Origin of the sequence: Hyalangium sp. (genome assembly GCF_045802625.1) — a bacterium.
Taxonomy (GTDB): domain Bacteria; phylum Myxococcota; class Myxococcia; order Myxococcales; family Myxococcaceae; genus Hyalangium.
The window spans coordinates 1-57671 of the sequence record NZ_JBJMQP010000158.1; the positions used below are offsets into that span (position 1 = coordinate 1).

The following is a 57671-nucleotide window of genomic DNA, read 5'->3' on the forward strand; positions in this document are numbered from 1 at the left end:
GCCCATCCGCCGCCCGTCCTCGAGCAGCGGAATGTCCGTGCGCCCCGTGTGCTGGCCACTCCGGCTCCAGGACGTCTCACCGTGACGAACGAGGACGATCTGCGGAGAGAGTGGCTTCATGGTTCGCCCTCAGCGCTTCAGGCCGCGTTTGATCTCCACACAGAGCTGGCGCACTGCCTGCGGGCCGTCCGTGTGAGCCGCGCGCACCAGGGCGCTGCCCACCACTACGCCGTCCGCGTGGGCACCGATGGCTCGGGCCTGCTCCGCCGTGGAGATGCCAAAGCCCGCCACCACGGGCACCGGCGAGGCCTTCCGCACCAGCTCCAGGCGGGCGGACAGGTCCTTCGGCAGCTCCGCGCGCATGCCCGTCACTCCCGCCACCGAGACGCAGTACACGAAGCCCCGAGCATCCTTGGCGATGGCCTCCGCTCGCGCCGGGGGCGTGGTGGGCGCGCACAGCGGGATGAGATCGATCCCCGCCGCGTCGAAGGTGCGCCGCAGGTCCGCGCTCTCCTCGGGCGGCAGGTCCGGGAGGATGGTGCCGGAGATGCCTCGCTCGCGCGCCAGCTTTGCGTAGCGCTCCTCGCCGAGCGCCATCACGATGTTGACGTACGTCATCACCACCAGCGGCGTGTCCGGGCAGCGCTTGCGCACCGCGGGGACCACTTCGTCCAGCACGCGCTGGAGCGTGGCGCCCGCCTTCAGCGCTCGCTCCGAGGAGGCCTGGATGACCGGGCCGTCCGCGATGGGATCGCTGAACGCCACGCCAATCTCCAGGATGTCCGCGCCACCCTCCACCAGCGCGGCGAACACCTCCACCGAGCGCGCCAGGTCAGGGTCTCCCGCCATCGCATACGCCACCAGAGCGCCCTCGCCTCGAGCCTTCGCCTTCGCGAAGGCCGCTGCAATCTCGCCGCTCATGCCTTCCTCTCGTGGCCCATGGCCGGAATGCCCTTCGCCGCGATGGTCGCCACGTCCTTGTCTCCGCGACCCGAGCAGTTGACGATCAGGTGCTTGCCCTTGCCCAGCTCGCGCGCCAGCTCCGCCGCGCGCGCGAACGCGTGAGATGTCTCCAGCGCCGGGAGGATGCCCTCCGTGCGAGCCACCTCGTAGAAGGCTCGCAGCGCCTCGTCGTCCGTGGCGGTGCGCACCTCCAGCCGGCCCTCCTTGGCCAGGAATGCCAGCTCCGGCCCGACGCCTGGGTAGTCCAGGCCCGCGGAGATGGAGTGCGCCTCCTGGATCTGCCCGTTCGCATCCTGCAGCACCAGCGAGCGCGTGCCGTGCAGCACGCCCTCGGTGCCCAGCGTCAGCGAGGCGCCGTGCTGCCCGCTGTTCAGCCCGTGGCCACCGGCCTCCACGCCCACCAGCCGCACCTCCTTGTCCCCGATGAAGGGGTGGAAGATGCCGATGGCGTTGGAGCCACCGCCGATGCACGCGGTGATGGCATCCGGCAGGCGCCCGAAGGCGGCCTTGGCCTGCTGGCGCACCTCGCGGCCGATGATGGACTGGAAGTCCCGGACGATGGTGGGGTAGGGGTGCGGCCCCGCCGCGCTGCCGATGACGTAGTGGGTGTCCTCCACCTGCGCCACCCAGGTGCGGATGGCCTCGTTCATCGCGTCCTTCAACGTCTTCGAGCCCGACTCCACCGGCCGCACCGTGGCGCCCAGCGCGCGCATGCGGAACACGTTGAGCGACTGGCGCTCCACGTCCAGCGCGCCCATGTACACCTCGCACGGGAACCCGAAGAGCGCGCACGCGGTGGCGGTGGCCACGCCGTGCTGCCCCGCGCCCGTCTCGGCGATGATGCGCTTCTTGCCCATCCGCTTGGCCAGCAGCACCTGGCCGATGGTGTTGTTGATCTTGTGCGCGCCCGTGTGCGCCAGGTCCTCGCGCTTGAGCCACACGTGCGCGCCGCCCCAGGACTCCGTCAGCCGGTGAGCGGGCGTCAGCGGCGTCTCGCGCCCGACGAACTCCTTCAGCACCCGCGCCACCTCTTCGCCGAACGCGCGGTCCGCCTGGGCCGCCGCGTACGCCGCCTCCAGCTCCAGCAGCGCCGGGACGAGCGTCTCCGGCACGTAGCGGCCGCCGTAGCGCCCGAAGCGCCCGGTGGAAGTCTCTTGGGTCATGTCTGTTGCTCCCACAGGTTCACTGCCTTGGCGGAGCGGATGAAGGCCCGCACCGCCTCGAGGTCCTTGATACCAGGGCTCGCCTCCACCCCGCTCGCCACGTCCACTCCGTAGGGCCGGGTGGCGCGCACCGCCTCCGCCACGTTCCCAGGCGTCAGCCCGCCCGCCACCAGCACGGGTACTCCCACGTCCACCAGCCGCGCCACCAGCGACCAGTCGAAGGTGACGCCTCCGCCGCCGTAGCCGGGAGCCGCGCCGTCCAGCAGCAGCGTCGCCACGTCGCCCGCGCCCACGTACGTGCGCGCTCGGGCCACATCCTCCGGCCCGCGCACGCGCAGCGCTTTGATGACGGGGACGCCGAAGCCGGTGCAGGCCTCGGGCGGCTCGTCTCCGTGGAGCTGCACGGCCGTCAGGCCGCACTCTCGCACCCTGGCGCGGATGAGGTCCGGGGACTCGTTGACGAAGACGCCCACCACCGCGCCCAGCGCCGGACGGGTGCGCGCCAGGGCCGCCGCCGTGGCGGGCTCCACGAAGCGGGGCGAGCGCGGATAGAAGTTCAACCCCAGCGCGTCCGCTCCCGCGGCCCATGCGGCCCGGGCATCCTCCAGCCGCGTCACTCCGCAGATCTTCACCCGGACGCTCACGCCGTCCCGTCCCTCACGGCCAGCAGCCGCGCCAACGCCCGGCCGGGCTCCGCGTCTCTCAGCAGGGACTCGCCCACCAGCACCGCGTCTCCACCCGCGGCCCGTGCCGCCGCGAAGTCCGCCGCCGTCTTCAGTCCACTCTCGGCCACCAGCACGCGGGCCCGCTCGCGCAGCCGGGGCATCACCCTCAGCGCCGTGCCCGTGTCCGTGCGCAGCGTGGCCAGATCCCGGTTGTTGATGCCCACCAGCTCCGCGCCCGCCGCCAGGGCTCGCTCGGCGTGCGCCTCCGTGTGGGCCTCCACCAGCGCCGCCACTCCGCAGACCTTCGCGGCCGCGACCATCTCTCGCAGCAGCCCGTCCTCCAGCGCATCGGCGATCAGCAGCACCGCGTCCGCTCCCACCGCCGCGCTCTCCTCCACCTCGCGCGGGGCGACCAGGAAGTCCTTGCGCAGCACGGGCAGCGACACCGCCGCTCGCACCTGCTCCAGGTCCGCCAGGCAGCCGCCGAAGTCTACATCGTCCGTGAGGACGCTGATGGCGCACGCGCCCCCGGCCTCGTAGCCCCGCGCCACCTGGACGAGATCCTGATGCGGGAAGTCGCCGCCCGAGGGGCTCTTGCGCTTCACCTCGGCGATGACGTTCACCACCACGCCCGGCTTGCGCTGCTGCAGGGCCGCCGCGAAGTCCCGAGCCGGTGGCCGGACTCGAGCTGCCAGCGCCGGGCGAGAGACGAGCTCCCGGCGCTTGCGCGCGAAGATGTCCGCGAGGAGGTTCATTCAGGATTCTCCGGGACCGCGGCTCACGGCGCGGTTCCCTTGATGAGCGCCGCCAGCTTGCGCGCCGCCGAGCCCGAGTCAATGGACTCCGCGGCTAGCTTCACGCCCTCGCGAAGATCGGCTGCCTGCCCTACCACCAGCAGCGCCGCCGCCGCGTTGAGCAGCACCGCCGTGCGGATGCCCGAGCGCTCACCTTCCAGCAGGGCCTTCAGCCGCCGGGCATTCTCCTCCGCGTCACCCCCGGCGATGGCCTCGCGAGTTATCCGCTCCAGCCCCGCGTCCTCCGGGGCCACGGTGAACAGGCGCACCGAACCATCTTCGCGCAGCTCCGCCACGTTCGTCGGGCCACAGGGAGACACCTCGTCCAGCCCGTCCTGCCCGTGCACCACCCACGCGCGCCGGCTGCCCAGCCGCCCGAGCACTCGCGCCGTCTGCTCCAGCCGATCTCCCGCGAAGGTGCCCAGGAGCTGGTAGCGCGCGCCCGCCGGGTTCGTCAGCGGGCCCAGCAGGTTGAAGAAGCTGTAGAAGCCCAGCTCCCGCCGAGCCTGCGCCACGTGCTTCAGGGCGCTGTGGTGCGAGGGCGCGAAGAGGAAGCCCACGCCGTGCTCGTCGATGTCCCGGGACACGGCCTCGTGCGCCCGCTCCATCGGCAGGCCCAGCGCCGCCAGCACGTCCGCGCTCCCGCAGCGGCTGGAGACGGCCCGGTTGCCATGCTTGGCCACCGTCGCCCCAGCCCCCGCGGCCACGAACGCCACCGCCGTGGAGATGTTGAAGGTGTGCGCCCCATCTCCGCCGGTGCCGCACGTGTCCAGCACCACCTCCGCCCGAGGAGAGAGCTTCGCCGCCCGGGCGCGCATGGCCTCCGCCGCCCCGAGCAGCTCGTCCTCCGTCTCGCCCTTCATCCGCAGCGCGGCCGCCAGCGCGCCCACCTGGGCCGACGTCGCCTCTCCCGCGAGCATCAGGCCCATGATCGTGGCCATCTCCTCGCGGGTGAGATTCCCCCGGCCCAGCACCCTGCCCAGCGCTTCCTTGAGCGTCACGGACTGCTACCCCAGCCTCGCCACATCGCGGCCGAGCGCCCCAGCGATGGCACGCACCGCCTCCATCGACTTCTCGAACTCGGTGAAGTCCAGCGACTGGTGGCCGTCCGACAGCGCCCGCGGCGGATCCGGGTGCACCTCGACAATCACCCCGTCGGCGCCCACGGCGATGGCCGCGCGCATCATCGCTGGCACCGCCTTGCGCACGCCGATGCCGTGCGACGGATCCACGAACACCGGCAGGTGGCTGAGCGACTTGAGCATCGGCACCGCGTTCAGATCGAGCGTGTTGCGCGTCATCGTCTCGAAGGTGCGGATGCCGCGCTCGCAGAGGATGACGCGGTTGTTGCCCTTGGCGACGATGTACTCGGCCGCCATCAGCAGCTCCTTGATGGTGGCGCTCAGGCCGCGCTTGAGCAGCACCGGCTTGCGCACCTCGCCCACCGCCTCCAGCAGCGAGAAGTTCTGCATGTTGCGCGCGCCCACCTGGAGGATGTCCGCCGTCTCGGCCACCTGCGGCAGCGTCGCCGTGTCCTTCACCTCCGTCACCACCAGCAGGCCCGTCTCCTTGCGCGCCTCGGCCAGCAGCGACAGGCCGTCATTCTTGAGGCCCTGGAACTCGTAGGGGCTGGTGCGGGGCTTGAACGCGCCGCCGCGCAGCATGGTGGCGCCCGCCTTCTTCACCGCCTGCGCCGTGCCGACGATCTGCTCGCGCGTCTCCACCGAGCACGGGCCGGCGATGACGTGGATCGTCTTCCCGCCCACCGTGAGGTGGCCTACCTGGATGGTGCTGTCATCGGGCTTCACCTCGCGGCTGACGAGCTTGAACGGCTGCGAGATGGCGACCGCGTCCGCCACGCCCGGCAGAACGCGGAAGGGCTCGGGCTCCACCGCGCCCTTGTTGCCCGTGATGCCGATCGCGGTGCGAGTGCCTCCAGGGATCGCGTTCGGTTGCCAGCCCCGACGGCGGATCTCCTCATTGACCCGCTCGATATCCTGGAGCGTCGCATCCGGCTTCATCACGATCAGCATGGGGCACCTATCTCCGAGTCGAGGCCGCCGGGGCAGGCCGGCGGATGATGATGAAACAACCGCGAGCCATGCGTCTGAGCAGCAGCGCCGCCTGGTCGCTTTCTCACGGGGTGAGAAGTGTCTGCCTGCTTTCATGGCAAATCAAGCGAGGCTGGAGGTTTACCCCGTCGGTGTAGAGGGGCCAGAAGGCCAATAGGACGGAGCGAGAGCCCGGGCGTGCTGACGCTCCGTGCAAGGTCGCGCCCGCACAGTGCGAGTAGGCGCTGCTCACACCTGTGCCCTGGGCGAGGAGGGAAAGGTACGAGCCTGCTGGGCTTGCTTGCAGGGCTCCTGAGATAGCATCCGCGCCCAACCATGAGCGAAGACGACAAGACCCATCTGTCGGGGCAGCGCGAGGGGGTGAGCAAGCCGGCCGGCCCCGTGCAGATCGTCCCCGGCACGGTGCTCAAGGGCACCTACCGCATCGACGCCGAGCTGGGCAGCGGTGGAATGGGCACGGTCTTCCGAGCCACCCACCTGGGGTTGGACAAGACGATGGCGGTGAAGGTGCTGTCGCCTCGAGCCGTGGCCACCCCGGACAGCCTGGCGCGCTTCGAGCGCGAGGCAAAGGTGGCCGGCAAGGTGAGCCACCCGGCGATGACGGCCGTCATCGACTTCGGCGTGGAGCAGGGCACGCCGTACATCGTCATGGAGTACGTGAACGGCGAGGAGCTGGCGGAGCTCATCGAGCGCAGCGGCCCCATGTCGCCTCGGCGCACGGTGGCGGTGATGCGGCAGATCGTCTCGCTGCTGCGGGCGGCGCACGCGCTGGGCATCGTCCACCGGGACTTGAAGCCGGCCAACATCAAGATCATCCAGGAGACGCCCGAGGACAGTCACGTCTTCGTGAAGGTGCTCGACTTCGGCGTGGCGAAGATCGTCGGCGACATCTCGGGGCAGCTCACCAGCGAGGGCATGCTGGTGGGCACGCCGGCGTACATGGCTCCGGAGCAGATCAACGGCAAGCCGATTGATGGGCGGACGGACCTCTATGCCGCGGGCCTCATGTTCTACGAGATGCTCAGCGGCGTGCGGGCCTTCAAGGGCGAGACGATCGCGCGCATCCTCCACGCGCAGATGAGCGAGCCGCCGCCGCCGCTGACCGTGCCGGTGCCGGACATCGTCCGCCAGACGCTCCAGAAGTTCTGCGAGAAGCGCCCGGAGGACCGCTTCCAGGACGCGGCCGAGGCGGACCGGGCGCTGATGGCCTGCGAGGACGTGTTGCGCCCGCCCTCGGTGAACGTGGCCACGAACACGGTGCTGCCCGCCGCCACGGAGCCGGAGAACGCTCCCGACAACGGTGTGCGGACGATCGCGTACCGTCCGAAGAAGGCCGAGCCGGCTCCGGTGCCCGCGAGCGACCCTGCGCCCGTGGCCGCCGAGCCCAAGCCTTCCTCGGGCATCTCCGTCTCGGACTCCCTGGTGAGGGAGGGGCGGCAGACTCAAGAGAAGCCCGCGCTGGTGACGGAGCCCGCTCCGATCGGCCCGCCCCCCAAGCCTGTCCCCGCGCCAGAGCCGCCGCCGCTCCAGACCGTCCAGCCCGGGAGATCTTCCGGGGCCGGCCCGGTGGTCGTGGTGCTGGGCGTCGCCTTGTTGCTCGTGGTGGCCGGGATCGCGGGAGGCGTATGGGCCTGGAAGAGTGGCCGGCTCGCGGGGCTTCCGTTCGTGCCCTCGCCTGGCGGTAAGACTCCGGCCGGGACCGACCCGGGTGCCGTCGCGACCCGCGCTCCCTCCAACCCTCCGCCGCCCACCGAGCCTCCGCAGGCGCAGGGCCCGGCTCCCACGGGGACGGAGAAGGCCACGGACACTCCCGCGGCGGTGGAGCCGGAGAAGACGCCTGGGAACGAGCAGACCGCTCAGGGCCAAGAGGGCTCGCAGGCAGGGGATCAGCCCGAGGCTGTGGAGAACACGCCTCCGCCGCAGGAAGAGGTGCACCGGGCTCGCTGCTTCGTCTCGGTGGTGGCACTCGAGTCAAATCGACAGGGCAACGGCCAATTTGGGCCGTGGCTGCCGAAGTCGGTGAACTCGCGGACCGAGGTGGACTGCGACTCGGTGGCTGCGCGGGAGATCAAGCGCGAGTACCAGGACCTGTTCAAGAAGTGGCCGGAGTCCCACTCGGAGAAGGTGCTTCAGACCCAGACCCTCTCCTTCGAGCCCCAGAAGAAAGGGGCTCCGAATACCCGGCGGGTGGTGGTGAAGGTCCACACGAAGGTCTCCGAGAGCTCCCCTTGAGCGAGGCGTGGAACGCATGAACGAGGATGACAAGACGTATCCGCCTGTCCGGCCCCCACCGCGGCAGGCGACGTCTTCCGCGCTCCAGATTGCTCCTGGGGCTGTGCTCAAGGACACCTACCGCATCGACGTCGAGCTGGGCAGCGGCGGCATGGGCACGGTCTTCCAAGCCACCCACCTGGGGCTGGACAAGACGATGGCGGTGAAGGTGCTGTCACCTCGGGCCATCTCCTCACCCGAGAGCCTGGCGCGCTTCAGCCGCGAGGCGAAGGTGGCTGGCAAGGTGAACCACCCGGCGATGACGGCCGTCATCGACTTCGGCGTGGACCAGGGCACGCCGTACATCGTCATGGAGTACGTGGACGGCATGGAGCTGGCGGAGTTCATCGGGCGCAACGGTCCGATGCCTCCTCGGCAGGCGGTGGGGGTGATGCGGCAGATCGTCTCGCTGCTGCACGCCGCGCACGCGCTGGGCATCGTCCACCGAGACCTCAAGCCGGCCAACATCAAGGTCGTCCAGGCGGGGCCGGGTGACGGGCAGCTCTTCGTGAAGGTGCTGGACTTCGGCATCGCCAAGGTCATCGGAGACATCGCCGGACAGCTCACCAGCGAAGGGATGATGGTGGGCACGCCGGCGTACATGGCGCCGGAGCAGATCTCCGGCAAGCCCATTGACGGGCGGACGGATCTCTATGCCGCGGGCCTCATCTTCCACGAGCTGCTCAGCGGCGTGAGGGCCTATCAGGGCGAGACGATTGCTCGCATCCTCCACGCGCAGATGAGCGAGCCTCCCCCGCCGATCTCCATCCCGCTGCCGGATGTGGTGCGCCAGACGCTCCAGAAGTTCTACGAGAAGCGCCCGGAGGACCGCTTCCAGGACGCGGCCCAGGCGGATCGGGCGCTCATGGCCTGCGAGGAGGCGCTGCGCTCCTTCATCGCTCCCGCCGTGGGAGCGCCACCGGGCAGTGTGGCGCGCCCTTCGGAAGTCGCGCCTGGGACCTTCTCCGCGACGATGCAGCGCCCCGAGTCCGGGCCCGCGCCAGCCCCGGCCCCGTCAACAGGAGGCTTCTCGGCGACGCTGCAGCGGCCCGAGTCTGGCGCCAGCGTGAATCGGCCTCCGTCTTCACCTCAGCCCCGGCCCGTCCCGGCCCCTGTGCCGAACGCCAGGCCCGCTCCGAGTCCGCGCGGGAAGTCCTCGGCCTTGGGCAAAGGCTGTCTGGTGGCCGTGCTCGTCGTGGGCTTCCTGGGGTGTCTGGGGATGAGCGGGCTGGTCGCGTTGGCCATGGCCAAGGGCCGCCAGGTGCAGGCACAGCAGCAACAGTGGCAGCAGCAGGGGCATCCTCAGGGCCAGCCCACGCCGCCTCAGACCGACGAGGACGATGACTCGGATCCCCCGGAGGAGGATCAACAGTAAGGAGGTGGCTGCCTCCCCCGAGGCAGCGCACCCCTCATGAGCCAGGCCTGAGCGTCAGGCCTGAGCCGCGGAGCCCGGCGTACTCGTGGCCTCGGTCGCCGGCGTGCTCGCGGCCGGGGCGCCGTTGGCGGGAGCCTCGACGGCCTGGGCCGCCACCTGCGTCAGCAGCGCCGTCATCCGCTTGGCGAAGCGGTTGGGATCCTCCAGCGCGCTGCCCTCGGTGAGCAGGGCCTGATCATGCAGCAGCTCGATCCACTCGGCGACCCGCTCCGACTTCGAGTCCTTCTCGTGGAGCTTGCGCAGGTGCTCGATGACGGGGTGCGCGGGGTTCACCTCGAGGATGCGCTGGGCGCGCGGCATGCTCCGGCCGTGCTCGCGCAGCAGGCGCTCCAGGAAGGCGGGCGAGCCCCCCTCGGGCAGCACCAGGCAGACCGGCGAGTCCGTGAGGCGGTCCGACACGCGCACCTCGCGCACGGCGTCCTTGAGCACCTCCTTCATGTGGTCCGTGAGGGACTTGAGGCCCTCGGCGCGCTGCTCCTTCTCCTTCTTCTCCTCGGCGGACTCCTGGAGCTTCAGGTCGGCCTGGAGCGCGGACACCAGCGGCTTGCCATGGAACTCGTGCAGCCCCTGGGCGGCCCACTCGTCCACGGGGTCCGTGAGGTAGAGCACCTCGTAGCCGCGCTTGCGCAGCGCCTCCAGGTGGGGCGAGCCCTCCAGCGCCTTCCGGGACTCGCCGAACACGTAATAGATGGCCTGCTGGCCCTCCTTCATGCGTGACACGTAGTCGGCCAGCGAGGTGAGGCCCTCCTCGCGGCTGCTCTCGTAGCGCACCAGCCCGCCCAGCTTCTCCTTGTTCTCGCCGTCGCTGGCCAGCCCCTCCTTGAGGATGGAGCCGAAGTTCTTCCAGAGCGCCGTGTAGTCCTCGGGCTTGTCCTTGGCGAGCTTCTCCAGCAGGTCCAACGTCTTCTTCACCACGTGCTTGCGGATGGAGCGCACCACCGCCGAGTCCTGCAGCAGCTCGCGCGAGACGTTGAGCGGCAGATCATCCGAGTCCACCACGCCGCGCACGAAGCGCAGCCACGGGGGCAGCAGCTCCTCGCAGTCATCCATGATGAAGACGCGCTTGACGAACAGCCTCACGCCGCGCCGCTTCGCGGTGCCGTCGAGATCAAACGGCCGGCGCTTGGGCAGGAAGAGCAGGCCGGTGAACTGCTGGTTTCCGTCCGTGCGGAAGTGCGTCCACGTGAGCGGCGGCTCGAAGTCGTGGGTGAGGTGCTTGTAGAACTCCTGGTACTGCTCGTCGGTCACCTCGGACTTGGGGCGCTGCCAGAGGGCGCTGGCCTTGTTGACGGTCTCGAAGGCGGTGGTGGTGCCCTTCTGGCCCGTCTTGGCGTCGATGACGTCCGAGGGCTTCTTCACCTGGAGCTGGATGGGGTGGCCCACGTAGTCCGAGTACTGGGTGATGAGCGAGCGCAGGCGCCACTCGTCCAGGAACTCCTTCTGGTCGGCCTTGAGGTGGAGGGTGACGGCGGTGCCGCGAGTGGTGTGCTCGGCGGGCTCCACGACAAAGGTGCCCTTGGCCTCGGAGGTCCACTTCCAGGCCTTCGAGTCCTGGCCGGCGGCGCGGCTGACCACCTCCACGCGGTCCGCGACGAGGTAGGCGCTATAGAAGCCCACGCCGAACTGGCCAATGAGGTTCACATCCTTTTGGCCGCGCTGGGTGAGCTGCTCCAGGAACTCGCGAGAGCCCGAGTGGGCGATGGTGCCCAGGTTCTTCACCAGCTCATCATGCGTCATGCCGATGCCGGTGTCCTCGATGGTGACGGTGCCCCGCTCGGCGTCGGGGATGATGCGGATCTCCAGGGTGGGCTCGCCCCCGAGCAGCTCGGGCTCGGTGATGGTGCGGAAGCGCAGCTTGTCCAGCGCATCCGAGGCGTTGGAGACCAGCTCGCGCAGGAAGATCTCTTTGTGGCTGTAGAGGGAGTTGATGACCAGGTTGAGCAGCTGATTGATCTCGGCCTGGAAGGAGTGGGTCTCCCTCTGGGTATCGACGGACATGGTTCCTCCGGACGCCCGATGTAGGCGTGACCCGTTCCCCATAACCATTCCGCAGGCGTTGTCGAGTCCGGAAGGCCGCCCGCCTGCAACCCGGCCAGGGACAGCCCTCAAGGAGACAGGGACTCGGCCTCCAGCTTCGCATGGAAATCGAGGACTTTCCGCATCTGTGGGTGGGTGGCCAGGGGGCTCAGATCGACGTTGCGGTCCAGGCGTCGATAGAGTTCGGAAGCAAGAGCGTCTCGTGGGACACCGAGTATCTCCGCCAGATAGGACTGACAGTCCCTACCTCACCGTCCGTCAACCACGGGAAAGAGCCGGACACGGAAACGCGCGTCGTGTTCCCCACCCGCCAGGGAAGGCGATAAGAGTGCCGCCCCATGACCCGCTACCTCCTCTCCCTGCTCACCCCGGTGCTCCTGGCCAGCGCCGCCTGGGCCGCGGAGCCCGCCGCGCTCCCCAGTGCCTCCGAGCTCCAGCGCCAGACGGCGCGCTTCGCCCCCGTGGACCTCAAGCTCGACGTGTCCAAGCTCCCGGACAACGAGAAGCGCGCGCTGGCGAAGATGGTCCAGGCCGCCCGCTTCATGGACACCCTCTTCATGCGCCAGTCCTGGGCCGGCAACGAGACGCTGCTGCTGGATCTGCTCCAGGACACCACGCCGCTCGGCCGCGAGCGGGTGCACGCGTTCCTCCTCAACAAGGGCCCCTGGTCCCGGCTGGACGAGGGCCGTCCCTTCCTCTCCGGCGTTCCCTCCGCGCCGTCCGCTCCGGGCAGCTTCTACCCACCGGACGCCACCAAGGAGGGCATCGAGCAGTGGGTGAAGAGCCTGCCCGAGCCCCAACAGCATGAGGCCACCGGCTTCTACACCACCATCCGCCGCGGCCCGGATGGCAAGTTCACCGTGGTGCCCTACAGCGTCGAGTACCAGAGCGAGCTGGGCCAGGCCGCCCAGCTCCTGCGCGAGGCCGCCCAGCTCACCCAGCAGCCCACGCTGAAGGCCTTCCTCACCGCTCGCGCGGACGCGTTCCTCTCCAACAACTACTACGCCAGCGAGGTGGCGTGGATGGAGCTGGACGCCAGCGTCGAGCCCACCATCGGGCCCTACGAGGTCTACGAGGACAACTGGTTCAACTACAAGGCCGCCTTCGAGGCCTTCATCACCCTCAAGGACGACGCGGAGACGCAGAAGCTGGCCCGCTTCAGCGGCGAGCTCCAGGGGCTGGAGAACACCCTCCCCATCGATCCGAAGCTGCGCAACCCGAAGCTCGGAACGCTGGCGCCCATCCGGGTCGTCAACAGCGTGTTCTCCGCCGGAGACGCCAACCGGGGCGTGCAGACGGCCGCCTACAACCTGCCCAACGACGAGCGCGTCACCGCGGAGAAGGGCAGCAAGCGCGTGATGCTCAAGAACATCCAGGAGGCCAAGTTCCAGCGCGTGCTGCTGCCCATCGCCAAGGTGGCGCTCGCCGCGAAGGACCGCCCGAACGTCTCCTTCGACTCCTTCTTCACCCACATCCTCATGCACGAGCTGATGCACGGGCTGGGGCCTCACAACATCACCGTCGAGGGCAAGCAGACCACGGTGCGTCAGGCGCTCCAGGTCTCCTCCAGCGCCATCGAGGAGGCCAAGGCGGACATCGCCGGCCTCTGGGCGCTGCAGCAGCTGGTGAACAAGGGCGTGCTCGGCAAGGAGATGGAGCGCACCATGTACATCACCTATCTGGCCTCCACGTTCCGCTCTCTGCGCTTCGGCACCGACGAGGCCCACGGCAAGGGCGTGGCGCTCCAGCTCAACCACTTCCTCGACACCGGCGCGGTGAAGGTGAACCCGGATGGCACCTTCTCCGTCGTCCCCGAGAAGATCCAGGACTCGGTGGCGGCGCTGACCCGGCAGCTGATGGAGCTGCAGGCCCATGGAGACCGCGCCCAGGCCGAGTCCCTGCTGGCGAAGCAGGGCGTCATCCGCCCCGAGGCGAAGAAGGTGCTCGACAAGCTCCGGGACGTGCCCGTGGACATCGAGCCCCACTTCGTCACCGCCGAGCAGCTCGTCCGTGACTTCAGCGGCTCCGAGAAGGCGGCCAAGTAGCCCTCGCTCAGCGGTCGCCCGCTCCCCGGCCCACCATGAGTCGCCCGGTACCCCATGGTGGGCCCTAGGGCGAATGAAGGATGCTCGGGCTCGTGCCTCGGCCCTGACTTCCCAGGGGGAGGCCACCGCCCGGTAGGCGAGGGGGCAGCTCCTCTCCGCTGGGTGTAACTCGAACGCGGGCTGCCGCGTACCAGAGGAGCCATGTCCGAAAAGAAGGCGCCCGAGCCCCCCAGCTCCGAGATCACCCCCGAGAAGCTCTACCTGCGTCGCCGCGAGCTCATCAAGAACGCGGGCCTCTTCGCCGGGACGGCCGCCGTCGTGGGGGGTGGCCTGTACCTGCTGGGCATGAAGCGCACCCGCCCCATGGACAAGTTCGTCCCGGACGCGGGGCCGCTGCCCACGCTGGCCACGCTGCCCGTCGCCGAGTCCAAGGGCCCCGGCCCCTACGACACCGACGAGCCCAAGACGCCCTACGAGGACATCACCACCTACAACAACTTCTACGAGCTCGGGCTCGACAAGAACGATCCCGCTCGCAACGCCCACACCCTCAAGCCGCGGCCGTGGACCGTCACCATCGACGGCGAGGTACACAAGCCGCAGACGGTGGACATCGATCAGCTCATCTCCTGGTTCCCCCTGGAGGAGCGCGTCTACCGGATGCGCTGCGTCGAGGCCTGGTCCATGGTCATCCCCTGGGTCGGCTTCCCGCTGGGCGGGCTGATCAAGCGCGTGGAGCCCACCAGCCGCGCCAAGTACGTGGCCTTCACCACGTTGATGGATCCGGAGCAGCTGCCGGGCGAGAAGCGCCCCGTGCTGGACTGGCCCTACGTGGAGGGTCTGCGCCTGGACGAGGCCCAGCACCCGCTGGCGCTGCTGGCGGTGGGGCTCTACGGCAAGACGCTGCCCAACCAGAACGGCGCGCCGCTGCGGCTGGTGACGCCCTGGAAGTACGGCTTCAAGGGCATCAAGTCGATCGTGAAGATCACCCTCACCGAGCAGCAGCCGCCCACCACCTGGAACCTGGCCTCGTCGCGCGAGTACGGCTTCTACGCCAACGTGAACCCCCAGGTGGATCACCCGCGCTGGAGCCAGGCCTCCGAGCGCCGCGTCGGCGAGTTCAGCCGCCGCCCCACGCTGCCCTTCAACGGCTACGCCGAGCAGGTGGCCTCCCTCTACGCCGGCATGGACCTGCGCGCGAACTACTGAGCATCCCATGGCCTCCCCGCCGTTTCCCTGGCTCAAGCCCGCCGTCCTCGTAGGTGGACTCGCTCCGCTGGCGCTCCTGGTGCTCCAGGGCGTGCAGGGGACGCTCGGCCCCAATGTCATCGAGGCGGTGCTCAATCAGACCGGGCTGATGGCGCTCATCTTCCTGGTGGGCTCGCTGGCGTGCACCCCGCTCAAGGTGCTGTTCGGTTGGACGTGGCCCATCCGCATCCGCAAGCTGGTGGGCCTGATGGCCTTCACGTACGCGGTGATCCATTTCTTCACCTACGCGGTGGCCGACCAGGGGCTCAAGCTGGGTCCCATCCTGGCGGACATCACCAAGCGGAAGTTCATCGCGGTGGGCTTCATCGCGCTGATGCTGCTGGTGCCCCTGGCCGCCACCTCCACGAACGCGGCGGTGCGGCGCATGGGCTTCCCCGCGTGGCAGCGGCTGCACCGGCTGGTCTACGTGGCGGCGTCGCTGGGAGTGATCCACTTCGTCTGGCGGGTGAAGAAGGACGCCACCGAGCCCTTCATCTACGGCGCGGTGCTCACGCTGCTGCTGGGAATCCGGGTGGTGGAGGCCGTGCGCAAGCGCCGCCGGGCCCGCCCGGCGCCGCGTCCGGCCTGAGCGCGGAGGCACGTCCCGAGGCCATCAATCTTGGCCACGAGCCGGGCCTGATGCTCTACTGCCGGGCCAGCACGCCGCACCGAGGGTGCAGGCGCGGCTACATCGAACATCAGGGTACCAGGAGAGGATCCATGGGTCTGGCTGAGAGGCGAGTCGCTGCTGCGTATCAGAAGGACAAGTTCCCCGCGTGGAAGCAGAAGCTCAACGAGCTCGCGGGCTACGAGCTCGCGTTCGAGGTGAACTGGGATGAGCTGGTGAAGGAGGGCTTCCTCGACTCCTACCCGAACACCATCGACTACAACTTCTTCATGCCGCTGGAGGCCGCCCTCAAGTCCATCACCGCCGATGACCTCGGCCGCGAGGCCCTGAAAGCGAAGATCAAGGGCATCCGGATCACCAGCGTCCGGGGCTGGTCCTCGCTCGAGGCAAAGGTCGAGGGCGATCGCCTGCTCCTCGACGCGGATCCCAGCTATCAACGCGACGACTCGGCCGTCACGGATTACGCCCAGCGGATCACCAGCACCCTGGAGAGCGCGCTCTGAGGGTGGAGCTCACTCCGGAGCGAGGAAGATCATGCACGGATTTGCGGTGGCCCGGAGGACTTCGCGGTCATGGCTCGGAGCAGCCCTTCTCCTGAGCCTGGGTGGGTGGGGCTGCGGAGGAGGGGATGACACCACCTCTCCGACGAACGTCCGGGTGACGGGCGGCGTGACGGCGGGAGAGACCCTCTCGGGCCGGCGGACCCTCGAGGCCACCGCCCAGGATGATTCCGGGAAGCTGAGCAAGGTGGAGTTCTATGTCTCCGGCGCGCTCGCCTGCACGGACGCCGAGGCCAAGAACTCCGGCGCGACCTTCTCGTGCTCCTGGGACTTCTCCACCAACGCTCCGGGAAGCCAGCAGCTCACCGCCAAGGCCTATGACGCCGCGGGCAACTCCTCCCTCTCCGCGCCTGTCGACTTCACCGTTTCCACGCCCAACCGCGCTCCCACCCTCAGCCAGGTGCTCGCCTCGCCCTCGGCCATCCATGAGGCCTCGAGCACCACCCTCACCGTCACCGCCAGCGACGCGGATGGGGATCCGCTCACCTACGCGTGGACGCAGGCCCCGGTCGTCCCGGCGGGGACCTGGGGCAGCGAGAGCGGAGTGATCCGCACGTGGACCGCGCCCTTCGTCTCGCACGACACGGTCTTCACCTTGAAGGTGACGGTCTCGGACGGAAAGGGCGGCACGGCCCAGCTCTCGGTGGACGTCCCGGTGGCGAACGTCGCCGCCCTCAACCGCGCTCCCACCGTGGACGCGACCATCTCCGCTCCCGCTCAGGTGATCGCCGGGGACACCGTCAACCTCTCCATCGGCGCCACGGACCAGGACGGGGATCCGCTCACCTATGCCTGGAAGACGAACCCCTCCGGCGAGGGCACCTTCATGGACGCCGCGGACGGCCTCTCGCAGTGGCGCTCTCCCGACATCGCCACGGCCACCCCCTACTCCTTCCAGGTCACCGTGTCCGATGGCACCAGCTCCGTGACGCGCTCGGTGGACGTGCGGGTCAACGTCCCCACGTATGCCCGGGACATCCAACCGCTGTGGACTCCTACGTGCACCGGCTGCCACAACGACAGCCCCAACACCTTCGGCAGCCTGTCGCTGGAGGCGGACAGCTCCTACGCCGCCCTGGTCAACAAGAACGGAGTGGGCGTCTGCAGCAGCCTCAAGCGCGTGCTGCCGGGCCAGCCCGAGGACTCCCTGTTGATTCAGAAGAGCTCCGGCGAGAGCTGCGGCGGAAGGATGCCGCAGACGGATCCGGAGTACTTCGACAAGAACCCTGGCGAGCTCACCCGGATCCGCTCATGGATCCTCGCGGGAGCTCTGAATAACTGAAGCCGGGCCTCTACCTGGGATGCGACGTCCACGGACGTGGCATCCCGGGAGGCTCCGGCTTCTCGGGCAGCGGGGAACCGCGGCTCAGGGGTTGCGCGGCAGGATGGTGTCCACCAGCGTCATCAGCTGCGCGCAGCTCACCGGCTTGCGCACGAAGGCGTTGATGCCGGCCTTCTGACCCTGGGTGCGGACCTCGGCGACGTTCGGGTCGCCCGTCATCATCAGGATGGGCGTGCGAGCGATGCGCGGGTTCGGGTTGGAGCGCACCTGCATGGCGAAGTCCGCGCCGCTCATGCCCTCCATGCGGAAGTCCGTGAGGACCAGATCCACCGCGCCCTGCTCGAGCACCTTCAGGGCTTCCTCGCCCGACTCGGCCTCGACGTACTCGAAGTTCCGAGCCATCAGGTAGATCTTCAGCAGCGTCCGGATGGAGCGGCTGTCGTCGATGAGGAGGACGCGCTGCGGCGTCCCAGTAGCGGCCTTCAACACAGGGCGAACCGACTCCACAACGGGTCGAGGAATGGAGATGGTTGCGACAGAGGCGAGCGTTCCAGCCATGACAGGATCCTTCCCTCGTTCAGGAAATCCCCCTGAACTGCACAACTGGAATAGTGCAGGAAAGCCCGTCGAATGTCAAAACGAAGTGAAGGCCGCGAAACAGGTAATTCGAGAGCGTTTGTAGGCCTGGGTAGGGCGGCTGTCTCCCCGTAGAGAGCTCCCGGTGAAATCAGAAGGTTAGGGGACCTGGAGGGAGAAGCCCTGACCGTCGATCGCGGGGAGGCCGAGGCCTGCCGCCAGGGACGGGGAGAGCTCGTTGGGCACGCGCCACGCCTGTCCCGTGGACTGGAGGACGATCACCGCGTAACGGCCGGAGGGCATCTTCGTCAGGGGAGCCGGGGCGCTCGGGTTGCGCGCGTCGAGCGCGAGCGGGCGCACGGCCACGGTCAGCTCGGACAGCGGGAGCACGGCGTCCGTGTTCGGGCGGCCATTGGAGTCATAGAGTCCGGGCGGCAGGGCATCCGGCACAATCCCCGCGGCGAGCACCACGAGATCCGGCGCGCCATCCATGGGGCCGCTGGCGTGCGCGTAGTCCACGCCCTCGGCGTCGAGCACGCCGTTGTTGTCCAGATCGTTCTCGTCGGTGATGCCGGAGCCGCCGTCGGCGAGCTTGCGCACCACCACGCGCGGCCAGAGGTCCGGCGCACCGTCCCCATTGGCGTCGTCCGGCACGCCGTCATGGTTCTCGTCCACGAAGCGCACGAGGAACATGGGAGTGCTCAGGTTCACGGCGCCCTGGACGATGGGGCGGGCGTGGAGCTTGAGCAGCTTGATGCCACCAGTGGGCTCGATCGTCGACGGGCCCGTCACCTCGAAGACAGGCCGGTCCGCCTTCACGGTGGCCATATCGGAGAAGCTCACGGTGACGCCCATGACGGGGATGGGGGTGCCGATCTCATCCACCCCCACTTCGATGATCCGTGGGGCGAGGGTGGCGAGGTCCACCGAGGCCCCGGCCACATCGCCCAGGTTGGGCTCGGCGGTGACGTTGTACCAGGGGATGAAGTCCGGGCCGTGGCAGGGCTTCACGCCGGTGTGGCACTGGTCCGTATCGATGAAGCCTCGCAGCAGGTAGCGGCCCGGGCGCACCAGGGGGAAGACGAAGGGCGCGGTGAACGGCCCCGTCGTGCTCGTGCCGAACTCCGAGCCGAACAGCTCTTCCTGGGTGACCACGGCGAAGGCCACGGGGTGGCCGGTGCCCTGCGGCGGGGGCGGGTGCTCGACGTCGTAGAGGAACACGACGGCGTTGCCGCGGGCGGGGCCCTGGACCACGACGCTGCCCTCGATGCGCGCGCTTTGGGTGTTCTGCTGGCGATCGCTGGTGGCCACCACGGGAGGCGGCTCGCAGCCCAACGCCAGGAGGGTGGAGAGCAGAAGGCCCGAGAAGGCCAGACGCTGGGAGCGGAAGGGACTCATGGGGTCACCGTCAGGGTCGCGTAGACGCGGCGCTCGATGCGGTTGCCAAAGGGGTGCTCGGAGTGGCTGGCGCCCAGGTTCGAGCCCACCACCGCCACCGTGAGCTTGTCCTTCACCACCTCGTAGCCCACGCGGGCGTTGAGCACGGTGTAGGCCGGCAGCGCGTTGGAGAGGAGCTGGATGCTGGTCGGGTCCGAGGCGGCGGGCTCACGCTCGATCCACGTGGTGCCCGAGGTGTAGGCCGCGTCCACGCCGAACTCCAGGTCCGCGCGGGTGCGGTACGTCAGGCCGCCAAAGAGCTTGACCTGCGGCGCCTGGCTGCACGGGCCGCACTGGTCCGCCGCCTCGTTGTCCGAGCCCACCTTCTGGAAGGCGCTGCTGAGCTTGATGCCCAGGCCGTCCACCGGGGACAACGAGACACCCACCTCCACACCGCGCGAGGTGTAGGTGGCCGACTCGTTCTGGAAGAAGGAGTTGCCCACCACGTAGGTGCCGGACTCCGGATCGAACGAGTCCCCCGCCGGCAGCCGCTGCACCGCGGACAGGCCGATCAGGTTCTTCACCGTGTTCTGATAGACGGCCACGTCCCAGTCGATGCCCAACCGGGGCGCCTCGCCGCGGTAGCCCAGCTCGTAGGCCACCATCCGCTCGGGCTTCAGCGTCTGGCTGCCCAGGGTGAGCGCGCTGGCGCCGGGCACGCCGGGGGCGGGGACGAGCAGGTGCGTGTAGCTCTCCAGGAAGGTGGGCTCGCGGAAGGCCGAGGCGGCGCTGGCGCGGAAGGCGTGTCCCTCGAAGGGGATGTAGATGGCGGACACGCGCGGCGAGTGCGCCAGGCCGGGCTTGCCCTCATCCAGCAGCGGGTGGCGATCCGCGCGGTAGGAGGCCACCAGGCGCAGCGGCTCCACGGGCCGCCACTCGTCCTGGACGAAGGCGGCCAGGTGGAGCTCCTGCTTCACCTCGCCCAGGTAGCTCCACCCCACGCGCTTGACGCGGGCCTCCGTGCCCACGTTGAGCAGGTGCTCACCGGCCAGCTCGAACACCTTGCTGAAGAGCCCCTCGCCGTTGAAGACGTTGGAGGTGACGTGGGTGACCAGCGAGCGCTGGCCGATGGGCTCGAACTGGGGCCCCGCATCCACGTCCACGTTGTTCCAGAAGGCCTTCAGCTTCACCGGCCCGAGGCTGGCATCCGCCTTCGCGTAGGCGGTGACTCCGTCCATGTAGAAGTTGCGCAGCGTCCCCAGCGGATAGAGCTCCGTGGAGAAGCGGTGCACTCCGGTGGACAGGCCCAGCTCCATGCCGGGCGAGAAGGTGTACTCGGTGGCCAGGTTGCCGCGGGCCCCGCGGTAGCCCACGTCCCCGCTGGGCGCGCGCCGCACCATGTCCGGCCGGTTCTCGGCGAAGTCCTCGCTCCACTTGTCTTCCTGCCCGTAGCCCACGGACAGGCGGTAGCGCATGGCGCTGGCGGCCCCGTAGCTGACGAAGTTGCCAGTCACCGTGTTGCCGCCGCCCACTCGGGCGGTGATCTGCCGCTGCCCGGTGCCCGGCGCGCGGGTGATGATGTTGACCACGCCGAGCATCGCGTTCGCGCCGTACAGCGCGCTGCCGGGGCCGCGAATCACCTCGATGCGGTCGATCTCCTCCAGGGAGATGGGGAGGCTGGACCAGAGCGTCATGCCCAGGAAGTCCTGGTACTCGCTACGGCCGTCCACCAGCACCAGCACCTTGTTGGCGATGCGCTGGTTGAAGCCACGAAGCGAGAAGTTGGCGCTGCCCACGCCCAGCTCCATCACGTCCGCGCCCGGCACCCGGCGCAGCAGCTCCACCAGGCTGGTGGCGCCTGAGAGGCGGATGTCCTCGGCGGTGATGACGGTGGTGGCGTTGGGCGCCTCGAGGGAGGACTGGGCGCGGCGGCTGGCCGTCACCACGCGCTCCTCGTAGGGCACCGCGCCTTCATCCACCAGGCCTGCGGCAGCGGCGGGCTGTGAGGTGGGTGTACCCCCCGGGGTGGGAACCGCCGAGGCGACAGGAGCGGGCGCGGCGGAGGCGGCGGGCAGGGACTCGGCGCGAGCGATGGCCTTCTCCAGCCGATCGACGAGGGCGGCCAGGGCCTGCGCATCCGGAGCCGGCATCTTGGACTGCTGAGCCGGGGCGTTGGTATCGGCGGGCTGGGCCCCCTGGGCCGCCTTCACCGTCACTTCCAGCTTCGCGATGGTGGCACGCACCGACTCCGCGTCCGGCGGGTTGGCGGCCAGGTAGCGCCGGTACCAGTCCAGCGCCTCCACGGATCGGCCCGCGTCCAGGTAGGCGTGGGCGATGTTGTAGAGGACGTTGGGGTGCGGCTTGATGGCGTAGGCCTCTTGCAGCTCTGAGATTCCCTGGTCGAACTGACCCTGGGAGATGAGGCTCATGCCGTTACGGAAGTGGCGGCGCGCTTCCAGACGCTCGTCGGCCAAGGCAGTCCCCGCGTACAGACAGAGCGCGAGGACGCCCGCTCGCTTGAAAACTCCGGGCATTTTCACTGGTAGGGATCGTCCTTGTAACCATTCGAGCCCGACGGCCTGGACGGCCTCGAGCCCGGCTTCTTCTTCAGCTTCTGGGTGAAGTGGATCTCCGGGCCTTCACCCTCGGGGGTGGCGGTGACGCTGGTGTAGCCATTGAGCTCGAAGGTCAGCTTCGCGCTCGCGCGGCCCGAGTCGCCCATGGGCACCTCCAGCTCCACCGGAGTCTGTCCCACGGCCTTGCCCGCATAGGTCACCCGTGCGCCGCTCGGGTCGCTGGTGATCACGAAGCGCACGCGCTGAGGCTCGGCCTCCGGGGCGGCTGGAGCGGCGGCGGGCGCCGGGATATCCGGGAGATCCTCCGGAGTGAGGTCGGAGTGGGCCTGGGGGGTGGCCGCTGAAGGCTCTTTCACGGGAGGCGTGGGAGCCGTGGGCTGCGGAGCGGCCGTGGCCGTGGGCTGCGGGGCGGGCGGGGGCAGCACCAGCGGAGGCTTGGGCGCGGGCGAGCGCAGGGCGAGCATCAGCACCACGCCCACGCCCACCAGCACCGCTCCGCCGAAGAGGGCCATGGGCAGCGAGTTGCGGCGCTTGCGCTCCTCTGGCTCCTCCACGGAGATGTCCAGCGACATGGTGGAGGCGCCCGAGGCGGAGACCGCCGAGGAGGGCGCGGGAATGGGGCCGGTGAGGGGGCCGGACATGGGCCCGCTGAGGGGGCCGCTGCCCGGGTTGGTGCCGAAGCTGCGCGGGCCCGAGTACACGCCGCTGATCCCCGCGGACGTCAGGGCGCGGCGCGTGCTCTCAATCACCGCGTCCATGGAGTCGAAGCGCTCGGCGGGGCGCTTCGCCAGGCACTTCATCACCAGCGCCTCCACCTCGGGAGGGATGTTGTGGTTGGGCCACACAGCGGCGAACGCCGGGGGCGGCTCGTTCATGTGCTTGACGATGATGTCGATGCCCTGCTCGGCATGGAACGGCGGGCGCCCCAGCAGCATCTGGTAGAGCACCACGCCCAGCGAGTACACGTCGCTGCGCGGATCCGAGATGTTGCGCGCCTGCTCGGGCGCCATGTACTGCGGCGAGCCGAGGATGACGCCCGCCTGCGTCAGCGACACATCCTGGGGAATCTGCGCGTCGGGCATGAAGGACTTCACCAACCCGAAGTCCAGCACCTTCACCACGTCATGATCCGTCTCCTGGTTGAGGATCATCACGTTGGCGGGCTTCAAGTCCCGGTGGATGAGGCCAATCTTGTGCGCCTCGCGCAGCGAGCGGGCGATCTGCTGGGCGATGCTGAGCACGCGGGGCCACGGCAGCGGCCCGGTCTGCGTGAGGAGCTGGGAGAGCGTCTGCCCCTCCAGGTACTCCATGGCGATGTAGTAGATGCCGTCGTCCGTCTTCCCGTAGTCGATGACGGTGACGGTGTTGGGGTGGCGCAGCTTGGAGGTGACGCTGGCCTCGAGGAAGAAGCGCCGCTGGAAGCCCGGGTCCTTGTCCTGGCCATACTGGGGGTTGAGGACCTTCAGAGCGACGAGCCGGTCCAATGGCGCCTGGATGGCCTTGTACACACGGCCCATCCCGCCAGCGCCCAACGCCTCGAGAATCTTGAAGCGCTCGTTGAGGACCCGGCCCAGCAGGGGGTCCACCCCGGTGGGTGGCGCGCCCCCTGTCGAGGCGTCGCTTTCGATCATGTGCTTCCCCGCCGCCCCAGGCGGCCTGAATGCCAATCCTGGGGGTATGGTAGCACCGGAGCTTCAGCCGCCCAAGAGACCGAGGAGGGCGGGACGGGCGCCAAGCCCTGGAAATACGGCCTCGGGTGTGGCAAGGCCGCAGTGCGTCACCAGGGCCTCTGCCAGCACGGTGCGGATGTCCGTGAGTGAGGGCACGTCTCTCCCATCCAACAGGTAGGGTTCCGAGAGCCCCTTCCACGGGCCGTGCACCCGCCCGCCGCGCACCTTTCCTCCCAGCACGAGCACCGCGCCGCCGGTGCCGTGGTCCGTGCCGCGGTTGCCGTTCTCGTGGGCGGTGCGGCCGAACTCGGTGAAGACGACGACCAGGACCTCCTCGAGCCGAGGGCCCAAGTCCGTGGCGAAGGCAGCGAGGCTCTCGCCCAAGTCCTTCACGCGCTGGGCGAAGGGGCCTCTCTCGCGGCCCTGGAGGATATGGGTGTCCCAGCCGCTGGCCTCGGTGGCGGCGAGCTGGAGGCCCACGTCCGCGTGGATGAGGCGGGCCAGATCCTGCAGGCGGCGGCCCAGGGGCGAGCGGGGATAGGTGGCGCCGTGACTCGGGGGCTGATCAGCGAGGCGCTTGTCGGCCACGAGCGAGAGGGCCGAGGAGGTCTCCACGCCAGTGGTGCGCAGGGCCTCGTCCACGGCGGCGGCGTAGAGCGAGTCGAAGCTGACGGGGGCGGCGCGGCCGGGGGCGCCGAGGCGGAAGCCCTCCAGGGACTCCAGGGCGAGAGCGGGCGCGTCTCCGGCGAGGGCGCGCGGGAGGGTGGGTTGCAGGGCCACGGCCCGGAACGCGCTGGCGGAGGGCTGCTCGGGGAGCGAGGCGAGGGCCCGGTTGAGGTAGCCGTCGCGGGTGGACTTCAAGCCGGGAGTGCCGGACTCGACGAAGTCCTGCGCATCGAAGTGGCTGCGCACGGGCTGAGGCAGCCCCACGGCATGGACGGCGGCGAGCGCGCCATTGCTCCACCACGGCATGAGGGGAGCCAGTCCCGGGTGGAGGCCGAAGGTGTCATCCAGCCGGAGCGCCGCGTCCTCGCCCGAGCCGGGAGCACCGAGCGCGAGGTTGGGGCGCAGGCGGAAGTAGCCGGGATCCCCCACGGGAGGCACGAGCGACAGTCCATCCGCTCCGCCCCGCAGGAAGAGGGTGACGAGCACCTTGCGGCGGCCTGAGGGCAGGGCCTCGGCGGCGCGAGCGAGGAAGGGAGGCAGGATGGTCAGCCCCAGCAGGGACAGGCTGGCGGACTTCAGCAGGGAGCGGCGGGAGAGGGGCATCGCGGTCCTCACTGCTTCTGGAATTCGGGGGAGCCGAGGAGGAGGCCGACAGCGCGGCGGAGATCCACGGGGCGCACCTCGCCATCGGGCATGTGGCCCTCATCGCCCGGCTCCAGCGCGGCCAGGAGCGTGGTGCGAGTCTGGGGAGAGAGGGGCTCATACAGGAGCCGGAGCGCCAGCGCGTCCACCAGCGCGCCCGCGTCCGCCGGCCCGCTTCTGGGCGCGAGCGCCTTCACATCCACCTCGGTACCCCGCACGCGATCCGCGGCGAGGGCGAGGGCGAAGTTGAGCCGAGTCACCAGGGCGCCAGCGTTGACCCAGGGTGTGGCGTGCTCGGGAAAGCCGGTGGGAGCCGGGGCGCGGTAGAGCGGCTCGCCCATGCGCTCGACGGCTCGGGCCAGCGAGGGGCCGCCGTCCGTGGTGCCGCCCAGGGCGCGGATGCCGGAGGCCACCAACTCCAGCGGCGTCTTGGTCTTGGTATCCCGGGCCGTATCGGACCAGAACTCGGGAGAGGTGAAGAGCGCGGTGTAGACGGCGCGCAGATCTCCATCTGTGTCGAGGAACACCTGAGCCAGCCGATCCACCAGTGTGGCAGGGGGCTCGTCCGCGACGAACTTGCGCGCCAGCTTGGTGGCGATGAAGCGAGCGGTGGAGGGGTGGCGGGCCAGCATGTCGAGCACCTGATCTCCCTCGCGTTCGCCACCGCCCGCGGGGAGCTTGTGCCCCAGCACGAGCTTCTCGCCCGAGTCATGCGCGTCCGGGCGGAAGACGAAGGAGGGAGCAACGCGAGGACGGTTGAGTGACCAGCCGGTGAAGACGCGAGCCACCTCGTGTACATCCTCCTGGGTGTAGCCGCCGTCGACACCCAGCGTATGCAGCTCCATCAACTCGCGCGCATAGTTCTCATTGATGCCGCGAGCGTTCTGCCGGAAGGCCGGAGGAAGGCCCCCTCGGCGGCGCGGCTCGAAGCCATCCCGGACACTCGTCCAGTTATCCAGGTAGAAGAGCATGGCCGGGTGGCGCGCGGTGGCGCCGAGCAACTCCCGGAAGCGCCCGAAGACATGAGGGCGGATGGCGTCACGCTCGTAGGAGGTGACCATCCACCGCACGGGCCCCTTCTCCGCCGAGACGTTCAAGTGGTTGAACCAGAAATCCACGAGCACTTCCTCGAGCTGGCGTCGGCTCTCCACAGCCCGGATGAGCTTCTGGGCCATGAGATCCAACGCCACGCGGCGGGGCAAGGCGTCTTTGCCGAGCATGGCGGCCAGCTCGCGGCGGTCCTCCTCAGACTCCAGCGGCATGCCGAGTTCCTTGGCCTGCTCGCGGAGCGGCGGATAGCGGGCAATCAGCTCCTCGGTGCTGAGGTGGAGCGTGGGCAGCGGCTCGAGGCGCGCGGCCACGGCGTCATCCGGAATGGCCTCGGGGTGGAGCTGCAAGGCAATCCACCGGGCGACGCCCAGCTGGTGCACCTCCTCCCAGTCCCCGGGCGAAGGCCCGTAGGCCAGGCGCCTCAGCACGTGCAGCGCGCGCTGGTCCTCGCTCCACCCCGTGTCGGGCAGAGCCAGCGGAGGAATGTCCGCCGTGGAGGGAGTCGAGGTGGGCTTGGAGGTCGAGGCGCACCCCACGGCGAGGAGGGCCGCCACGCACCACAGCGCTGTCCGGTGAGAGCTCACGTCCATCACGCTGCCACGAACCCCGGGAGGGCAAAAAGGTTTCAACTCCTTCCTTTGCCAGACGGCGCACCCCACCACGAGTGCGCGCGGCTTTCCTAGCCCCCGAGGACCGGTGAGAGCCGGATGTAGCGCCGGCTCCGAAGCTGCTCGAGCATGAACGTGGCCACGTCGGCCCGGGAGATCCCCTCGGGCACTTCGGTCCACCCGACAGAGACCTGGTAGCTCTGGGTCGCGGGCTCATTCGTGAGCCGGGTAGGGCGGACGAGCACCCATTCCAAGGGGCTGCCGCGGATGAAGTCCAACTGCCGCTCCCAGGCCTGGATGGGATTCTTCTCGAGGAACGGCGAGAGCAGCTTGCCCAGGAGTCCTCGGCGGATCCAGCCCTCCTTCGGAGGCGGAGGCGCCAGGCAGATGAGCCGATAGACTCGATACTTCTGCATGGCGGCCATGATGTGCTCCGTCGCCTTGAGCAGCGCTTCGGTCCCTCGGCGGCCCGAGAACCCTAGCGCTGACACCACGGCTCTCTGGCCCAGCATGGCCGCGTCGACCGCGTCGGGATTCAAGACATCCCCCTCGACGATATGCAGCTTGGGGTGCCGGACCGGCAACGCCCTGGGATCGCGCACGAAGGCAGTCACGGTGTGGCCCTCCGCCAGGGCTTGCTCGACCAGGCAGCGTCCCGTGCGTCCCGACGCACCGAAGATGAGCAGCGGAATCGCGAGCTCTTCCTGCTTCTGCTCCTGCGTCCGTCCGTAGGTGACGGTGTTTCCGCGGGCAGTCACCGAGATGCTGAGCATGTCGTCAGGCTTGTCCATGGCGGGCCTCTTCGTTCAGGGGCGCTACGGCCGGACTTCCGCCGTCTTCGCCTGGGGAGGAACCAGCTCTTCAGGGACCTGGGGAGGCGAGGCCGGTGGAGAGGCTTCCACGGGCTTCGCCCCCGCCAACAACTCCGGCTGCACGAGCCGCACCCACAGGGAGGGGCTTGTCCCCACCAGCCGGGCGTCCTTCACCGAGAGGACCCGCTGGGCCTGGGCGCGGCGGTACGGCAGCGGAGGCATCGTGGGCTGCTGCGGGTCGAGGTTGGACATCACCACCTGCTCGTCAAGCACGATGCCCTCCGGCTTCACCGCCAGCGTCGAGGTGAACTCGATCTTGCGGTACAGCCCGCTGGGCAGCTTGAGCACCTGCTCCCGGCTCAGGGGAAACCACGCGGGGCCCAGGCAGCTCCCATCACTGTCACTCGCCACCGCTTCAGCGAAGAAGCGGCCCTGACGCAGCGGGAGGACCCGCGCCATCCGGCGGCAGACGGGAGGCGCTTCGTCCGTGCAGACCTCGCCTTCAGCGACCAGGACCGTGACATCCCCCGCCTGCTCCAGGCGCAGCCGGGACTGCCGAGGATAGGCACGCAAGCTCCCCAGCGCTCGGACGACGAAGCCTTGGGGAGTCCGCTCCACCAGCCCCACGGGGCCCAGCCCCTCTCCATTCGAGAACCTCCGCGTGACGACCCAGACGAGCCGCAAGTCGGCGCGCACCGTCTCCAGCACGAGATCCTCATCGGTCAGCCGGCTGGGAGGCGGCAGCGGCTTCGCCTCGGGGCCGGGCTCGCGGCACTCCTCCACCTGCGGCTCCTGCCAGACCACCGGCACGCCCGAGCAATCCACGCTGGGAGAGGGCGCCACCCCCTGCTGGCGATCGAAGCCATGGAGCAGCAGGGCGAACCAGTCATCCGGTGTCGGAACGACGCGCTCGGACATGGCGGCCGGCGCGACGCACATCCGTGGCAGGGGCTGCGAGGCGCAGGCCGTGAGCAGGGCGCACAGGCCCGTACTGAAGAGAAGGGAGTTGGGACGCATGAAGTTCTCGGCTTGGGACAGAGGAAATCCACTCAGGGTCCGCGCGCTCATACGGCCCCCGGAACGGTCAGCCGGTTTTGCCGGTTCGTGCCGAGCCAGGTGTCTCGCCCGAGCTTCGAAGGCCAACCGCTGGAGAGGGTGAAGGAGTGGGTGACGCTCTCGGAGAGGAACAGCTCGAAGGTGTACTCGAGCGGATCCCGGACGAAGAGAGAGACGATCTCGCGTGCCAGGGGGTACAGATCTCCATCCGTCATGAGCCGACGCCAGGCCCGGGGCGAGAGCGGTCCAATCTCCACCTGGAACCGTCCCATCCGGTCATACGCCCTGCCGCCCAGCAGCGTGTTGCGCCCGAGCAGGTTGTTGATGACGCCGAGCCGCATGCGCGCGTCGATGTCTACCCACCGCCCCACGAATTGCCGGACGGTGACCCGCGCTCCTTCCAGCTCCTCGGCCAGGACATCCTGCAGCGCCATCTCCAGCTTCTCGGCGGTGCGAATGCGGCTGACCAGCAGGCAGGCGATTCGCAGCAGCCGCCAGGGGGGCAGGATTCCCGGCCAGGATCGCTCGTAGGTGTCGAAGCCCGACAGCGCCAGGATGCGGCGAGACCATTGATCGGTGCAGCTCGCCGTCAGCTCTCGGGTCACGCGGTATCGGGACTCGATACGGTACAGCAACGACAGGAGCCGGTGATGGAACAGATCCAGGAACTCGCGCTGCACGGCCTCGTCTGGATCTTCCTGGGCCACCTCCTCGGCCAGATACAGCGGCAGCGGAGAGGCCGAGCCCGTGAGCCCGAGGAAGGTTGTCGACACCTCGAAGAGGGGGCGCCGGGAGTCTGGATCATCCGGCCGGGCAGGCACCTCCCGCAGCACCACCGCGCTCACGTCGCCGGATGAGAATCCCAGAGAGGGATCATGCCGGAAGCGGATGCGCTCCTCCGTCACGGGGCCCATCTCGCCGACGCGGGCCGCATCCGCGGTGAGCCGCTCCAGGAAGGCCACCAGGGGGAAGAACCCAGGCTGGTGGGGCGCGGAGCGGATGACCTCCGAGGCTTCTACAAGGTCAACTGCGAGCCGTTGCGCGGAAGCCACGAGTACTCCATCTGGGAAGGCTGGAGGCGGATGCCCAGCTCGTTGAAGGAATTGAGCGTCACGTTCGAGGCGAACAGCTCATCGAGGATGCAGCCGAAGAGGAACGCGTCCCCGGCCCCCAGGAAGCTCGTCTCATCAACCCCCACCGTGATGCGATTGCCGCGAAGGGGGCTGCCATCCAGGAAGCGCGTCCCGGGCTTCACCTCGACGGACCGGATGGCATTGATGCGCAGCCGCGTGGCGCGCGCAGCCAGATCATCCGTGAGCGCCTTGAAGTTGTAGAGCTCGAGCAGGCGGCGCAGCGAGTCCGCTCCCGCCAGGGTCTGCTGGTTGACGGCCAGGTGCGAGAGGAGCCGCCAGTGCAGCTCCGTGCCGAGCGGCGCACGCGCAGGCCGGCTGACCGGAGAGATGTTCTTGAAGCGTGCATTCGTCGGAGAGGTGATGGTGGGCAGGTGGACGTCCCCCACCTGGAGCCGCGTCGGAAGCGAGCGGTGCGTGCAGGTGAGCTCGACGGACAGCGTCTCGTCGGCGATGGAGGGCGTCACATCTCGTGGCGTCTCCAGCGAGAGGTAGGTGTCGATGCCATCATCAATGGGGGAGGCCGCTCTGCGCAGGCGGTAGAAGGCCGGCTCCACACTGTCCCCCATGGCGTGGGCGAACTCGAAGAAGGGGCGGTAGTTGCGGCGCTCGTTGAGCCCGGCCTGTAGGCCCGTGACCGAGTCCACCGAGAAGACCTCCATGTGCCGAGGCTCGACACCCTGGGCCCGCACGAGCTGGTCATGCGACAGCACGTTGTGGCGCAGCGGGTGCGCGGAGGCGGAGAACAGGTTGATGGCGGGCGCGCAGTAGAGGCGGAACATCTCCTGGCCGACGCGGGCCTCCAGCGGGGGAGGGCGCTCGAATTGGAAGGCCAGCTCGAACCGGTCGCTCGCGATGTGGCGCGCGGCATCCAGCCCGCGCACCTCGAAGAAGAGGAACTTCTCCGGCAGGGTGAAATACTCCTGGAGCTGCCGGTACCCCTCGGAGGACCGAGGCCAGGGCAGGAGACGGAAGTCGCGGTCGAACCCGAGGCTGTGAATGGCGCGGGGGCCGAGCTGGACGGACTCGCCATGGCCGTTGTTGACCTGGACTCCGCGGCAATAGCGCAGCAGCCACAGGAGCATGAGGGCGCTGGTGGCCAGCTCGGCGTGGATGAAGATCCGCAGACCGGCCGGGCGGAAGATCTCCGAGTAGATCTGCTCGTGCGCCTGGAAGAACAGCCGCAGCACCGGCGAGGTGACAGACGACTTGTCGAGCAGCGCCTCCTCCAGCGTCAGGGGCAGCAGCTCCACCTCCGAGGTCGTGCGAAACACGCACGAGGTGCCATCGAGCGGACGCGCGGCGATCTCCACACCCGCGGGGACGGTGGAGCGGCCGCGCAGGGCCCGCACCTGGGGAGTGAACTCGATGATGGTGGAGGCCGGGACGGGCCGCAGGTAGTGCGGCAGCAGGAGATCCGTCAGGACATGCACCATCTCGGGGATGTCATCATCCACGCGCTCGCGGATGCGCGCGGTCAGGAAGGCGAAGCCCTCGAGCAGCCGTTCGACGTCCGGATCCGCGCCGCGCTCGACCAGCATCCCCGCGACGCCGGGGTTGGCCAGGCCAAACGCTCGCCCCATCTCTCGCAGATAGGCCAACTCACTCAAGAAGTACTTGCTGAACATGAAATGCCCTCGGGCAGCGGACTCACCACAGCTCGATCTGGTTGCTTCTCCCCAGCCGCGTGAAGAAGCGGATGGGCCGACGTGAGCCCCGCTGCACCAGGTGCGCGGAGACCTCGAACTTGAGGCTGGTGGGATCCAGCTCGTCGGGGACGTGGAGGACGGAGACGTTCTTCAGGCGAGGCTCGTACTCCTGGATGGCCTGCCTCAGCGACTGCTGCATCCGATCAATGGCGGACGGGAAGGTATGGATGATGTCGTTGAAGTCCATGATCCCAAACCCCGGAGCCGCCACGGACTCCCCCTTGCGGGTGTTGAACAGCACGCGGAGGTGCGCCGTCACCTCCTCGACGGGATCTCCCCGCCGCGAGGTGTGCACGTCGCCACTCTTGAGACGGGAAAAGAGCCCGCGGTTCGTCGTCATGTTTCGCCGTGCAGGGAGAACTCCAGGGGGGCACCCGCTGTCGGGGTACGGGTGCCCCCCCGAAGCGAGCGCGCTACCGCTGCGCGCTCCAGGAATCCTCGTGCGTCACGCCACCGTTGGTGTACGTCCACCCGATGGTGTGGAACACGAAGGTGAGCTCCTCGAGGGCCGGATCCTTGGAGGTGGCCGGGACGATGGTGTCCGGCACCACCTGCTTGATGGTGTTGATGCGGCCCTGCTTGAAGTTCACCGTGTAGAACTGCTCCGTGGTGCCGTCACCGGTCGGGTTGGGGCGGAAGAACTTGAAGCTCGCCTCGATGACCTGGTTCTCGCACAGCGCCTTCATCAGCAGCGGCGTGGACTTGTCGATGCGCTTGCGGATGAGCAGCGGCTGATACTGGCGCCGGCCCGTCGCGAGACCGGAACCCGCCTCGCGCGCGGTGATGACGCCCTGCTCGTAGTAGACGCACTCGATGGAGCCGTCGCGGCCCAGGCTGACCTGGGTGCTCTCGCCCTTGATGTCCGTCCCGTTTGCCTTCAGGTAGAGGTGTACTGTTTCGGCCATTGCTGCCTCGATTGGACTGCGGGGTGTGGGGTGAACCGGGCCCGTTGCCAGGCCCGGCGTTGAGGAGGACTTCACCGGTTGCCGCATGCCCTGGCAGCCAGTCCTCTCCCGCTCCGGGTGGAGCGAGGGTCACTGCTTGTCGAGCTTGCCGACGAGCGACAGGGTGAAGGAGGCACCCATGTACTTGAAGTGGGGGCGGACCTGGACGCTGCACCGGTACCAGCCGGGCTGGCCCTCCACGTCCTCGACCGTCACACGCGCGCTGCGCAGCGGCCGGCGCGAGCGCACCGCGGGCGCCGGATCATCCATGTCCGCCACGTACTGGCTCAGCCAGGTGTTCAGCTCGCGCTCGAGATCCGTGCGCTCCTTCCAGCTGCCGATCTGCTCGCGCTGGAGCACTTTGATGTAGTGCGCCAGACGGGTCATGATGAACATGTAGGGCAGCTGGGTGCCGAGCCGGTAGTTGGTCTCCGCCGCCTTGCCCTCGGGCGTGCCGCCGAAGATCTTCGGACGCTGCGCCGAGTTGGCCGAGAAGAAGGCGGCGTTGTCGGCGGACTTGCGGAACACCAGCCCGATGAAGCCCTCCTCGCTCAGCTCGTACTCGCGCCGCTCGGTGAGGAGCACCTCGGTGGGGATCTTCGTCTGGATCTCCCCCATGGCCTCGTAGTTGTGCAGCGGCAGGTTCTCCACCGCGCCGCCGGACTGGGGGCCGATGATGTTGGGCGCCCAGCGGAACTTGGCGAACGAGGCGGCCACGCGGGTGGCCAGCGCCGTGGAGGCATTGCCCCACAGGTACCGGTCGTGGTGGCCGACGAGCTCCTCGGTGAAGTTGAAGGCCTTCACCGGCACCGTCCCCTCGCCGTAGGGCAGGCGCAGCAGGAAGCGCGGCAGGCACAGGCCCACGTAGCGAGAGTCCTCGCTGTCGCGGAACGACTGCCAGCGCGCGTACTGCGGCCCCTCGAACATGGACTTGAGGTCCTTGAGGTTGGGCAGGTTGAGGAAGCTCTTCTCGCCGAAGAACTCGGGCCCGATGTTGGAGAGGAACGGCGCGTGCGCCATGGCCGCCACGGAGGCGCACTTGGTCAGCAGCTGCATGTCCTGCGGGCCCGGCCCGAAGTCATAGTCGCCGCAGAGCAGCCCGTAGGGCTTGCCGCCGAACACGCCGTACTCGTTCGAGTAGACGAGCTTGTACAGCCCGGACTTCACCGTCTCCGGCGCATCCTCGAAGTCCTTGAGCAGATCCTCCTTGGAGACGTTGAGCATCTCCACCTTGATGTTCTCGCGGAAGTCCACCTTGTCGATGAGGAACTTCAGCCCGCGCCACCGCGACTCCATGGACTGGAAGGTGGGGTGGTGGAGGATCTCGTTGACCTGGGCGCTCAGCCGCCGGTCGACCTCCGCGATCATGGCATCCACGAGCGCCTGATCGATGCGCTCCTGGGAGCGGTTGGGCGCCAGCATCTCGGCGATGAAGGCCTGCACGCCGTGCTTGGCGACGTCATACCCCTCGTCACGAGGCTTGAGCTTGGCCTCGGCGAGGATGGTGTCGAGCAGCGAGCCGTTGCTGTCCACCACGGCTCCGGAGTCATTCTTGAGGAGATTCTTGTCGGTATTCATGGGAGGTGTCCTCTCGTGGGTTACTGCTTCGGCTCGTTCTTCTCGTCAGGCTTCAGGCCCAGCTCGCGCATCAGCGTCTGGCGGCTGTCCGCGTCGTTGAGCAGATCCTGGAGCCGGCGGCGGAAGGCGGGGATGTTGCCCAGCGGGCCCTTGAGGGCATGCAGCGCGGAGCGGAGCTTGAGCAGCTTCTCGAGCTCCGGCACCTGGTGGACGATGCTCTCGGGGGCGAAGTCCGACAGGTTGCGGAACTCCAGCGTCACGGGCAGCGTCGCGCCGGCCTCCTGGGACAGCTTGTCCGGCACGGACAGCGTCACCTGCAGGTTCTGCTGCGCCATCACGTCGTTGAAGTTGTCCTTGTCGACGTTGATGGGGGCGCGCTCCTCGAGGGGCCGGTCGTCCGGCTTCCCTGTGAAATCCCCCAGCATGAGGATCTTGAGCGGCAGCTCGACCTGCTCCTGCGTATTGCCTGTCGCAGGTTGGTAGACGATGTTGACGCGCTCGGTAGGGGCGACGGAGGTTTCCTTGCTCATCTGCGACCGATCCTTTGGGTTTGTGTACGGGTTGGGTGCTGACTACGGGACGACAGGTTGAAGAAAGACAGACGGGTGGCACCACCGGCGCTCGGCGTATGGAAAAGACAGAGGCTGGCAGCGCGCGAGGCGGTGCTTCAGGGAGAGGACTTGGCGGTGGTGATGGGAGGCGGGCAGTCCCGGTCCTCCTGGGCAATGCCAGCGGGAGGGATCAGCCGGGGATCCCGGAAGATTTGAAACAGCTTGGAGGAAGGATTCGCCGCGCTGCCGAAGAAGGGATTGGCGAGCCGCTCCGGGCGTATGTCAATGGAGACCTGGGCATTGTTCAGGTCAGGGATCTCCCAGATCGCGGTGAAGGAGCGCCCATCGGGGCTGGGCTCGATCTTCTTGGCGCGCTCGAGGAGCCGGAAGAACCCCCACTCGCCAGGCGCATCGAGGTCGGCGGTGTTGCCCGCGGTGCTCACCACCCGCAGGTGCGCGCCGAGAGCGCCAGCCGGCCCGGGCCAGCTCATCGATCTCCACCGGTCGTCCGGTCCATTGCGATAGAGCTCCTCCGAGCCATCCACGGTCAGCGTGATCGACGCGATGTCCGAGGGAGAAGCGTCCGCGAAGCCTCCCGGACGGATTCGTACCGTGAAGCGCACGAGTGGATCCGCGGTGTCACCGGGGAACAGCGTTGTGGCCAGGGCATTGACGCGCTCCAGATAGGTGAGCAGCTCGCCCTTGTATAGACCCGAGCCAGAGGACGGCTTCACGGCGAACTCCCACCGCCTGCCATCGGGCAGGATTTCGCCCGCGAGCTGGGCTTGTACGAACATCTTCACGGCGCCGGTGGAGGGGTGAAGGAATTGAGTGAGCTCGGGCAGAGGAGCATCCTGCAGCGAGTCCTTGTTGAAGGGATACCGCTGAGCCATCAACGACTTGAACTGGTGGTAGATATCCGTGCACCACTTCTGGCTCTTCTCCTGGAGAACCTTCCGGGAGACGACGCCTTTGACCTCCTTGAGCGGTGGGAGGAGGATCTGCTCGAAGATGGTGTGATCCCCTTCCTGGCTCTTGATGATCAACTCCACATTGTTCCGTTCTACCGCGATCTTCTCCAGGAACGAGGACTCCTCACCAGGCTTGTCCCGCATCGCCAGGAGCATCTGTTTCACGCGCTGGAGGTGCTCATGGTACATGTCGAGCTGCGTGAAAGTTTCTTGGCCGTCATCGGACTTCAGGAGCGTGGTGCTGAACGAGAGCAGCGATTTGAAATGCCTCTCCACATCGAGTGGAGCCAGCTCGGGATCGCCGACGGATGAAGGGCGATCGATGAGCGCGTGGCTCTGAGACGCTGGCTCAGGGGGCTTCTGACCGAGGGCCCGATCGACAAAGTTGGTGATGGCATTACCAACGGCGTTCTTGGGTGGCTCCAGATGAACGTTGTATGCGAGGGTGCGAAAGAGCCTGCCGATGGGGGGTGGCTTGCCGCGTGTGAGGCTATCCAGGAGCAGCTCTGTCTGATTCATATCCTTGGGCTCTTCCACGCTGACTGAGTAGAGGAAGTCCGTCCATTCCTGGATGTACTGCTGGTAATAGGCTGTGCGCAGCGCCGCGCGGTTCGTCTCCTGGTTCTCCTCGGCATCCCGGTTGAGCACCCAGGCTTCTGAGTTCCCGAAGGCATCGTCCATCTGCTTGCGAACAGAATCCTCCCACGCCACTCGGGTGAAGGCCCCGCGCACCTGCTTCGTGGCGTGCATGAGGGGGACTGCGCCGACGGAGTCGCCCAGGGACACGTTGGCAAACCTCCTGGAGGCCTGATCGACGATGCGATCCATCTCCAGGGTTGCCAGCGGGACCCGGTTCAGCGCCCGGCGTGCATCCCGGGTGAGCTGCTCATTGAGGGGAAAGGCCATGTGCTCGCGATCCCTCGCCAGCATGGCGATATAGGTTTTCGCATGGTCGGAGATGGTCTGCTCCACGTTCGCTTTGCTGTCACGGCCGCCAATGTCTTCCCAGTGCTTGATTATCTGCTTGACGAGCCACTTCTGCTGCTCCTTGTCGAGTTCGGGCACTCGAGAGGCAGGCGGGTAGGTGATCAGAAGGTACATCTTGAGATCGTCGAAGTGCTTACCGTAGGACTCGTTGCTGGGCTTCCACTCCAGCTGATCCTGATTTTGGGAGAACAGCTCCAGGCTCTGTTTGATGCGATCATATTGATGGCCGAGGAGCAGCGCCTTGAGCTGGCTGTTGTAGAAGCTCTGTGCGAGCGGGAACAGCACAGCTCCCTTGTACAACCCCATGCGCAGCCACAGCGGCGCACTCCCGTCCTGGTATTGAGTCAGCTCATCCAACTGGTGCTGTAGCGCGCCCAGCTCTCGGAAGCGGGTGATGTCCTCCTTGTTCGTCGGCTGCACGGAGACGATGGCCTCGCGGACCTTTTGGAGCATCTCCCGGTTCTCGAAGAAGGAGAGGGTGGGCAGCACCAGCAGTGCCAGGGCGATGGCCAGACAGGCTCCGGCCATGGTGTAGCGGCGCTTGCGCTGGCGGATCTCCTCCATGGAGCTGCGGACCGCGAGCTTCTGGTCCTGGAACATGACCTTGTTGAACACGTCCCAGATGAAGAAGCTGCGGCCCTCTGTCACGGCTTCCGCCGAGGGACGAGCAGGGGAGAGCAGCGCGTCGCCAGGCGTGGTCTGCTGGCGTTGCTCGAGGGGGCGCACCTCCTGCGTGCCGCTGGAGAAGTAGACGCCGCGCATCACCGGCGTGTCCTGGAAGACGTTCTCCAGGAAGAGCGGCTGGATGAACTCCGAGAGGTTCTTGCGGATCGAGTCGAAGCGCTGGGGGAACTGGTAGATGCGCTCGCGTGTCTCCAGCCGGCGCTCTTGACCGAGCCGGCGGACGGACCGCTGCTCCAGGATGCCCGTCATCTCATCGAAGCGCTTGAGCAACAGCTCGGTCGGCGCTTCAGGCTGGGTGGCCATCGGGACAGTGAAGCCCCAGATCTGTCCTCGCTCGGAGCGGGGCAGGTCGGAGAACATCTCCACGAACCCGGTGAGCAGATCACACTTGGTGATCATCACGTAGATGGGCACCACGATGCGCAGCCGGGAGGTGAGCTCGTCGATGCGCTCGCGAATGCGCTGGCCCAGCTCGCCCGCGGCCTGCGGATCTGTCCCCATCAGCTCGTTCACGCTCACCGCGACGATGAGCCCATTGAGGGGGCGCTGAGGCCGGTGTCTGCCCAGGGTGTCCAGGAAGGAGATCCACTCCTCCCGATCCTCCTCGCCCGAGACATAGCGGCCCGCCGCGTCCAGGAAGACAGCCTCGTTGGTCAGCCACCAGTCGCAGTGGCGTGTCTGGCCGACGCTGCGCCCTCCCCCGCCGCCCCTGTTGGAGAGATAGGGGAACTTCAACCCCGAGTTGCGCAGGGCGGTGCTCTTGCCGGACTCCGGCGGGCCAATGACGAGATACCAGGGCAGGACCGAGAGCGCATCGCGCCCGCCGCGTGACAGCTTGGAGGTCTTCAGCGCCGCTGCTGCCCGAGCAAACTCGGTCTGCATGGCTTGGAGCTCTGGGGAGAACTCGGTACGGGCCGCCTTGGCTGGCTCTGGGGTGGAGGGCGTCGGCGGCTTCTCGGAGGCCTGCTCTCGCTTCTTCTTGGCACGTGCGAGCAAGCGGCGCACCAGCGTGACCAGCAGGACGAAGAACACCGTCACGCCCGTGGCGATCAGGGCCGCCTTGTCGGATACCTGGGAGTAATGGTTTCCTCCCCAGACGAGGCCCAGCACGAGTACGGCAATGGCGTAGAGCAGCATCACTGGGCCTCCTTCGAGACTTTCGAGACTTCGCTCATGTGTTTTTCAATGGCATTCACCGTCTCGAGGGCCGTGAGATTCAAGGAGTAGTAGAGGCCACCGTAGAAGATGAACGCCGCCGCCACCGCGACCAGGGCTGCCGACGTCAGAGAGAGCCGGCGCTTGGCCAGGGTGAGGTTCTCCACCGGGCGCTCGCCGTGAGGCGAGAGCACGTCGAAGTCGAAGGGCTGAGCCCGCTCCAGGTCCTTCTGGACGGTGTCGATGAGGCTCAACAACTCCAGCTCGCCCCCGCGGATGCGGTAGCGGCCCTGGAAGCCAAACAAGAGGCAGAGGTAATAGACTCGCAGCACCTCCGAGCGATGGGGATCCTTGCGGATGGCGTTGATACGGTTGAAGAAGCTGTCGCCGGCGACGGTCTCGTTGAAGTAGTGGAGCTGCAGCAGGTTGCTCATCCAGAACTGCCGATACGGCTCGGGCCTGGCAAGGACGAGCTCGTCGATGAGCGCCACCAGCGCGTAGCTCATGTCCTGAGCGTCCTGGCTGCTGAACCCCAGGACGGCCGCGCGCCGGAGCACCTCATCGATGACGCCGCGGAGGCGATGATTCAACACCTCGGGGGGAGGGACGTCGGCCGACTCCGCCTGGCGCAGGCGGACGAGGGCGTCAAAGCAGTCTTTCGTGGCTTCGTTGACTCGATCCATGACATTTCCAGAATGCTGGGTGCGCTGGCTTCTCAGCGGCCCACAGCGGGCACGGCGAGCAGCTCGATGGAGGTGTTGGCGGCGTTGAAGTGGTGCGGGAGATAGAGGGCGACGGCGTGCTCGCGCAGCACCGTCCTCCAGCCTCCATCCTGAACCGGCAGCGAGAAGTAGGAGGCGCCTGGGCGGACGGGGACCTCGGGAGGAGGCCTGTACGTGACCTGAAGCGGAACGCCGGGAGAGGTGGCTTGGATGAGGCCCTGGATCTCCGACCAGCTCCCCAGCTTGGAGAGCTTGGGGAGTTGCTCGGTGACGACCTGCTCCGGCAGCTCGCTGCGGACCATGAGCAGGAATTGCCCACAGCGCTCGAGCCTCTCGTCCTCGAGCTTCGCCCGATAGAAGCCGTCAGTTCCCAGCTCCAGCGGTACGGTGAGGCACTGCTCCAGCGCCACCGAGCGCATGAGCTGGAGCAGCCGCCGGAACAGCTCCTCGAAGGTGGCGCGGAGGTTGGTGAACTGGAAGGGCGGCATCGAGGCCGGGTCCGCCTCCGCGGAGAAGGTACAGAGCTGCCCCCCGAGCCGGCTCAGCATCAGATACAGCTCGTGCGGCCGCATGTTGCCCGCGTCGATGACATGAGAGAGGAAAGGGATGATGCCATTGAGGGCGTGCAGCTCCAGGAACAGCGTGACATCCGAGGCAGTGAACTCGAGCGCGGAGGCATCCCGGTGCCGTCGCCGCGAGGAGAGCTGCCGCTGCTTGGCGACCAGCAGCCGCAGCAGGGAGCGCAGCTCGGCCATGATGAACGGCGAGGCGCTGATGCGCAGGCAGGGAGGGATGTAGTTGTCGACGAGCACCAGGCTCCCCGACTTGTCCCGCGTGAGCTCGGCGATCTTGATCGAGTCGAAGTCGTCCCGAGGCTCATCGCCAAACAAGAGCTTCACGTTGCGCTGGGCGAAAGAGATCTGCACGACAGAGGTGGCGGCGTGGAGATCGCCCACCGGGCGGTTCCGGGGCGTGAAGCGAGGGTTGGCTCCCAGCTTGCCGGCGGCGCCGTAGCTCTCGACGTCGCTGCGCTCCTTGGGAATGCCCAGGTAGACCTCGAGGAACTGCTGGGTTGGGCGGAAGTGTCCCTCCACGGGCCTGGCCGCGGGTGATTCCTCGTGCCCCGCCTCGAAGACCACGGGCAACCCGTCAGGCAGGACGCCAGAGAACTCCAGGAGGGTGACCTGTCCCGCGCGCAGCGACTCCATGTCGAACTGCATGGAGCCCACCCCCCAGGGGTAGAGGCACACCGAGCCCAGACGGGTCTCCACCAGCGTCTCGTGATACAGATCCAACTGCTGCAAGTGGTGGGGACTCATGAACATCCCCTCCGACCAGATGATGCGCTGCGGGGCCTTCATTGCGTTCTCCTCGAAGGGCGCAGGAAGTCGATCTGATAGCCCTGGAGCTTGAAGCGAAGCTGGGTGTCATCGGAACCGGGCGAGGCGCTGCGCCCTCCGGCCGGCTGCTCAACGCACTGGCTGGAAGGAACGGGCGGGAGCTTGGCGACGGCGAGCCACGCATAACCCAGGGGTTGGCGGAAGAGCCCTAGCGCCGCGACGAACTGGGCCTTGGGATCCCGCTGCACCCAGTGCCCTGCCTCATGGCCTGGGGCTACGACGAACTCCGCTGACAGCAGATAGTCTTCTCCCAGGATGAGTTTGGGGTCGGTCCAGAGCTTCTGAAAGCTTGCTCGCTCCAGCTTGACGCTGTCTTTGACCTGGAGGAACTGGACCACCGTGGGGAGGGGGCGGCCGAGAGCGTCTTGATTGACGTCTTTCGACGCGACCACTCGGGCGAAGAAGGGAGGAGGAGTGTCACAGGCGGACGCCTTGCCTGTGGCGCACCCGGGAAGAGCCAGCAGCGCGCAGCCGGCTGCGACGCTCCCGAGAGCCCTCGCTCCGTGAGGAAGTTTCCACGCGTGATTCTGGTGAAGATTCGACATGCCCCCGCTCATGATTTCGATAGAAGGATGAGATGGCTCGACTCAGAAGCTGACACTCTGGAGCGCTGAAATCGCTCCGCGAGCAATTCGTGGAGAGGGTGTATAGACGACTCGTGAGCAATCGTGAGTACCACTGCGGTGGTACACCGTTTCGCTCAGCCGTCCTGTACTACTGCCACGGATCAGGAATGGGTCGAGCCCTCTGATCTTTCACCCACCCGGGCGCGCACGCCGAGGGCCGTATGAGTCATTGCAAGCTTGGAAGGCGAGCGTGCGGAGTCGCGCTCATTCTCGCTTCGTCTGTCAGCCTGGCACAGGGGGACGCACGGCTTGGCAGCTTCGAGCTGGAGCGGATGGACTTGAATCCTGGGGCCGCGGGGTCGCTCCTCATTGGAACGGGGGAGCTGTTGCCCCCAGGAGACTTCCGGTTCTCCTCTGTGGCGCATTACCAGCACAACCCATTCGTGTTCTCTCGAGACGGGAAGGTTTACCCCATCGTGGGAAGCCGCGCGACCCTGCACCTCGCCGCGGCCTACGCTCCGTTCTCGTGGCTGGAGCTGGGGGTGCAGCTCCCCGTCATGGTGCTGCAGACAGGGACGGATCTGAGTGAGGAAGGCATCGCCAAGCCCGCCTCCTTCGGTCTGTCCACGCCGATGGCGAGCGCGAGGGTAGGGCTGATCTCCCAGCAAGCAGGCGCCTGGGGGGATCTGGCGGTCGAGATGGACGTAGGGGCTCCCATGGGGAACGCCGCGGGGTTCGCTCGGGATGCGGGGCTCCGCTATGCGTCGCGGGTGATGATGGGACGGCGGTTCGGGTGGTTCCGGGCGGCATTGGATACGCGGCTCATGGTACGGCCTGTGATCCGCCCGATTACGGATCGCGATCTGGCTCGGGATGCGTTTGGCAACGAGGCTCAGGCTGGGCTCGCGTTGGCGATGGTGGGGCGGCGCATGCGGTGGGAGCTGGATCTGCGCGGCACCGTCCCTCTGGTAAAGCAGTCGAGCTCGGTGGAGTTGCTCGCTGGGCCTCGGTTCCTGGTGAACCCGTCCATGGAGCTGTTCGCGCTTGCGGGAGTGGGGAGCGGCTCGGCGCCGGGGACCCCGTTGTTTCGAGTGCTGCTCGGGATGGCGTTCGGCCGGGTGGTGCCGCCGCGATTGCCCGACGAGTCCTCGGTGACTTGCTCGCCGGAGCTCGAGCACACGGCGGACGAATGCCCAGACATGGACGAAGACGGCGACGGGGTGCCTAACGGCTTGGACCAGTGTGATGAGGAGGCTGGGACGCCGGAGCGGCAGGGGTGTCCGCGGACGGATAAAGACGGTGACGGCATCGAAGACAAGCTGGATCAATGCCCTGATGAAGTGGGGGTGGCAGCCTATCAGGGCTGTCCCATGCCTGATCAAGACAAGGATGGCGTCGAGGACGCACGAGATGCCTGTCCCTCGGAGCCGGGCCCGGAGATTTCCCGCGGGTGCCCACTGAAGGATCGGGACAAGGATGGGGTCGAGGATGACGTCGACCAGTGCCCGGACTTGGCGGGGCCCGCAGATCGCCAGGGCTGCCCGGAGTCGGACCAGGACCGGGACAATCTTCCCAATGTCGAGGATACGTGCGCCAAGGAGCCGGGGCCTTTGGACAATCACGGCTGTCCCGCGCACGCGGCGCCGCTCGTGTGGCTCACCCGGAAGAAGATCGAGCTGACGGACAAGGTCTACTTCCTCTCTGGACAGTCACGGCTCGAGGAGCGTTCCTTCCCGCTGCTGGACTGGGTGGCCAAGGTGATCATCGAGCACCCGGAGCTGCCTCTCGTCGTGGTGGGGGCGCATACCGACGATCGAGGGAATGCGCTCGACAACATGCGGATGTCACAGGCTCGGGCGGAAGCCGTCCGGCAGTACCTGATCCAGCACGGCGTCGAAGCGGGGCGGTTGGAGGCGCAGGGCTACGGCCAGACCCGGCCCATCGACGACAACACCACATCCATCGGTCGCGAGAACAACCGCCGCGTCGAGTTCGTCATCGTCGCTCGGCAGTGAGAGCGGATCGACCGGTCATTCAAGAGGAGAGTACTCAATGAGAAGCAGATGGCACACGATGTTGCTGGTGGCCTGCGTGCTCTGTGCGAGCACCGCCATGGCCGAGCCCGATACGTTTGGCCTGGGGACAGGGCGTGATGGCACGCTCACGGTAACGGAGCCTGGAACGGTCATCAACCGCTACGCGCGGGTGACAGGTCCGCTCGCTCCGGGTGACTCCGTGGTGCCCGCCTCTTCGACGGAGGGATTCGCTGCGGGCGACCTGGTGATGGTGCTGCAGACAGTTGGCATCCTCCCACAGCCCCGCCAGCGAGACGTCAACCTGATCACGTTGAGAGATGACAGAGTGGGGCAATGGGAATTGGCACGTATCGGAACCGTCGATGGGCAGAAGCTGACGCTCACTGCGCCGCTCCAGCATTCCTTTGCGGCCGCAGGGGCGCAGGTCATCCGAATCCCCGAATACACCGAGGTGAGGATCCTATCCGGAGCCAGTCTCGTTGCTATGTCTTGGGATGGGAGAGCAGGTGGTGTGCTGGCATTCCTGGCCCGCGGGACCATTCGCAATGAAGGAGCCATCGAGGCGAGCGGAGCTGGATTTCAGGGCGGCCGAGCAGTCCTGCCACCCCTGGACGCCGCTGGGTGCGTTGCTCTGCCTATGGAGGGACGGCCTGCTGCCGGCAGAGGAGAAGGCATCTTCGTCTCGGACCAGGAGCTGGTGGCGCCAGGCCTGGAGAGCGCGACCAATGGCGGTGGAGGCGGTATCTGCCCGGCGTCAGGAGGAGGGGGCGGTGGGAATGGCGCGGCAGGTGGACAGGGCGGGGACGCGCTGACCTATGGGAGTGCCGCAGGAGGGGAGGGAGGAGCAGGGTTGCTTTACTCCATGCTTGATCACCTCACGCTCGGGGGGGGCGGCGGTCAAGGTTACATGGTGGAGAGCTATTCCCAGGCGGGAGCCGGTGGCGGAGCCATTTTCATCCGTGGGTATCGCTTGCTTGGAGGCGGAACTGTCGCGGCTGACGGGGAGGCGGGGGGGCATGCAACTCAGGGTGGGGCGGGTGGTGGTGGTGCAGGAGGAAGTGTCTACGTTCGCATTGCTGATCTGTTGGAAGGCAATCTCATCTCCGCGCGGGGAGGAGGCGGCGGGAACGCGATTGCTGGGGGCTTGGCGTACGCTGGGCCTGGAGGCGGCGGTGGAGGCGGGCGTATTCTCTATCAAGCAGAGAGAGCCCCGTCCCTTGCGGGCATCGTTGAGGCGGGACTCGCAGGAGACTGGCATTTCGCCAGCGCAACGGCAGGTTTCAACAACCAGGCGCAGCCAACCCCAAGCCAGGCCTCCGCTTATCGTGGCACAGTGACCCAGTTGCTAGGTGGCTTTGGCCGGGAGGCGGAGAATGCAGCCGCAACATTTTCCGTCTCGATTACGGCTAACCCGCCCAACCCCACCAGCCAGCAGAGTGCCACGTTTTCTTTTGCTGTAACGGGAGGATCCCAAAACGCCAGCACCAAATGCACTCTGACCACGCCTGATGGCCAGACGAGCCCTGAGTCGATTTGTGCCAGTCCCGTGACGCTTTCCACTCCAGTCGAGGGCACCTATAAATTTGCGGTGACAGCCTATGATGGAAACAAAACGTCAAACACGAATTCCTACTCCTGGGTAGTGGATTTAACGCCGCCAGACACCAGTCTTACGAGTACCCCCCCCTCCAACCCCACCAATAAGCAGAGCGCCACGTTTATATTTACTGGGATAGGAGGAGCCGTCGGCTTTGATTGCGCTCTAACCACTCCGGACAATAATACGGCCGCTCAGTCAGATTGTACCAGTCCCGCGACTTATTCCACTCCAGCCGAGGGCACTTATGTCTTTCAGGTGAGAGCCAAGGATGCCGCGGGAAATGTGGATCCCACGCCGGTGGCCTATTCCTGGGTGGTGGATTTGACTCCGCCAGATACCAGCATTACGGGTGGCCAGCCCTCCAACCCCACACAGAGCCGGGATGCGAGTTTCACTTTCATTGGGACAGGAGGTGCCGCTGGCTTCGATTGCGCTCTGAGCTTTAACGGCAATCCCTCGACCTCTTACTCAGATTGTGTCAGCCCCAAGGTTTTCTCGAATCTGGCCGATGGCACCTATGTCTTCCAGGTGAGGGCCAAGGATGCAGCGGACAATAAGGACTCCACGCCAGATTCCTATGCGTGGGTGGTGGATAACTCTCCCCCTGTCTCCGTGATCGATAACAAGCCCTCCAACCCTTCGAATCTCATCGACTTTACGTTCCGCTTCTCGGGGGCAGGACTGGGGGGCAAGTACTGGTGCACGTTGGATGCAGGTGCCTCCTCTTCTTGTGACAGCGGAAGTCTGCTCCTCACAGGGTTGACGGAGGCGGTACACACCTTTTGCGTGCTCTCACAGGATGCTGCGGGCAACAAAGAAGCGGCTCAGGTTTGCTATTCGTGGGTGGTGGACCTGACTCCTCCGGACACGGTGCTCGGCTCGGCCAGGCCCAGCAATCCCACCAAAGACACCAGCGCCTCATTTACATTTTCGGGCGCTGGCCCGGGGGGCAAGTACTGGTGCAGCCTGGACGGTGGTGGGGAAGTTTCATGTGATGCTGGGAACATGCAGTACTCGGCTCTGAACGGAAACCCGACACAGCATACCTTCTGTGTGGCTGCGCAGGACGCAGCAGGCAACAAAGACCCAGTCCCTGCTTGCTACTCCTGGGTGGTGGACGTGGTTCCACCTGATACGCTGATTGGAGCGGCGAGCAAGCCTCCCAATCCCTCCAATTCGAGCAGTGCTATGTTCACCTTCACAGGAGCCGGACCTGAAGGCAAGTACTGGTGCAGCCTGGACAGTGGGCTTGAGGCCCCGTGTGATGAGGGCAGCAAGGCATATGCCGGGCTGACAGAGCAGTCACACACCTTCTGCGTCGCCGCGCAGGATGCGGCAGGCAACAAGGATGCCAGCCCGGCTTGTTACTCCTGGGCAGTGGACTTCACCCCACCCGATGCAGTGATTGATCCGGCGAGTAAGCCCCCAAACCCGACCAATCTGACCAGCGCGACGTTCAGCTTTTCAGGAGCGGGAACCTCGGGCCAGTACCGATGCAAGCTGGATAATGATCCAGAGGAGTCCTGCAACACCGGGAGCAAGAGATATACAGCATTGACTGAGGGGCAGCACACTTTTTGTGTGTACGCCATTGATTCCGCGGGCAACAATGATGCCAGTCCGGATTGCTATCCATGGGCAGTGGATCTGACGCCGCCGGATACATTGATCGATGAGACAAGTAAGCCGCGCAATCCCACCAACGTGGCCAATGTCACGTTCCGCTTTTCGGGAGCAGGACCAGGGGGAGGATACAAGTGCAAGCTGATTCCACGGGATACCAATTACACTCCTTGTGATTCAGGGAGCGTGACGTATACCGCTCTGGGGGAGGCAGTGTATACATTCTCTGTCTACGCGGTGGATGCCGCGGGGAACACGGATGAGCAGAACCCAGCCACGTACTCGTGGCAGGTGGACTTGACGGAGCCTGAGACGACGATCGATGAGGCCAGCAAGCCACCCAACCCCACCAACTCCACCAGCGCCACGTTCACGTTCAAGGGCGCAGGCCCCAATGGCAAATACCGGTGTCAGCTTGACCAAGGTACCTATCAGCCTTGTGATACTGGCGTTCAGAGTTATAGCGGGCTGGAAGAAGGCCCTCACACGTTCTCCGTGTACGCAGTGGATGCGGCGGGCAATGTAGACCAGAGCCCGGCGACCTATACCTGGGTGGTGGATCTGACTGCCCCAAACACAGTCATTGATCCCGCAAGCAAGCCGCCCGACCCAACCAAGGACAACAGTGCCCACTTTCGCTTCTCTGGCGCCGGAGTTGGAGGCAGGTACCGGTGCACGCTGGACAGTGGGACAGAAGAAGCGTGCGACTCAGGTGTCAAGGATTACCTCAACCTGATTGATGGGACGCATATTTTCTGTGTCACTGCGGTGGATGCGGCGACCAATAAGGATCCGACGCCAGACTGTCACAATTGGAGAGTGGACACGACGCCGCCAGACACGCAGATCGATGAGTCGAGCAAGCCGAATAGCCCCACGAAGGAAACAAGTGTTGCCTTCCGCTTCACGGGCAGTGCAGAGACTGTGGGGTTCTCGTGCCAGCTCGACACCAAGCTGGTGGTGGATTGCAGCGGGGGGACTTACAGCACGTCAAACCTGTCGGAAGGGCCACACAGCTTCTGCGTTTATGCTCGCGACTCGGTGGGCAACAATGATCCGAGTCCGGACTGTGACTCCTGGATAGTGGACGTGACGGCGCCGGATACCGTTATCGATGAGACGAGCGAGCCGCGAAACCCAAGCAACTCCCCCGACGCCACCTTCCGATTCTCAGGCGCTGGAGAAGGGGGGAAGTATTCGTGCAATCTCGACGGAACTGTGGTGTCATGTGATTCTGGTACCAAGTCTTATACCGGCTTGCGTGATGGAGAACATGTCTTCTCTGTCTACGCCGTGGATGCTGCAGGGAACCCGGATCCGACGCCAGCCAGCTATCAGTGGGTGGTGGATAGGACTGCGCCAGAGACCTCTATCGATAGAGCCGTCGAGGGAGATGGCACGCCGGCGAGGAATCCCACCAATGCCAAGAGCTTGACGTTCTACTTCTCAGGGGCCGGTGTGCGAGGCAAGTATTGGTGTAGGCTGGATCAGCACCCTGCCGAGTCTTGTGACTCGAGTAGCAAAGAGTACTTCGAGCAGGAACTGTCTGAAGGCACTCACACCTTCTCAGTCTATGCTCAGGATGAGGCAGGCAATGTTGATGTGATCCCCGCTGTGTATGTTTTCAAGATTGATCGCACCAAGCCCATCGTCATCGTGGACGATCCGCAGACTAATCCAATCACGAAGATCTGGCGCACCAATAAAACCTCGCCGCTGTTCACGGGCACGTCCGAGCCGCAGAGCAAGGTGTTTCTCTCTATTGATCCCCCGGCGCCGGAGGAGGCTACGGGGGCGGACGACCGAGGAATTTGGGCGCTAGAGACTGTGCGGATCTTGTCAGATGGACTGCACACAGTGAGTGCCAGGGCCATCGACAGTGCCGGCAACGAGGGAGATCCGTCGAACCTTGTTTCCTTTATTGTGGATACGGTTCCTCCAGAAACCAAAATCCTCAGCGGTCCGTCCGAGAACTTCAACTCTCGCTTGGTGAACTTCGAGTTCGATGCACCAGGCGAGCCACCAGAACTCGCCAAGACGACGACTTTCGAGTGCAAGCTCGTGGCTCATCGGCTTAATAAAGAGGTTGCTGGCAAATGCGCCAAAACCCAACTCTACAATCTTGCCGATGTGTTCTCGACTGACGATGTGAATGGAACCTACACGCTCGCGGTAGCCGCGAGAGACGAGGCGGGGAATCTGGACTCGACGCCTGCGACTCTGGAGTGGACTGTCAGTGTCAATCCGCCTGCTGCTCCTGAGATCGATGAGCCCGGCAACGGTGAGGTTGTCTATGATCTGTCGCCAATAGTTAAGGGAAAGACTGTCTCTAACGGTCTTGTGGAGATCACGATCGGAAATGTGAAGGCTGGGGTCGCCAGTGCGGACGAGCAGGGTGACTTCACCTTCAAGTTCCCAGCCCCACTGGAGGAGGGGGACTATCAGCTGATAGCCATGGTGACCGACTCAGCTCACAACCCGAGTCCCCTCTCGGAACCGCGCTCCTTCACCGTGGTTGCTCCTAAGGTGCCAGCCAAAGCTATCGGCGGCGGGCTGGGGTGTACCGCCTCCAGTCCGAGTCCGTGGCTCGCGGCGCTGGGGCTTCTCGCGGGCGTGGCCTTGAGTTCACGCAGGCGCCGCCATGCAGCTCGGTAAGTACCGCCTGATTCACAAGCTCGCCACCGGCGGCATGGCCGAGGTGTTCCTCGCCAAGGCCGCCGGCCCCATGGGCTTCGAGAAGATGCTCGTCGTCAAGCGCATCCTCCCGCACCTCGCCACCGAGGCCACCTTCGTGGAGATGTTCCTCACCGAGGCGCGCCTGGCCGCGCAGCTCAACCATACGAACATCGTTCAGATCTTCGATTTCGGTGAGGCCGAGGGCGCCTACTTCATCGCCATGGAATACATCGACGGGCCCAACCTGAGGGAGATCATCAAACGCTCCAGCGCCCTGGGCCTCGCGTTGCCGCTCGCGTTCTGTGCCCGCGTCGTCGCCGCCGCCTGTGAGGGCCTGGCCTTTGCCCACGGCTTCTGGGATCCCGTCTCCCGGCAGCCCATGAACATCATCCACCGTGACATCAGCCCCGATAACATCCTCTTGTCCCGGCAAGGGGCCGTGAAGGTGGTGGACTTCGGTATCGCCAAGGCCGCGGGCGTGAGCCCTCATACCCAGACAGGTGTTCTCAAGGGCAAGCTGGCGTACATGCCTCCCGAGCAGCTCCGCAATGAGCCGCTGGATCGGCGGGCGGATGTGTATGCGCTGGGCGTCGTCTTCTATGAGCTGCTCACTGGCCTCAAGCCCTTCATCGCCACCTCCGAGGCCGGCATGGTCCAGGCCGTCCTCTTCGAGCTGCAGGTGCCCGTCCTCCAGCGGCGGCCGGATGTGCCCGAAGCCCTCCAGCGCATCCTGGGACGCGCCCTCGCCAAGGAGCGCGAGCGCCGCTACCCGGACTGCGTCTCCTTCCAGGCGGACCTGGAGGAGTTCATCCTGTCCACCGCCAAGCCCATGGGGGCCGCTCAGCTCGCGCAGATCGTCTCCATGATGACGGCCGGGGTCGAGAACCCATCCCCCGCCGTCCAGACGCTCAGCTCGGCCCCAAGCAACCCCAGGCTCGTCCCGCCTGCGCCCCTGCTCGAGCCCACCGTGCCCAGCCCCGAGAGGACTCCTCTCGGTCTGGCGCTGGCGAAGGCTCCCAGGTTGCCCGAGAGCGGAGAGGCTCCGATCGGAGAGCTCACCTCGGCAGCGCGCCCCTCGAGGCTGGGGCTCCGCAATAGTGGCCTCTCCCCCCAGGGGGCTGAGGTCTCGGTCCAGCCCGCTCCAGAGCCTCCTCTCCCCAAACGCCTGGCTCCCGCCGAGAAGGAACTGGCTTGGGTCGCACGCGTAGGGGTCCTGCTGTTCCTGGCGGGTGGCGGGATCCTCATCGGGCGACAGGGGCACTCGCTGTGGCCAAGCTCGGAGCCGAGCGGGGACCCGAGCACGCCTCTCTCCGTGCACGGGCCTAAGGAGCGGGATGGGGGAGTGCTCCCCCTCGTGTCGCAGGTTGTACCGCCTCCCCCTGTTGGAAATGTCCACGAGCAGGGGGGCATGAAAGACCTTCGCCTGACCGACGATCTGGCGGACGCTGGAGTCTCGACGCCGCCAATATCGAAGCCCCCGCCCCCTCCGCCACCACCCGTTCCTCCTCCTTCGCACCGGGGAACCCTGGACCTACAGGTAGAGCCCGAGGCCTTGCTGTTCCTGGACGGATGGCAGATGGGACAGACTCCTGTGAAGCCCTTTCTACTCGATGCGGGGCCGCACACCTTGAAGCTCGTCGACCCCCAGAGCAAAAACGAGGTGCGCCGGCAGATCTCGATTGCCCCGGGGAAGACCACCCATGTCGAGGTCAACTTGCTGCGGGAGAAGTAGCTCCGAAGCTCGGCTTCAAGGATCGAACTTCGGGGTGCTGATGACGACGGAGAATCGATCCGGCTTCTCGGCCTTCTTCGTGAGCGTCCGCTTGTCCGGCGATGCCTGGTGGTACGGCTCGATTCGCACCCGGAGGCCGAACGCCCACCGGTTCTTCTCTGGCTCGGTGGCAGGCTGGCCGAACTTCATCAGGCTCGTCGACTCGCTCATTCGCACAATCTACCACGTCATACGTCCTGGAGGGAGATCCTACTCCTGGAGTCGTATGAGCGGCCTCGCCCCGCACCCGGTCAGCCTGTTCTCGCCTCAGGGGGCCGCCTCGCCGCGAGCTCTTCCTCCACCGCTCGCAGGAAGAGGTCGATCTCCAGCGGCTTGTGGAGGATGCGCACCCCAGGGGGCGGTACGACTCGCGGGTGGGCGGTGATCATCAATACCCGTGTCCCTTCCAGACAACCCGCCTTCGTTGCCTGCTCCACCATCCATCCCCCACTCTCGCCGGGCAGCATGTAGTCCGTGATGACCAGGTCGAAGCGCCGGGCCTCGAGCCGCGCGAGCCCTTCCTCCGCCGTGGCGAAGGCGCTCACCTCATAGCGCTCGGACTCCAACAGGGTGAGCAGTCCCTCCCGGATGTCCTCGTTGTCCTCCACGAGCAGGAGGCTCGCTCTCACGCTGTGGCTCACGGTGACTCTCCCAAGACGACGCTGCGGCGTACTGTCGTGCTTCGCTCGCGCTCCCGGAACCTCGGCGAATCCCGTAGGGGAGTGGACTGTTGACCAACGGTAAGTCCGCGGCTGCGTTGCGAGTCCCGGACCCTGCAAATGAGGCCTCGGTCACGGTACGGCCCGTGACAAGATGCGGGGGTGCCGCTCGCGTTGCTCACCTTGATGGTCGCGCCGCTGATGGCGACAGCGCCCGAAGCAGGAGCCCCGGCGGCAGGGTACGAGGAGATGCTCGTCGCCTGGGGGCTGGCGCAGCAGGGCCGCGAGGTGGAGCCCTCCCCCGAGGGCAAGCGGCTGGAGGCGGTGCTCGTCTCGGCCGAGGACGTGGTGGCCGAGAGCGACCCGTACCCCAACTTCCTCAACATCTTCCACATGCGGACTCGCGAGCAGATCATCCGCCGCGAGGTGCTGCTGGAACTCGGCGCACCGTACTCCGCCGAGCTCGCCGAGGAGACGGCTCGCAACCTGCGCAAGCTGGGCATCTTCTCGGTCGTGCGCGTCGTGCCCGTGAGAGGGGAGTCCCCCGACGGGGTGGCGCTGCTGGTGATCACCAAGGACCTGTGGTCGCTGCGGCTCAATCAGACCTGGGATGTGGTGGGCTCGTTCGTCCGCCAGCTGCAGCTGCAGGGCACGGAGAAGAACTTCCTGGGGCTGAACCAGCAGGTGGCGCTGGACTTCCTGCTGCGCCCGGACACCCTGAGCTTCGGGCAGACGTACATCAACCGGCGGGTCGCAGGCAGCCGCTGGTACCTGGGCGAGACGGCCTCCCTCCTCGTCGGGCGGGAGAGCGGCAAGGCCGAGGGCACTCGCGGCACGGTGGTGTTCCAGCGCCCGCTGTACTCGCTGTCCACGCTGTGGAGCGCCAACACCACGGCCTCGTGGGACGTGTCGACCACGCGGGTGTTTCGCGGCACCGAGGTGTGGCAGCTGCCGTACCCAGGCGGCGATCCGGTGCCGTACATCTATGAGACGCGCGAGGTGTCCGGCGGCACGAGCTACACGCGCTCCTATGGCGAGGCCTTCAAGAACAACGTGACGGGCGGGGTGACGGCCTACCACCGAGGGTACGACGCGCCCGCGGACGCTCCGCTCGATGAGACGCAGCGGGCATGGCTGAAGGCGACCCACCTGCCTCGCAGCGAGGATGCCGCCTATGCCTCTGTGTCGCTGCAGTCGTACGAGGCCCGCTACGAGGTCATGCGCGACGTGGACTCGTATGCGCTCTCGGAGGACTTCCAGGCCGGCCACTCGGTGCTCGCGAGCGTGAGGTATGCGCCTCCGGTGTTCGCCTCGGCCGCGCACTACGCGGAGCTGGGCGTGGCGGCTCGGTACCGCTGGCTGGTGGCGGATGCGCTGACGACGCTGTCGGCGGGAGGCGCCATCCGACGGGTGTTCGGGGAGGGAGCCGGGTGGACGAATCGGCACTGGGCGGCGGAGGTGCTGCAGGTGACACCGAAGGTGCTGGGGGGGCGCTTCGTGGCGCGCGGGCTGCTGGACGTGAACATCGACGACCTGTTCGACCGAGTGAGCCTGCTCGGCGGCGGCAACGGGCTGCGAGGGGCGCGGCAGGATGCGTACTCGGGCAGGCGGGTGCTGCTGGTGAATGTGGAGTACCGCACCGCGCCGCTCGTCTTCCACACGCTGCACCTGGGCGGGGTGCTCTTCTACGACGCGGGCTCGGCGTTCAACCAGCTGCCGAACGTGGTGCACTCGGTGGGAATGGGGATTCGGTTCCTCTTCCCGCAGTTCAACGTGAACCCGTTCCGGCTCGACTTCGGGTACGTGCTCAACGACACGCCGCCGGAGCTGGCGCAGCGCTTCACATTCGCCGGCGGCCAGATCACCGACTACTACCGGCCCACCATCCTCGACTCGCCGCTGCGGTGAGGGGCTCGGCGCTCCGAGCGCTCACGGGGGCTCGGCTTGGAGCAGCTCGCGGAACAGCACCTCGGCTGCGTCCTTGAACAGCTCTCCCGAGGCCAGGAGCCCGCCGCAGTGGTGCGGCTCTCTCGCGAACGTGAGCGCTATGGCCTTGCTCAGCACCGCGTCCCAGAAGAGCTCGGAGCCCTCCGGCAGCAGGAACTGGCGGATGAGGCTCCGCGGCCAGGGCAGCACGGTCGTCGGATCCGCGTCGCTCGGCGTCGTGAAGCAGTCCAGGTCCACGTCCAGCAGCACCCCCTCCGCTCGCTCCAGCACCTCGCGTACCGCATCTCCCGGCGACGGGTTGTGGAACGCCTCCGCCGCCCGATCCACCGTGGGCACCGCCACCAACCGGTGCTCCCGGCCTCGCGTATCCTTATAGGTCTCTCCCGCGAACGAGCCCCGAGGCCGGGCCCTGGCGATCAGGAGCGCATCTCCCACCAGCCCCGCCTCCATCGCCGCGAGGATGTGATCGTAGTTGCGCACGTCCAGTGACCACCGCGCGTGCTCGTCCAGCGCCCTGAGCCCCGCGGACCGGTCTGGCACGGCCTCGGGCTGACGGGGCGGCACCACGTCCAAGTGCCGGTCCAGGCTCACCAGCAGTGCGGGGGGCCCGCTCTCCCCGAGCGCACACGCCCAGGAGGACAGGGCGAGCCGGTGCGGATCGAAGACATAGGCATCCGTGGGCCCTCGGCCGCCCGCGAGCAACAGGCGGATGATGCCAGCGAGGCGCAGGTGGTGCGGTACGTCTGTGTCCATCTGGGGAATAACCTCCCGGGTCTGTGCTTTCCCACCGGATGCGTGAAGCCGGGGAGTGTAGGCTTCGCGCCCCCCTGCCGTGAAAGGAGCGGGCCCTCTCCGGGCTCCAGCATCGCATGCGCAACCTCGCCGCCGCCGTGCTCCTCCTCTCGAGCCTCTCGGTTCTCGCCCAGACGCCTCCCGCCAAGCCCATGACTGAACGGAAGCCCGACACCTTCCTCCGCCAGTACTCCGAGACCCGCCGCTTCATGAGCGGCCGTCCCGTCAAGCCGCGCATCACCCCGGATGAGAAGACCATCCTCTTCCTGCGCGCCCAGCCCACCTCCGCCACGCAGACGCTCTTCGCCTTCGACGTGGCCACCGGCACCACGAAGGAGCTGCTCACCCCCGAGGCCATCCTCCACGGCGCCGAGGAGACGCTCTCCGTGGAGGAGAAGGCTCGCCGCGAGCGCATGCGCGTGAGCACCCGGGGCTTCACCACCTACGACTTGTCCGAGGACGGGGAGCGCATCCTGGTGAGCCTCTCCGGAAAGCTCTATGTCGTCGAGCGCTCCACCGGGAAGGTGACCGAGCTGAAGACGGGCCCGGGCGTCATCGATCCGCACTTCTCCCTGGACGGCAAGCAGATCGCCTACGTGCGCGAGCACGACGTGTTCCGAATCGAGCTGGCCACCAACAAGGAGCAGCGCGTCACCCAGGGCGGCTCGGAGCAGAAGACGCACGGCCTGGCTGAGTTCGTCGCCCAGGAGGAGATGGGCCGCTTCTCCGGCTTCTGGTGGAGCCCGGACGCGAAGTTCATCGCCTATACCGAGTCCGATACCACCGCGGTGGAGAAGCTCACCATCGTGGACGTGATGCACCCGGAGCACGGGGGCAACACGTTCCCCTACCCGCGGCCGGGCAAGGCCAACGCGGTGGTGCGCCTGGGCGTCATCCCCGTCACTGGCGGCAAGACGGTGTGGGTGGAGTGGGATGCCAAGGCGTATCCGTACCTGGCCACCGTGGCCTGGCAGAAGGGCGGGCCGCTCACCGTGCTGGTGCAGAACCGCACGCAGACGGAGGAGCAGCTGCTCTCGGTGGATCCGCGCACGGGCAAGACGCACCTGCTGCTCACCGAGAAGGATCCCGCCTGGGTCAACCTGGAGCAGAGGTTTCCCCAGTGGTTCGAGGATGGCAGCGCCTTCCTCTGGTACACCGAGCGCAACGGTGGCCCCGAGGTGGAGCAGCGCAACGCGGACGGCAGCCTCGCGCGCACGTGGGTGAAGCCGGACGCGGGCTTCCGAATGCTGGATCGCTTCATCGACAAGGATCGCACCCTCTACTTCTCCGGCGATCCCAACCCCACCGAGAGCTACCTCTGGCGCGTGAAGGAGGGGGGCGCCCCCGAGAAGATCGCCACCGGCACTCCCGCTCCGGCCGTCGAGATGCCCGTGGCCATCTCCAAGCAGGGCGGGCTGATTGTCGCCGTCTCCCAGTCGGACACCACCATGCCGCGCTTCCCGGTGCTGCGGCCGGATGGCACCCGCGTGGGCGAGCTGCCCTCCGTGGCCTCCGAGCCGCCCTTCACCCCGAGCACCCAGTTCTTCGTGGTGGGTAAGGAGGGCTTCCACGCCTCCATCATCCGGCCCCGGGACATGAAGCCCGGCGTGAAGCTGCCCGTCCTCGTCAGCGTGTACGCCGGCCCCACCACCACCGTGGTGCACCATGGCATGGCGGAGAACCTCCTCAACCAGTGGCTGGCGGACCGGGGCTTCCTCATCGTCAAGCTCGACGGGCGGGGCACCCCGCTGCGCACCGCCGCTTGGGAGCGCACGGTGAAGTACGACTTCGCCACCGTCACCCTGGATGATCAGATCGCCGCCCTCAAGGCCCTGGCCGAGAAGGTCCCCGAGATCGATCTGACCCGCGTGGGCATCTACGGCTGGAGCTTCGGCGGGTACATGTCCGCGCTCGCCGCCCTCAAGCGCCCGGACTTCTTCAAGGCCGCCGTGGCCGGCGCGCCCGTGGTGGACTGGCTCGACTACGACACCCACTACACCGAGCGCTACCTGGGGCTGCCCCAGGAGCACCCCGAGGCCTACGAGAAGAGCTCGCTGCTCACCTACGCCAAGGATCCGAGCACGCCCATCGCCTCGCTGCTGCTCATCCACGGCACCGCCGACGACAACGTCTACTTCTTCCACACGCTCAAGCTCTCCAACGCGCTGTTCCTCGCCGGCAAGCCGCATGACTTGCTGCCGCTGAGCGGGCTCACGCACATGGTGCCGGATCCGCTCGTCACCCAGCGCCAGTACGAGCGGGTGCTGGACTACTTCCAGAAGCACCTGTAGCCCGCAAAGAGAAAGGCCCGGCTCCCGCCAAGGGGCCCGGGCCTCTGCTCACCCGCCAGTCCGTGAGGAGTGGTTTGGGTGGATGCTGGAGCTAGACAGCGCGGACGTTCTGGGCCTGCAGGCCCTTGGGGCCGCGGGTCACCTCGAACTGAACCTTCTGCCCCTCCTGCAGGGTACGGAAGCCATCCATGTTGATGGCGGTGTGGTGGCAGAACACGTCCTCGCCACCGCCGTCCTGCGTGATGAAGCCGAAGCCCTTCGCATCGTTGAACCACTTCACGGTACCAGTTGCCATTTTGCGTCCTTCGCTACGGGCGGCGCCGGAGCCCCCCGGTTCTTCAGCCCCCCGACTACCGGAAGGCACCTGAGGTTCTAGTGAACCCGCGTGCTCCAAGTCCAGACGCGTTTGATCATTTGCGCAAATGACGCGCCCGCGTCATCACACTTCCAGCAGCAGCCGCTCGGGATCCTCAATGCACTCCTTGACACGGACGAGGAACTGCACGGCCTCGCGGCCGTCCACCAGCCGGTGATCATACGAGAGCGCCACGTACATGATGGGCCGGATGACGATCTGCCCGTCCTTCACCACCGGGCGCTCGACGATGTTGTGCATGCCCAGGATGCCCGACTGCGGCGGGTTGAGGATGGGCGTGGACAGCATGGAGCCGAAGATGCCGCCGTTGGAGATGGTGAAGGTGCCGCCCTGCAGCTCCGCCAGGGTGAGCTTGTCGTTGCGGGCGCGCGTGCCGAAGTCGCCGATCTGCTTCTCCAGCTCCGCCAGCGACAGCTTGTCCGCGTCCCGCACCACCGGCACCACCAGGCCGCGCGAGCCGGACACCGCCACGCCGATGTCGTAGAAGTGCTTGAAGACCACGTCCTCGCCGTCGATCTCCGCGTTGATCTGCGGGAAGGCCTTGAGGGCCTCGATGGCAGCGCGGACGAAGAAGCTCATGAAGCCCAGCTTCACGCCGTGCCTGGCCTGGAACTTCTCGTTGTACTTCTTGCGCAGCGCCATCACCTCGCCCATGTCCACCTCGTTGAAGGTGGTGAGGATGGCGGCGGTGGACTGAGCTTGGATGAGCCGCTCGGCCACGCGCTTGCGCAGCGGCGTCATCCGCACGCGCTCCTCGCGGGCGGCGTTGGGGCGCGGGCCCGAGGGGGCGGGCGGAGCCGAGGGCGCCGGGGCCTGGGGGCCGCGGTTGAGCTGGCCGAGCACGTCATCCTTGGTGATGCGGCCGCCCGAGCCGGAGCCCTGGAGCTGGGTGACGTCCACGTTGTTGGCCGCCGCCATGTTCCGGGCGGTGGGGGTGATGCGAGCCTCCGAGGCGGCCGCGGCGGCCGGAGCCTGGGGCGCGGCCGGAGCCGGAGCGGGGGCCGCGGCGGCCGGCTGGGGAGCGGCGGTGGCGCCCTTGGCGTCAATGCGGCCGAGCACCTCGCCCACGCGGACCTTGTCGCCCTCCTTGAAGAGGATCTCGGTCAGTGCGCCGGAGGCCGGAGCGGGCACGTCGATGGTGACCTTGTCCGTCTCGAGCACGACGACCGGCTCGTCCGACGCGACGGCGTCACCCTTCTTCTTGTTCCACTTGCCGACGACGGCTTCGGTAATGGACTCGCCCAGGGGCGGGACTTTCATTTCAACGGCCATTCTTGGTTCCTCGGAGGATGGCTTCCTCGACGATC

44 protein-coding genes (1 of these 44 running past the window's edge) are annotated in these 57671 nt (G+C 67.1%); 12 read left to right on the forward strand and 32 right to left on the reverse strand.

Translation table 11 applies throughout. The features are described from left to right. From ACJ8AT_RS28950 to aroF, 7 genes are all read right to left on the reverse strand, one after another. Positions 1 to 120, reverse strand: a 120-nt coding sequence (locus ACJ8AT_RS28950; RefSeq protein ID WP_407741236.1) for a histidine phosphatase family protein, incomplete at its 3' end; no start/stop codon positions are given. A 9-nt stretch (positions 121 to 129) separates the two neighbouring features. Next, the gene (gene trpA, locus ACJ8AT_RS28955; RefSeq protein WP_407741135.1) at positions 130 to 921 is read right to left on the reverse strand and encodes a tryptophan synthase subunit alpha; all 792 of its coding nucleotides are present in this window, start codon (positions 919 to 921) and stop codon (positions 130 to 132) included. Next, positions 918 to 2126: a tryptophan synthase subunit beta gene (gene trpB, locus ACJ8AT_RS28960; protein WP_407741136.1), complete on the reverse strand. Its 1209-nt coding sequence runs from the start codon at positions 2124 to 2126 to the stop codon at positions 918 to 920. The genes trpA and trpB overlap by 4 nt, the downstream gene beginning before the upstream one ends. After that, the gene (locus ACJ8AT_RS28965; RefSeq protein ID WP_407741137.1) at positions 2123 to 2770 is read right to left on the reverse strand and encodes a phosphoribosylanthranilate isomerase; all 648 of its coding nucleotides are present in this window, start codon (positions 2768 to 2770) and stop codon (positions 2123 to 2125) included. The genes trpB and ACJ8AT_RS28965 overlap by 4 nt, the downstream gene beginning before the upstream one ends. Continuing rightward, complete coding sequence (locus ACJ8AT_RS28970) at positions 2767 to 3546, reverse strand: indole-3-glycerol phosphate synthase TrpC (RefSeq protein ID WP_407741138.1); 780 nt, start codon at positions 3544 to 3546, stop codon at positions 2767 to 2769. The genes ACJ8AT_RS28965 and ACJ8AT_RS28970 overlap by 4 nt, the downstream gene beginning before the upstream one ends. A 23-nt stretch (positions 3547 to 3569) precedes the next feature. Continuing rightward, positions 3570 to 4586 (reverse strand): anthranilate phosphoribosyltransferase, encoded by a 1017-nt coding sequence (gene trpD / locus ACJ8AT_RS28975; RefSeq protein WP_407741139.1) that lies wholly within the window; start codon positions 4584 to 4586, stop codon positions 3570 to 3572. Positions 4587 to 4592: 6 nt separating this feature from the next. Then, positions 4593 to 5618, reverse strand: coding sequence for a 3-deoxy-7-phosphoheptulonate synthase (gene aroF, locus ACJ8AT_RS28980; protein ID WP_407741140.1), 1026 nt, complete (start codon positions 5616 to 5618; stop codon positions 4593 to 4595). 354 nt (positions 5619 to 5972) lie between these two features. On the opposite strand from aroF, the gene ACJ8AT_RS28985 reads away from it, so the two are divergent. Both ACJ8AT_RS28985 and ACJ8AT_RS28990 read left to right on the forward strand, forming a co-directional pair. Further along, positions 5973 to 7889 carry a serine/threonine protein kinase gene (locus tag ACJ8AT_RS28985; RefSeq protein ID WP_407741141.1) on the forward strand — a complete coding sequence of 639 codons (1917 nt, stop codon included), beginning with the start codon at positions 5973 to 5975 and terminating at the stop codon, positions 7887 to 7889. A 16-nt stretch (positions 7890 to 7905) separates the two neighbouring features. Continuing rightward, on the forward strand, positions 7906 to 9303 hold the full coding sequence (locus ACJ8AT_RS28990; protein ID WP_407741237.1) for a serine/threonine-protein kinase: 1398 nt from the start codon (positions 7906 to 7908) through the stop codon (positions 9301 to 9303). 54 nt (positions 9304 to 9357) lie between these two features. On the opposite strand, the gene htpG is transcribed toward ACJ8AT_RS28990, so the two are convergent. Next, positions 9358 to 11361 (reverse strand): molecular chaperone HtpG, encoded by a 2004-nt coding sequence (gene htpG / locus ACJ8AT_RS28995; RefSeq protein ID WP_407741142.1) that lies wholly within the window; start codon positions 11359 to 11361, stop codon positions 9358 to 9360. 377 nt (positions 11362 to 11738) lie between these two features. Here htpG and ACJ8AT_RS29000 point away from each other — a divergent pair, with 377 nt between their 5' ends. The 5 genes from ACJ8AT_RS29000 to ACJ8AT_RS29020 all read left to right on the forward strand — a co-directional run bounded on the left by ACJ8AT_RS29000 (position 11739) and on the right by ACJ8AT_RS29020 (position 17163). Next, entirely contained in the window at positions 11739 to 13445 is a 1707-nt protein-coding gene (locus tag ACJ8AT_RS29000) for a dipeptidyl-peptidase 3 family protein (RefSeq protein ID WP_407741143.1), read from the forward strand. Positions 13446 to 13646: 201 nt separating this feature from the next. Further along, positions 13647 to 14654 (forward strand): protein-methionine-sulfoxide reductase catalytic subunit MsrP, encoded by a 1008-nt coding sequence (gene msrP / locus ACJ8AT_RS29005; RefSeq protein WP_407741144.1) that lies wholly within the window; start codon positions 13647 to 13649, stop codon positions 14652 to 14654. Positions 14655 to 14661: 7 nt separating this feature from the next. Further along, entirely contained in the window at positions 14662 to 15282 is a 621-nt protein-coding gene (locus ACJ8AT_RS29010) for a sulfite oxidase heme-binding subunit YedZ (RefSeq protein ID WP_407741145.1), read from the forward strand. 131 nt (positions 15283 to 15413) lie between these two features. After that, positions 15414 to 15824: a hypothetical protein gene (locus ACJ8AT_RS29015; RefSeq protein ID WP_407741147.1), complete on the forward strand. Its 411-nt coding sequence runs from the start codon at positions 15414 to 15416 to the stop codon at positions 15822 to 15824. Between the two features lie 31 nt (positions 15825 to 15855). Beyond that, positions 15856 to 17163: an Ig-like domain-containing protein gene (locus tag ACJ8AT_RS29020; RefSeq protein ID WP_407741148.1), complete on the forward strand. Its 1308-nt coding sequence runs from the start codon at positions 15856 to 15858 to the stop codon at positions 17161 to 17163. An 84-nt stretch (positions 17164 to 17247) separates the two neighbouring features. Here ACJ8AT_RS29020 and ACJ8AT_RS29025 read toward each other — a convergent pair whose 3' ends face one another. The 18 genes from ACJ8AT_RS29025 to tssJ form a co-directional block, all read right to left on the reverse strand. Further along, positions 17248 to 17721: a two-component system response regulator gene (locus ACJ8AT_RS29025; RefSeq protein WP_407741149.1), complete on the reverse strand. Its 474-nt coding sequence runs from the start codon at positions 17719 to 17721 to the stop codon at positions 17248 to 17250. 177 nt (positions 17722 to 17898) lie between these two features. Then, the gene (locus tag ACJ8AT_RS29030; RefSeq protein ID WP_407741150.1) at positions 17899 to 19137 is read right to left on the reverse strand and encodes a hypothetical protein; all 1239 of its coding nucleotides are present in this window, start codon (positions 19135 to 19137) and stop codon (positions 17899 to 17901) included. Next, a complete protein-coding gene (locus tag ACJ8AT_RS29035) occupies positions 19134 to 21650 on the reverse strand; it encodes a TonB-dependent receptor domain-containing protein (RefSeq protein WP_407741151.1) in 2517 nt (838 codons plus the stop codon). Before ACJ8AT_RS29035 ends, ACJ8AT_RS29030 begins: the two co-directional genes overlap by 4 nt. A gap of 2 nt (positions 21651 to 21652) precedes the next feature. Continuing rightward, complete coding sequence (locus ACJ8AT_RS29040; RefSeq protein ID WP_407741152.1) at positions 21653 to 23323, reverse strand: serine/threonine protein kinase; 1671 nt, start codon at positions 23321 to 23323, stop codon at positions 21653 to 21655. Between the two features lie 63 nt (positions 23324 to 23386). After that, positions 23387 to 24631, reverse strand: a complete 1245-nt coding sequence (locus tag ACJ8AT_RS29045) for a DUF1501 domain-containing protein (protein WP_407741153.1) — start codon at positions 24629 to 24631, stop codon at positions 23387 to 23389. 8 nt (positions 24632 to 24639) lie between these two features. Next, positions 24640 to 26310 carry a DUF1800 domain-containing protein gene (locus tag ACJ8AT_RS29050; RefSeq protein WP_407741154.1) on the reverse strand — a complete coding sequence of 557 codons (1671 nt, stop codon included), beginning with the start codon at positions 26308 to 26310 and terminating at the stop codon, positions 24640 to 24642. 89 nt (positions 26311 to 26399) lie between these two features. Continuing rightward, entirely contained in the window at positions 26400 to 27119 is a 720-nt protein-coding gene (locus tag ACJ8AT_RS29055; RefSeq protein WP_407741155.1) for an NAD(P)-dependent oxidoreductase, read from the reverse strand. 24 nt (positions 27120 to 27143) lie between these two features. Further along, on the reverse strand, positions 27144 to 28157 hold the full coding sequence (locus tag ACJ8AT_RS29060; protein WP_407741156.1) for a hypothetical protein: 1014 nt from the start codon (positions 28155 to 28157) through the stop codon (positions 27144 to 27146). Between the two features lie 47 nt (positions 28158 to 28204). Continuing rightward, positions 28205 to 29248, reverse strand: coding sequence for a type VI secretion system baseplate subunit TssG (gene tssG, locus ACJ8AT_RS29065; RefSeq protein ID WP_407741157.1), 1044 nt, complete (start codon positions 29246 to 29248; stop codon positions 28205 to 28207). Next, positions 29212 to 30954: a type VI secretion system baseplate subunit TssF gene (gene tssF / locus ACJ8AT_RS29070; protein ID WP_407741158.1), complete on the reverse strand. Its 1743-nt coding sequence runs from the start codon at positions 30952 to 30954 to the stop codon at positions 29212 to 29214. The genes tssG and tssF overlap by 37 nt, the downstream gene beginning before the upstream one ends. Positions 30955 to 30976: 22 nt before the next feature. After that, positions 30977 to 31375 (reverse strand): type VI secretion system baseplate subunit TssE, encoded by a 399-nt coding sequence (gene tssE, locus ACJ8AT_RS29075; protein ID WP_407741160.1) that lies wholly within the window; start codon positions 31373 to 31375, stop codon positions 30977 to 30979. Positions 31376 to 31448: 73 nt separating this feature from the next. Further along, a complete protein-coding gene (gene tssD, locus ACJ8AT_RS29080; RefSeq protein ID WP_407741161.1) occupies positions 31449 to 31940 on the reverse strand; it encodes a type VI secretion system tube protein TssD in 492 nt (163 codons plus the stop codon). 129 nt (positions 31941 to 32069) lie between these two features. Continuing rightward, entirely contained in the window at positions 32070 to 33557 is a 1488-nt protein-coding gene (gene tssC / locus ACJ8AT_RS29085; protein ID WP_407741162.1) for a type VI secretion system contractile sheath large subunit, read from the reverse strand. Between the two features lie 20 nt (positions 33558 to 33577). Continuing rightward, complete coding sequence (gene tssB, locus ACJ8AT_RS29090; protein ID WP_407741163.1) at positions 33578 to 34087, reverse strand: type VI secretion system contractile sheath small subunit; 510 nt, start codon at positions 34085 to 34087, stop codon at positions 33578 to 33580. A 137-nt stretch (positions 34088 to 34224) separates the two neighbouring features. Next, positions 34225 to 37887 carry a type VI secretion system membrane subunit TssM gene (gene tssM, locus ACJ8AT_RS29095; protein WP_407741164.1) on the reverse strand — a complete coding sequence of 1221 codons (3663 nt, stop codon included), beginning with the start codon at positions 37885 to 37887 and terminating at the stop codon, positions 34225 to 34227. Next, positions 37887 to 38588, reverse strand: coding sequence for a DotU family type IV/VI secretion system protein (locus ACJ8AT_RS29100; protein WP_407741165.1), 702 nt, complete (start codon positions 38586 to 38588; stop codon positions 37887 to 37889). The genes tssM and ACJ8AT_RS29100 overlap by 1 nt, the downstream gene beginning before the upstream one ends. A gap of 32 nt (positions 38589 to 38620) precedes the next feature. Then, positions 38621 to 39988 carry a type VI secretion system baseplate subunit TssK gene (gene tssK / locus ACJ8AT_RS29105; RefSeq protein ID WP_407741166.1) on the reverse strand — a complete coding sequence of 456 codons (1368 nt, stop codon included), beginning with the start codon at positions 39986 to 39988 and terminating at the stop codon, positions 38621 to 38623. After that, positions 39985 to 40584 (reverse strand): type VI secretion system lipoprotein TssJ, encoded by a 600-nt coding sequence (gene tssJ / locus ACJ8AT_RS29110; RefSeq protein WP_407741167.1) that lies wholly within the window; start codon positions 40582 to 40584, stop codon positions 39985 to 39987. The genes tssK and tssJ overlap by 4 nt, the downstream gene beginning before the upstream one ends. 485 nt (positions 40585 to 41069) lie before the next feature. Here tssJ and ACJ8AT_RS29115 point away from each other — a divergent pair, with 485 nt between their 5' ends. Genes ACJ8AT_RS29115 through ACJ8AT_RS29125 form a run of 3 tightly spaced genes read left to right on the forward strand, consistent with a single transcriptional unit; the run spans position 41070 to position 50260 of the window. Then, complete coding sequence (locus ACJ8AT_RS29115; RefSeq protein ID WP_407741168.1) at positions 41070 to 42608, forward strand: OmpA family protein; 1539 nt, start codon at positions 41070 to 41072, stop codon at positions 42606 to 42608. Positions 42609 to 42666: 58 nt separating this feature from the next. Next, on the forward strand, positions 42667 to 48507 hold the full coding sequence (agmC, locus tag ACJ8AT_RS29120) for an adventurous gliding motility protein AgmC (RefSeq protein ID WP_407741169.1): 5841 nt from the start codon (positions 42667 to 42669) through the stop codon (positions 48505 to 48507). After that, the gene (locus ACJ8AT_RS29125) at positions 48494 to 50260 is read left to right on the forward strand and encodes a protein kinase domain-containing protein (RefSeq protein ID WP_407741171.1); all 1767 of its coding nucleotides are present in this window, start codon (positions 48494 to 48496) and stop codon (positions 50258 to 50260) included. The genes agmC and ACJ8AT_RS29125 overlap by 14 nt, the downstream gene beginning before the upstream one ends. A 15-nt stretch (positions 50261 to 50275) precedes the next feature. Here the strand turns inward: ACJ8AT_RS29125 and ACJ8AT_RS29130 are convergent, their stop codons facing one another. Continuing rightward, entirely contained in the window at positions 50276 to 50470 is a 195-nt protein-coding gene (locus ACJ8AT_RS29130) for a hypothetical protein (protein WP_407741172.1), read from the reverse strand. A gap of 80 nt (positions 50471 to 50550) precedes the next feature. After that, complete coding sequence (locus tag ACJ8AT_RS29135; protein ID WP_407741173.1) at positions 50551 to 50928, reverse strand: response regulator; 378 nt, start codon at positions 50926 to 50928, stop codon at positions 50551 to 50553. Positions 50929 to 51120: 192 nt separating this feature from the next. Between ACJ8AT_RS29135 and ACJ8AT_RS29140 the strand changes: the two genes are divergently transcribed. After that, entirely contained in the window at positions 51121 to 52866 is a 1746-nt protein-coding gene (locus tag ACJ8AT_RS29140) for a BamA/TamA family outer membrane protein (protein WP_407741175.1), read from the forward strand. 21 nt (positions 52867 to 52887) lie between these two features. On the opposite strand, the gene ACJ8AT_RS29145 is transcribed toward ACJ8AT_RS29140, so the two are convergent. Continuing rightward, complete coding sequence (locus ACJ8AT_RS29145; protein ID WP_407741177.1) at positions 52888 to 53658, reverse strand: hypothetical protein; 771 nt, start codon at positions 53656 to 53658, stop codon at positions 52888 to 52890. A 116-nt stretch (positions 53659 to 53774) separates the two neighbouring features. Between ACJ8AT_RS29145 and ACJ8AT_RS29150 the strand changes: the two genes are divergently transcribed. Then, complete coding sequence (locus ACJ8AT_RS29150; protein ID WP_407741178.1) at positions 53775 to 55988, forward strand: alpha/beta fold hydrolase; 2214 nt, start codon at positions 53775 to 53777, stop codon at positions 55986 to 55988. A 91-nt stretch (positions 55989 to 56079) separates the two neighbouring features. Here the strand turns inward: ACJ8AT_RS29150 and ACJ8AT_RS29155 are convergent, their stop codons facing one another. The 3 genes from ACJ8AT_RS29155 to ACJ8AT_RS29165 all read right to left on the reverse strand — a co-directional run. Next, the gene (locus tag ACJ8AT_RS29155; protein WP_044194335.1) at positions 56080 to 56283 is read right to left on the reverse strand and encodes a cold-shock protein; all 204 of its coding nucleotides are present in this window, start codon (positions 56281 to 56283) and stop codon (positions 56080 to 56082) included. A gap of 144 nt (positions 56284 to 56427) precedes the next feature. Next, positions 56428 to 57636 carry a 2-oxoglutarate dehydrogenase complex dihydrolipoyllysine-residue succinyltransferase gene (gene odhB, locus ACJ8AT_RS29160; protein ID WP_407741179.1) on the reverse strand — a complete coding sequence of 403 codons (1209 nt, stop codon included), beginning with the start codon at positions 57634 to 57636 and terminating at the stop codon, positions 56428 to 56430. After that, positions 57626 to 57671, reverse strand: partial view of a 2-oxoglutarate dehydrogenase E1 component gene (locus ACJ8AT_RS29165; protein ID WP_407741180.1) — the end only. It continues 2831 nt past the right edge of the window; 46 of the gene's 2877 nt are visible here — the last part of the coding sequence; its start codon lies beyond the right edge, outside the window; its stop codon occupies positions 57626 to 57628. Before ACJ8AT_RS29165 ends, odhB begins: the two co-directional genes overlap by 11 nt.

What these genes read in the sequence shown, in the direction of transcription:
- trpA (WP_407741135.1), bottom strand. Translation starts at nt 921, where the DNA reads ATGAGCGGCGAGATTGCAGCGGCCTTCGCGAAGGCGAAGGCTCGAGGC.
- trpB (WP_407741136.1), bottom strand. Translation starts at nt 2,126, where the DNA reads ATGACCCAAGAGACTTCCACCGGGCGCTTCGGGCGCTACGGCGGCCGC.
- ACJ8AT_RS28970 (WP_407741138.1), bottom strand. Translation starts at nt 3,546, where the DNA reads ATGAACCTCCTCGCGGACATCTTCGCGCGCAAGCGCCGGGAGCTCGTC.
- aroF (WP_407741140.1), bottom strand. Translation starts at nt 5,618, where the DNA reads ATGCTGATCGTGATGAAGCCGGATGCGACGCTCCAGGATATCGAGCGG.
- ACJ8AT_RS28985 (WP_407741141.1), top strand. Translation starts at nt 5,973, where the DNA reads ATGAGCGAAGACGACAAGACCCATCTGTCGGGGCAGCGCGAGGGGGTG.
- ACJ8AT_RS28990 (WP_407741237.1), top strand. Translation starts at nt 7,906, where the DNA reads ATGAACGAGGATGACAAGACGTATCCGCCTGTCCGGCCCCCACCGCGG.
- htpG (WP_407741142.1), bottom strand. Translation starts at nt 11,361, where the DNA reads ATGTCCGTCGATACCCAGAGGGAGACCCACTCCTTCCAGGCCGAGATC.
- ACJ8AT_RS29000 (WP_407741143.1), top strand. Translation starts at nt 11,739, where the DNA reads ATGACCCGCTACCTCCTCTCCCTGCTCACCCCGGTGCTCCTGGCCAGC.
- msrP (WP_407741144.1), top strand. Translation starts at nt 13,647, where the DNA reads ATGTCCGAAAAGAAGGCGCCCGAGCCCCCCAGCTCCGAGATCACCCCC.
- ACJ8AT_RS29010 (WP_407741145.1), top strand. Translation starts at nt 14,662, where the DNA reads ATGGCCTCCCCGCCGTTTCCCTGGCTCAAGCCCGCCGTCCTCGTAGGT.
- ACJ8AT_RS29015 (WP_407741147.1), top strand. Translation starts at nt 15,414, where the DNA reads ATGGGTCTGGCTGAGAGGCGAGTCGCTGCTGCGTATCAGAAGGACAAG.
- ACJ8AT_RS29020 (WP_407741148.1), top strand. Translation starts at nt 15,856, where the DNA reads ATGCACGGATTTGCGGTGGCCCGGAGGACTTCGCGGTCATGGCTCGGA.
- ACJ8AT_RS29025 (WP_407741149.1), bottom strand. Translation starts at nt 17,721, where the DNA reads ATGGCTGGAACGCTCGCCTCTGTCGCAACCATCTCCATTCCTCGACCC.
- ACJ8AT_RS29030 (WP_407741150.1), bottom strand. Translation starts at nt 19,137, where the DNA reads ATGAGTCCCTTCCGCTCCCAGCGTCTGGCCTTCTCGGGCCTTCTGCTC.
- ACJ8AT_RS29035 (WP_407741151.1), bottom strand. Translation starts at nt 21,650, where the DNA reads ATGCCCGGAGTTTTCAAGCGAGCGGGCGTCCTCGCGCTCTGTCTGTAC.
- ACJ8AT_RS29040 (WP_407741152.1), bottom strand. Translation starts at nt 23,323, where the DNA reads ATGATCGAAAGCGACGCCTCGACAGGGGGCGCGCCACCCACCGGGGTG.
- ACJ8AT_RS29045 (WP_407741153.1), bottom strand. Translation starts at nt 24,631, where the DNA reads ATGCCCCTCTCCCGCCGCTCCCTGCTGAAGTCCGCCAGCCTGTCCCTG.
- ACJ8AT_RS29050 (WP_407741154.1), bottom strand. Translation starts at nt 26,310, where the DNA reads ATGGACGTGAGCTCTCACCGGACAGCGCTGTGGTGCGTGGCGGCCCTC.
- ACJ8AT_RS29055 (WP_407741155.1), bottom strand. Translation starts at nt 27,119, where the DNA reads ATGGACAAGCCTGACGACATGCTCAGCATCTCGGTGACTGCCCGCGGA.
- ACJ8AT_RS29060 (WP_407741156.1), bottom strand. Translation starts at nt 28,157, where the DNA reads ATGCGTCCCAACTCCCTTCTCTTCAGTACGGGCCTGTGCGCCCTGCTC.
- tssF (WP_407741158.1), bottom strand. Translation starts at nt 30,954, where the DNA reads ATGTTCAGCAAGTACTTCTTGAGTGAGTTGGCCTATCTGCGAGAGATG.
- tssE (WP_407741160.1), bottom strand. Translation starts at nt 31,375, where the DNA reads ATGACGACGAACCGCGGGCTCTTTTCCCGTCTCAAGAGTGGCGACGTG.
- tssD (WP_407741161.1), bottom strand. Translation starts at nt 31,940, where the DNA reads ATGGCCGAAACAGTACACCTCTACCTGAAGGCAAACGGGACGGACATC.
- tssC (WP_407741162.1), bottom strand. Translation starts at nt 33,557, where the DNA reads ATGAATACCGACAAGAATCTCCTCAAGAATGACTCCGGAGCCGTGGTG.
- tssB (WP_407741163.1), bottom strand. Translation starts at nt 34,087, where the DNA reads ATGAGCAAGGAAACCTCCGTCGCCCCTACCGAGCGCGTCAACATCGTC.
- tssM (WP_407741164.1), bottom strand. Translation starts at nt 37,887, where the DNA reads ATGCTGCTCTACGCCATTGCCGTACTCGTGCTGGGCCTCGTCTGGGGA.
- ACJ8AT_RS29100 (WP_407741165.1), bottom strand. Translation starts at nt 38,588, where the DNA reads ATGGATCGAGTCAACGAAGCCACGAAAGACTGCTTTGACGCCCTCGTC.
- tssK (WP_407741166.1), bottom strand. Translation starts at nt 39,988, where the DNA reads ATGAAGGCCCCGCAGCGCATCATCTGGTCGGAGGGGATGTTCATGAGT.
- tssJ (WP_407741167.1), bottom strand. Translation starts at nt 40,584, where the DNA reads ATGAGCGGGGGCATGTCGAATCTTCACCAGAATCACGCGTGGAAACTT.
- agmC (WP_407741169.1), top strand. Translation starts at nt 42,667, where the DNA reads ATGTTGCTGGTGGCCTGCGTGCTCTGTGCGAGCACCGCCATGGCCGAG.
- ACJ8AT_RS29125 (WP_407741171.1), top strand. Translation starts at nt 48,494, where the DNA reads ATGCAGCTCGGTAAGTACCGCCTGATTCACAAGCTCGCCACCGGCGGC.
- ACJ8AT_RS29130 (WP_407741172.1), bottom strand. Translation starts at nt 50,470, where the DNA reads ATGAGCGAGTCGACGAGCCTGATGAAGTTCGGCCAGCCTGCCACCGAG.
- ACJ8AT_RS29145 (WP_407741177.1), bottom strand. Translation starts at nt 53,658, where the DNA reads ATGGACACAGACGTACCGCACCACCTGCGCCTCGCTGGCATCATCCGC.
- ACJ8AT_RS29150 (WP_407741178.1), top strand. Translation starts at nt 53,775, where the DNA reads ATGCGCAACCTCGCCGCCGCCGTGCTCCTCCTCTCGAGCCTCTCGGTT.
- ACJ8AT_RS29155 (WP_044194335.1), bottom strand. Translation starts at nt 56,283, where the DNA reads ATGGCAACTGGTACCGTGAAGTGGTTCAACGATGCGAAGGGCTTCGGC.
- odhB (WP_407741179.1), bottom strand. Translation starts at nt 57,636, where the DNA reads ATGGCCGTTGAAATGAAAGTCCCGCCCCTGGGCGAGTCCATTACCGAA.